We start from the raw sequence: 57671 nt of genomic DNA, 5'->3' as shown, positions 1-57671 counted from the left end.
TAATTAATTATTCATACTTTTTCAATAGCTCTCTGTAATTTCCAATTTGCAATTCAAGACTGGTTATGGTAGCATTATTGTCCTTAGCCAATTGCTTCGCAGATTCAATCATCTCCTCAATGGTCTTATCCTGCTTTTCTATAATTGAATCCTTTTGGGAGAGAAGATTGTCATATGTTCTTGTTATCTTCTTAAGCTGCAATTCCAAATTGTCAGTATTGCTTTTGACCTGCTCCTTATAGTCATTGATTAGGCTTCTGAGATAGTTGATTTGATCCTGCTTGTCATCAATGATAGCTATTTTCTCATTGATTTTCTTCTCCAAGTCATCCATCTCTTTCATTCTGGACTTTTCATAGTTGATTTCATTCTTTAGCTTCAAGTCAAGCTTTTCCTTTTCAAATTTGTATTTAATGAGGGTGTTGTTGAGATTGTTGATCTTTTGATCCTTTTCATCTATCTTTTGGCTGTATTCATCAATTTCCACAGTCTTCAATTCCAAATCGTTTCTGATGTCTTCTATCTTTTCATCCTTCAAGGATAACTCGTACTCCAATTCCTGAATTTGCTCATTTTTGATTTCAAGCTCTTCCTTCAAAGTCTTGATTTCATTGAGCAGTTTTTTGTTTTGATTGGAATTGTTGTTCCTGTTTCTCTTTTTGGAATTGTTCTGTTTATTTGATGAATTTTCGCTCATATTAACCCTCTACAAAATTTAAATCATGAAAAAAAGAAAAATCAATTAATTTAATAAAAAAATAAAAAAAGTAAGTTAATAGCTAATAATAGCTATTGGTTGTTTTAAACTTATTTAGCATACTCAAATGCAGCCATTGCCTGAACGATTTTTGCATCGTCTTGAGGTTTTGCCTGCAATTGCAATCCTACAGGAATGCCATCAACTTCACCAGCCTTTACGCTTGCAGCTGGAATACCTGCCAAGTTAGCAATTACGGTAAGCACATCGTATGCATACATTTCCATAGGCTCTAACTTTTCACCTAATTTGTGTGGCAATTTAGGAACGGTTGGACCTACAATCAAGTCCACTCCTTCAAGCATTTCATTGATTTCATTTCTAATGACTGTTCTTGCTTGAAGAGCTTTTTGATAGTATTTGCCGCTGAATTCCTTTTGTGAAATGTATGAACCCATTTGGATTCTTCTGAGAACTTCCTCACCACATACCTCTTCGATTCTGGAACCGTATTTTCTTCCATCGTATTTTCTGGTTGCAGAGAAGAATTCAACATAGTTTATAAGATAGTATGTAGGAAGACAAATGTCAATGTAGTTGAAACTCAATTCCACTACTTCTGCACCTAATTCCTCTAGCTTTGCAACGGATTCATCAATGATTGCATTGATTTCATCATTGGTTACTTCCTTGAACTGCTTACAGGTAGCTATTTTCATTCCTGTCAATGGCTTTTCAGCATCTTTGACAGACTCAGCTATTTCAGTGAAGTTTGGAGCGTCCCATTTCAATGTTGTACATTCGGTTGGGTCATATCCAACAATAGTGTCTAAAGCAAGGGTGATTCCAGTGATGTCACGGGCCATAGGACCGATTTGGTCTAAACTCATTGACAAGTCAAGCAATCCTTGTCTTGAAACAGCACCATAGGTAGGTTTCATACCTAAGACTCCACAGTGGGAAGATGGGTTTCTGATTGATCCACCAGTGTCGGAACCGATTGCAATGTCACACATTCCAGATGCCACTGCTGCTGCACTTCCTCCACTTGAACCACCAGGGATTCTTCCAGGTGCTGCTGGGTTGTTTACAGCTCCATAGTATGAGGTTTCAGTTGAACTTCCTGCTGCAAATTCATCCATGTTGTTTATTCCTATGATGATTCCGTCTTCAGCCTTGATTTTCTTAACTACAGTTGCATCATAGCTTCCGATATAATCCTCTAAGGTTTTGGATGCAGCAGATATGATAAAGTCTTCTACATTTATGTTAGCCTTAATACCAAACACTAAACCAGCAAGAGCTCCGACTTCTTCTCCAGCCTTTATTTTAGCATCAATCTCTTCTGCTTTAGCGATAGCTTGTTCTTTGTTTAATTCAAGAAAAGCGTTAATGTCATCGTTCTTTTCTTCAATAACCTTAATGTAAGCTTCTACATTTTCCTTTGCAGTAATTTCTTGATTTTTAATTGCATTTAATTTTTCAAGGATATTCATTAAAACACCTTACTTTATTTTAAAACATTGTAATTATGATTAAGTAATCTTTGATAATCAAATCATATTATATCAAATATTTCAATAAATTTTGATAATGATTTTTTTATATAATAATATAATTATATTTTTCAAGTTATATAAACTATTAGTTAGGATATAAGTTAGGATTAAGTTAGGATATAAGTTAGAATAAGTAGTTATACCTATTGGATATTTTTCAATGATTTCAATGCCTTTTTAGACCACTCAGCATCCATTAACATAGCCCTGCCAATGCCAATAAGGTCACAGTATCCCTCTTTCAGCAGATTTTCAGCATCTTTTGCTTTTTTCACACCTCCAGTAAGAATCACTGGAACTGAAGATGATTCCTTAGCTATTTTACTAAGTTCCTTAAAGTATCCTGGCTCTTTGCTGTATGGATTTCTGGATCTGCATAGCCCGCCGCTAATGTCAATTAAATCTACCCCTGAATCTATGAATGATTGGACAGCAAAAGGAATTTCCTCCAATTTGCTTCCTCCCTCCAAATAATCATATGCGCCAAAGCGAATGGCTACAATATAGTCTTCACCTACAGATGCACGAACTTCCTGAATGATTTCATTAGCCAATCTCAAACGATTTTCAAGATTTCCCCCATACTCATCAGTTCTTTTATTTGTGTAAGGTGAATAGAAATGAGTCAATAGGTATTCATGGGCCGCATGTATTTCCACACCGTCAAAGCCAGCTTTTTTAGTTCTTATAGCGGCTTTTGCGAAATCCTCTTTTACCTTTTCAATATCCTCTTTAGTCATGGAATTTATGTTTATCCAATCCCTTGAAATTCTCTCTTTCCCGCCATGATTTAATTGGGCTATTGCAAAGCAATTTTTCTTATGAATGGCTTCTGTCAAATTTCTATAAGATTCAATAACAGAATCATCAGCCATAGAAAGCTGTTTTGGGGTTGATTTTCCTTCAATGGAAACATATGCGTGTTCAACTATTATAAGCCCTGTACATTCTGCTCTCAAGCGATAATATTCTATAAGATTTTCTGTCACCTTTCCATCAGCACTGCCTTCCCTAGCCATAGGAGGCATGACTATACGATTTCTAAGGGTAATGTTTTTTAATTTCAATTCCTCATCAATCAACATTTTTTCACACACTATCTTTTTAAAAAATCATTTTAATTACAAATTCATTTTTTTAAATTGTTATTCAATAAATTAATATATTACTAATCTATAATTATAATTATTATTAATTTGAGCTGATATGATGACTAAAAAAGCTATTGTATTTGATAACTCCGGAACATTATTAGAAAGGTTTAGGGTTATAAAGAATGTGTCTACTGGCGAATTTATCACTCATGTGAACTCTTTGGATTTGATAGACAGCTATTTGAATGCAGCACTTGTTGTTCTTCAATTCAACACAAATCGTCTCAATGAATTGGATCCAAATACCTTGATAAGTGATTTTGTATTGGAAAACAATATAGATTTTGACATCAGCTATTATTCTACAGAGGTTTCCAAAGAGAAAATTACTTCAATTCTTGAAAAGGATACTGCTGTGATAAAGGACATTACAGATACATTCCCTCTTTTAGCCGAAAGGGTTCCTAATATGGAATTATGCAATGGTTCAGCAGTCATTATAGACATTGCAGAGGAAAGAATTGCATTCACAATAACATCTGCAGGCCAATTATTCAGTGGCGTTAAGGATACAATAGCCAAGCTTCAGGATAAGGATATAGAAGTTTTCATAGCTTCAGGAGACAGATCAGGAGCTATCAAAAGACTTGCAAACATTACAGGAATACCTGAAGACCATGCATTTGCAACTGCAAGTACGCATAGAAAAGCTGAAATTGTGGCTAATCTTCAGGATGAAGGGTATAAGGTCATGATGGTTGGTGATGGCCCAAATGACATTTTAGCATTTGAGCAAGCTGATACAGCTATTCTTACAACTGAACAGAAAGATGGTGATTTCCCTGATAAACTAAAAGGGTATGCAGATTTTGTAATTGAAGACATTAGCGAAGTTCTTCAAATAGATTTCTAGTCAAAATCTTCAATCTTTTTTCAATTATTTTCTTTTTTATTATTCTATTTATTTTCGCTTAAGAAATCTTCAATCACTTTTTTACTTTTCATTACATTATCGAAATTATTCAATTCGATAATTCCATGCTTCACATGCTTCAACAGATTCAAGTCAAGAGTTCCGTCACCTACTGCCTGGTGCTTATCCTTTATCCCATCATTGTCATTTATATGGTTATATAGGATATTAGGAATCTTGAAGAAACTTTCTTGATCTTCACAAGTATTGACATGACCTAAATCTATTGTAATGTTGCAACCGGTCTCATTGGTGAGGTTTTCCAATTCATAAGCACGGTTTCCAAGATAGGAAAAACGTTCTGGCATGTTTTCTATGGATATTTTTGCTTCCTTGTCTTCAGCATAGGCCACAAGTTCATGGGTGGATTCTGTAAGGAACTCAAGTGCCATGTCCCTTAGGTATTTTTCAGGCCTTCCTATTTTACCAGGATGGGCTGTTATGCCTATAGCACCTATCTCATCTGCAAGGTCAAGGCAATCCTTTGTCTGTTTCACAGATTCCTTACGAATTCCTGTATTTAAGCTTGCAAGGTTTATGTCAACATTTACTGCATGCATATAGACATCCAAGTCATATGAGTGAAACACTTCTGTGATTTCCTTTTTTCCAAGCATTTCATCTGGTCTGTATGGACCTTCAGCCAAGAGTTCAACACTATCAAAGCCCTTTTCTACTGCCATATCAAGCATTTCATTTACATCTTTCATGAAAAGTGAAAGAAGTGAAAATCCTAATTTCATTTTAATCCCCGTGTTTTAATTTTAGTTAGCTATTTTTAAATTAATATAAAATTTGTTAATCTTCTTAATTGATAGATAAAGGAATCCATTTAAAAACAGATTCCAATCATCTACCAATCCTTTGATTTATTGATGTTAAGTGGATAATCATAATTCTAAATCATGTAAGTATCTTACAAATGATTAAACAATGTCCAGATTTCAGGATACTTTTCAGCTATTGCAGCATCTATCAAGTTTGATGCTTCACTGCTTATGCTGAATTCAGGTTCGGTTTTTCTCAAGTACCTTAGTACAGCCGCTGATCTTGCAGACCATAAAGTGATTCTTGGATTATTTTCCACAGTTTCGATGACTTCATCTATCAGTTTCTCCTCTTTTTCTGAAAGAAGACTACCAACTTCTTTTAAATCATCTGAAGCTTTAATTATTTCACTAGTTGCATCACTTTCTTCATTTAAATTAACTGTAGAATCAATTATTTCTACACTTTTTTCTGAGCTGATTTTTTCTTCATCTTTTGCACCATTTTCTGGTGGTTTCTCATCATCATTGAAGAAAACATTTGTGTACTCTGAACTTTCTTCTACTTTTTCCTCTTCAACATCTGCTGATTTTTCTAAAACTTGAAGTTCATCTTCACCATCGAATTCCTCTTCAACTTCTTCAACCAGTTCTTCAAATGTTTTTGATTCCTCTTCGGATTCCCTTAACATATCCTCAAGACTGATGCCTTCTTCAAAATCTTTCTCTTCTATTTTTGGAATCAATGAATCCAATCCTCTTCCTAATCCTGTATTCTTTTCCTTTTTAGCCATTTCATCAAACCCTTTCGTGTTATATAAAAATCATTATTGTAATCATCAAGTATCATATTCCTATTTTAATTCAATAACTCTCTTTCTCTTTCTATTTTTTATTTTTCAGTTTCCATCCCTTTCCAATATTTCCTTAGCAAGTTTCAAGTAAGCTATTGCACCTTTGCTTTCTGGATCATAGACAATACATGGTTTTCCATAACTTGGAGCTTCTGCCAAACGTATGTTTCTTGGAATGACTGTATTGAATACGTATTCCTTGTCCTTGAAGTATTTTTTTAGCTCGGAATAGACTTCCCTTCCTAATCTGGTTCTTGCATCATACAATGTTAGAAGTATTCCCTTGATTGGTGTCGGGCTTCTTAATCTTGTTTCCACAAGTTTGATTGTATTCATCAGGTCGGCCAATCCTTCAAGTGCAAAATATTCAGCTTGAATCGGTATCAATACGCTGTCTGCAGCTATTAGTGAATTTATTGTTATTATTCCAAGAGATGGTGGCAAGTCTATTATAATGTAATCAAAGATGCCTTTAATAGGTTCAAGCAAGTTCTTTAAAGCTATATGATAGTTAGCTTCCTTGCTTAATTCCACTTCAATACCGCTTAAGTCGATATTGCTTGGAAGTATGAATAGGTTTTCAATTTTTGTTGGAATTGTAGCTTTTTGAACACTGCATTCGTTTACTAAAGCAGTGTATACTGTCTTCTTGATTTCTGTTTTATTAATTCCAAAACTTGTTGTAGCGTTAGCTTGCGGATCCATATCGACTACAAGGACGGCCTTTCCCATAGCTGCAAGTGATGTTGCCAAATTAACTACAGTTGTAGTCTTCCCACATCCGCCTTTTTGATTCATTACGGCAATAGTTTCTCCCATTATATTAATTCTCCTTAGTATTTTTTCTTAAAATAAAGTGATTTCTTAAATTTTATAACTTATAATGAATAACTTGGAATAACTTAGAAGTTTTTTCTTAAAACTTATTTGTTATTATTTGTAAGTTATTACTTCCTAGTTATTACTTATATATTATAATTTATAAGTTATACTATATAAGTTTTAAGTTATATCTTATTACTTTTACTTTATAATTTATCATTTATAAGTTTTTATTTTTAAGTTATTTCTTATATTTTATAAGTTATTAGTTATAACTTATAACTTATAACTAAAAATTATCATAAAAAAAAATAATAGAATGGAAATCTATTTGGAGTTTTCCATAGATCCATCCATATAACTTGCGTAACCTTTAAAGTCCATTAAACCATGGCCTGAGAAGTTAACAACAATGGTTTTTTCTTCACCAGTTTCCTTACATTTTTTAGCTTCATCAATAGCTGCCTTGATTGCATGGTTTGTTTCAGGTGCTGGAATGACTCCTTCACACAATGCAAACATTTTACCTGCTGCAAATACATCTCTTTGGTGAACAGCAACTGGATTGATGTAGCCTAAGTCTCTAAGCAAGGACACTTGTGTGTTCATACCGTGGTATCTAAGTCCACCTGCATGTACAGAAGGAGCAACGAAGTTGTGTCCTAATGTAAACATCTTCAAGAGAGGAGTGAATCCCACTTCATCACCAAAGTCGTATCTGTATTCTCCTTGAGTCAATGTAGGGCATGCAGAAGGTTCTACAGCTATGAATTCAGTGTCGGTGTTACCTTGAATCTTGTCTTTAATGAATGGGAACAAGGATCCTCCAAAGTTACTTCCTCCACCAACACAAGCAATCATTGTGTCTGGCTCTTCTTCAACTTTTTCCAATTGAATCTTGATTTCTTGACCAATTGTGGTTTGATGCAAGATAACGTGGTTCAATACACTTCCTAAGGTGTATTTTACTTTATCATCAGTTAAAGCATCTTCTACAGCTTCAGAAATAGCTATTCCAAGGGAACCTGGAGTGTCTGGATGTTCTGCAAGAACTTTCCTTCCTACTTCAGTATTTTCACTTGGGGAAGCATGAACCTCTCCATCATACAATTGCATGATAGTTTTTCTGAAAGGCTTTTGGTCATATGAAACCCTTACCATGTATACGGTACAATCGATTCCCATCATGGAAGCTGCAAGGGATAAAGCAGTACCCCATTGCCCTGCACCGGTTTCTGTGGTAATTCTTTCAATACCTTCCTTTTTAGCATAGTATGCCTGAGCTATTGCACTGTTTAGCTTGTGACTTCCAGTAGGAGAAGTGTCTTCCCGCTTATAATAGATTTTTGCAGGCGTATTAAGTTTTTCTTCAAGTCCTTTTGCTCTAACTAAAGGAGTAGGTCTTCCTAATCTTTGGTAGAGTTCTCTTACCTCTTTTGGGATACTTATGTATCTGTCAGTAGCGAACTCTTGATTAAGACATTCGTTTACGAATATTTGAGGCAATGTGCCTATTTGATCTTTTCCTTCACTGTTTTTAGGAGCAGGAAGTTCTACAGGTAAATCAGCGTTAATATTATACCATTTGGTTGGTACTTCATCGTTAGTTAAATCAATTCTATATTGCATATTATCACATTTTGTTTTTTAAATAATCTTTTTGTAAAAATTTTCTTAAGATTGTAATAAGATTGTAATCTTAATCGTTCTGTACTAATATTATGTATAATGAACTATATAAAGCTTTGTAGTACATATTTGTACATTATAGTATTTAAAATAAAATATTTTTCTTAGTTTTTCAGAGTTCTTTTCAAGCTTTTTCAAGATTTATAAAAAACTTAAATATTTTTAAAACAAATAGAAAACTATGAAAATTTTAGCTATTGATGTAGGAACTGGCACAGAAGACGTTTTATTGTATGACAGTGAAAAAGAGATTGAAAATTCAATGAAATTGGTTATTCCCTCTCCTCATTTAACCATTGGCCAGATGATATCTGAATGTGAAAGTGACATTTATTTTGATGGTGTCATCATGGGTGGAGGAAAGATCAAGGATAGATGCCTTGAGCATATGGAAAAAGGATATAAGATTGCTTTCGAGGATTTGGCAGCAAGAACAATCCGTGACAATATAGAACAGGTAAAGTCATATGGATTTGAAATAGCAGAGGACAATGCATACGAAAACGATTCAAGCTATTCAAATTATGCAAAAATATCTTTAAAGGATGTGGATGTAAATCATTTGATTGATATATTCTCTTCATTTGACCTTGACTTGAATGTGGATGAGCTCATTGTAGCTGTTCAAGATCATGGATACAGTGAGGATATGGGAGACAGGGACTTCAGATTCGAGAAAATCAAGGAAAAGCTCCCAGAACCTATGGAGCCTGAAACTTTTGCAATGGAAGCTGAAGAAGTTCCTGAATACTTTACAAGAATGCAATCTGTCATAAAGTCATTAGCTAAAGAAAACCCTGAATTTAAACCAGTTCTAATGGATACCAAGTTTGCATCAATCGCTGGAGTATGTTACGATAAGGAAGTTCTAAAGTTAAATAGCTTTGTTGTTATGGATATAGGCAATGGACATACTACTGTAGCGTCAATTGAAGATGGTAAAATACAGGGTGTATTCGAGCACCACACAAGAGATTTGACCTCTCAAAGACTTGAAGAGCTTGTTTTAGCCCTTGCTGATGGAACAATTAAGCACGAGGACGTTCATGGTGAAGGAGGGCACGGTGCATTTGCATTGAATCCTATTTCCAAATTGGAAAAAGTTATCGTAGCTGGCCCAAAAAGAGCATTGATAGAAGGCACTAATCTTGACTATTATCATGCAGCTCCTGGTGGAGATGTGATGATGACAGGCACTGTTGGCCTTGTAAAATCCATGGAATTCTTAAGAAAAGAATAATAAAATTATTAATATAATTATAATCTAATGATTTTTAAAAATATAATAAAATTAATAATAATTTTATTTATCTTATTTATTTACATACATTTTTCCTATTTTTTTAATTTTTTCAGTTACTTTTAACCTTTATTCAGTAATTTTTTTCTCAAATTTCATCATTTCCTAGTTACTTTTTCATTTTTCCTTGCAACTTTTTTCGAATATACAGTAATTTTTTTTACAATTTATTTTGAGTATCAGTAAAATTTTTCATTAATATTTATGGAGATATAAAAAAAGTTTATAATGGATTAATACTAATATAACAATTGATAATATTAATAATAGCAATTTAATTTAATAGAAAAAATGAGGCATAATATGAAATTTGATCCACATATCCATAGTGTTTATTCAGGCGATTCCCGTTCAGAAGTTATAGACATTTTAATACAAGCTGAAAAGAAGGGATTAGATGCTATTGCAATCAGCGATCATAATGAAATTAAAGGATCACGACTTGCAAGGTCTTATGGCGGTAACATCATTGTAGTCCCATCTATTGAAATATCATCTGACAAAGGCCATATTTTAGGATTAGGTGTAGATGAAATCATTCCAAAAGGATTGTCTGCTGTAGAGACTGTAGATAGAATTCATGATGCAGGTGGGCTTGCTATTGTACCTCATCCATTTTCATATTATAGGCACGGCCTCTTCTGCAATGTTGACAAGAACCTTGTTGTTGATGGTGTAGAAACCAAAAATGCAAGGTACATTTTCGGATACTCAAACAAGCAGGCAGAAACATTGGCATACAATAAAAGGCTTGCAACTTTAGGTGCTAGTGACTCTCATTTCCTCAAGTCTGTAGGAGATGCATTCACTGAAGTCAACACCAAAGGAGATGATTCTGTAGATGGCATATTGAAAGCCATTAAACATAGACGATGTAAGGCAATGGGTCATAGAACAAGCAATTTCCTCATAGCTAAGGAAGTCTTTGTAAAGAAAGTCCTTAGAAGGTATCCAAAAAGAGAAGAGTAGTCTATAAGTTTTAATTTATAATGAATATGTTGATGATAATATGCCTACTGTAGACACTTTTCTTCCAGATTTTGTACAAAGCACTTTTTTCTCTGGATACACTGTTTTCAATACAATAGTCTATACACTGATTTTAGTAATCTTCATATTGGCCATTATCAAAATGTTTAAGAAATTGGAGATTGACCCACTTTCAATTTTCTATTCAATCATCCCATTCATTTTTCTCGGATCATCAACTCGAGCTTTAGTGGATAATGGAATTTTACCTAAAACGGTTTTCTTGATCACTCCTGGACTATATATTCTTGTAGGATTGATTACAATCTTTTCATTTTTATTCAGCGTTTATCTATTTCATAAAAAATCTATTGATTATAGATATTCATTATTTTGCATGGGATTAATTTTTATGATTCCCAACATTATTTTTTTCTCAAGTCTAAATTATACAGCAATACTTTATGTTTTAGCAACTTGGATGATATCATCATTGATTTTTATGGGAATCGCATTTTTAGTTTTATACATTACGAATAAATATATGGACAACAATAATGACTACGTATTCTCTAACATTGCTCAAAAAGTACTTGATCATAAAATTGATTTTTCCATCGTACTTACCCACCTGTTCGATGCATCAACAACTTATGTTGCAGTAGAATACTTCAATTATGCAGAACAGCACGTTTTACCAAATGCTCTAAATCAACTATTCAATACATATCTCACCCTATTTCCTATGAAAATTATTGTCATCGTTGCAGTATTATACATTATCGATCAATATTTCGATGACTCAACCATAAAAAATCTATTAAAATTAACAGTATTTGTACTAGGATTGGCGCCAGGTTTAAGAAATATTTTGACCATGGCTATCGGCACATTATGAGTTAAGATTAAAAGAAATTTTTCATAAAATCTTCTAAATATTTTCAGATTTTTTTTATAATGTTCTTGCTTTCATATCAATTCAAGTTATTGATCTAGTTTCTTCTCCTTCTAAGAGTTAGTCCTAAACCTAATCCAGCGAATGCCAATAGTCCCAAAGGATTTCCTGCAGCATTAGTCATTGGTACTTTTTTGGTATATGTTTTTTGAATCTCTGCTGGAGCCACATTGATTGGAGGTTCTGTTTCATTCTTTGGAGGAGGTGTTTCATTGGTTGTATTGTTTGTCTCATTATTTTGAGGCGGGATATCAGATTCAACGAAGAACCATCCTATGAAATCTTGAAGACTACCGTCTTTGCTGCTGAAATACTTGAAAGTATAATTAAACTGAGTTGTGTTGTTTATAGGAATAGTTCCCTTATCCGGATATTTCAATCCATCAGCATATGATTTATTAATATCTTCTATGATGCTTATGTTAACATGATTAGTTTTAAACCATCCTTCTTCTCCTTGTCCAATAAGATACCAAATAATTAACTGTCTTGATGTCACATCATCAAGCTCTTTACCTAGGGCTCCTGTTTTAGGATTAACAGTAAAATGAGTCAAATCTTCATTTCTATACTTTATAGCGAATATTTTGACTTTATCAGCTTGTACATCTGTTATTACCTCAGTTGATGTTATATTTTCTTCAACATTATATACAGTGTCAACTTCAGGAACAGTCATACCTTTCTGCACACAATAGGACGAATAATTATCTCCCTCTGTTTCAAAAGTAACATTATAACAGTCACCGCTACTTGCATTTGCAACTACCGTTGCCTCTGTTGCAAATACGGTTGGAACTGTCAATGTTGATATTATTACTAATAATAACATTATTGTCATTATTCCAAAAAATTTATTCTTCATATTATCACCGTTTTTTCAAACAAATTCATTTTTTGATAATTTTTTTTATATTATCCTAACCACTTAACTAAGTTAAATATAATTTTTTGCGTGGGTGCTTTAAATATTTCTCGTTTAAGGCATATAAAATTTTTTATTTATTTGTTTAATATTATCAAACAAATTTTCATTTTTTTTAATTAATTTGGTATTTTTTGAACATTTTTAAAATAGTTTAATAGGCGTTTAAAGAAATATGGTGTATTATTTTTAAATATAGCCAATTATTCAGTTTTTATTCTAAAAAATATACAAAATATAATTATTATAGGATTTTTTAGTTAAAATTAATAAAAAAAGAAATAAAATCAAATTAAAAAAAAGTTAATTTATACATTATTAAAATTATATCTGAAAATTTTTAAAAAATATAATAAATTAAAGAATTATAAAAAATAGAAAATTAGAAAAAGCAAAATAAGTAAAAGATTAAAAAAAGAAGAAAGTTCAGCTATTCTTCTCAATAGCCAACAATCTATTTATAGAGTTGATGACTGCAACCACACTTGAAATGATAACGTCCTCTCTTGTAGCTCTTCCTGTTGCCCTATGCCCATCATTGTCTGAAATCACTACAAAGGTTTCTGCCAATGCATCAGTACCACCGCTCACCGCTTCAAGTCTGTACTCTTCAAGGTTAATGTCAACGGTTTCCTTAACAAGTGATTTGATTGCACCGATGGCTGCATCAACTGGACCCACTCCAATTTGAGAGGTTTCGAGGACCTTTCCTTCAATGGAAAGCCTTACAGTTGCTGTTGCAGATACTGATTCTCCAGTCATTACACTCATTCCAAGCAGTTTGATGTACTCTTTACCACTTGTACTTAGTTCTGTAATTGCAATGGATTTCAAGTCCTCATCTGTAATGCATTTTCCCTTATCCCCAAGTGTCTTTACCTGATTGTAAATGTTTTCGAATTGCTTAGGGCTTACCTCTATATTGAACTCTTCCAATTTTGACTTGATTCCAGCATGGCCAGTATGCTTTCCAAGGGCAATTCTTCTTTTGTGGCCAACAAGTTCAGGTGGAATCGGTTCATAGGTAGAAGTGTTTTTCAATATTCCATCCACATGGATGCCTGATTCATGAGCGAATGCATTTTCTCCCACTATAGGCTTTGTAGGAGGCATCTTAATACCTGTAATTGATCCAATGAAATTGGATGTGTCATAAAGTTTTGTTGTGTCAACACCAATATTAGCACCATAAGCTATCTTCAAGCTAACTACAAGTTCCTCTAAAGAGGTGTTTCCAGCTCTTTCCCCAATACCGTTTATAGTACAATGAGCTTGGTTTGCCCCTTCCTCAATACCAATGATTGAGTTTGATACAGCAAGCCCAAAGTCATTGTGGAAATGAAGGCTTATAGGAACATTTATTTTCTTTCTTAGGATTCTTATTAAATCTCTTGTAGTGGATGGGACTAAGATTCCAACAGTGTCCGGTACATTTATTATGTCCGCTCCTGCACCTTCAACACCTTTATAGAATTCTATTAGATAATTAAGTTCGGTCCTTGTAGCGTCTTCAGCTGAAAATTCCACAGTAAGCCCATGGTCTTTTGCATATTCAACCGCTTCAATCGCTTGATTCAATATTTCCTCTTTTGACTTTTTCAGTTTGTAGTCTCTATGGAGAGGAGAAGTTCCAATAAACAAGTGAGCATATGATAAGTCAGAGTCGATTACTGCATCGATATCCTTTTGCAATACTCTTGCTAAACCGCATATATTAGACTTAAAGCCTAATTCCACCATTCTTTTTGCGGCTTTTCTTTCCCCTTCTGATACAGTTGGAAAACCCATTTCTATGGTGTCCACTCCAAGTTCATCCAGCTTTTGAGCTATCTTTATCTTCTCATCAACTGTTAAAGCGATGCCTGGAGCCTGTTCTCCATCTCTTAAGGTTGTATCAAAAATTCTGATCTTATCAGGGATTTTCAATTCTTCCTTTACATCTTCAATGTCTATTGCATTCATTTTTCCCTATCCTTTGATTTAATAAGTAAATAAGTATATCTTAATTTATTATTTTAATTATTTATTATTTTTAGTGTTTCTTAATAATTATCCAAAGCTGATTGGTAGTTTCCATCCAATTTTATATAAGGTTCTGCCCTTTTTACAACAACTCCAATTCTTTGAAGCTCTTCAAGTTTCTTGAATGGCTTGTTTTTGCGTATGGCCATAATCTTTCTTGCAGATTTCGGACCGATTCCTGGTACACGTATCAGTTTTTTATAGGATGCATAATTAATTTCTACAGGGAAAATGTCCATTTCCCTTGCAGCTAAAATCTTTGGATCTTCCTTCAAGGAAAGCTTGTCGTTTTCATCAAATACCAGTTCTTTCACATCAAACTTGTAATCGCTTAGCAAGGCATCTGCATGGTAGAGCTTAGCTGTTCTGTCTGTATTACAGGATTCCTTCTTTTCAAATTCAGTTCCCTCTACCGGTGAAAATGCACTGAAGTAGCTTCTTCTAAGGTCTACTTTCTTGTATAGACTTTCCATTCTTTTTAGAATTTCCAAGTCGGTTTCATCATTTGCACCAACAATCAACTGTGTGGTATGGCCGGATTTTGCAAAGCTTGGATTCTTCTTTGCAATGTCATTCATCCAATCCAATCTTTTTAGAATGTCCTTATTGTAGTCCTTTGTGCTTGTGATTTCACTGAGGCCATCCTTAGTAGCAGCCTCTATGTTCAAGCTTACCCTATTTGCTAAGCTCATTGCCCTTTTGATTGAATCTTTAGATGCTCCAGGAATGATCTTTAGGTGAATGTAATCATCATATCCGTAATCCTTTCTGAGGATTCTTGCTGTTTCTATGGTTTTTTCCATAGTGTTGTCTATTGTATCACCTATTCCAGAACTTAGGAAAAGACCGTTTACATAGCCATTGTTGTAGTAATGCAAAAAGGCTCTTGACAATTCTTCAGGACTTAGTTCAAGACGTGTGAAATTGCGTTTGCTTTGATTGATACAGTATTTGCAATCGTTTTTGCATTTATTTGTCATCAATGTTTTAAAAAGAGGTATTTTGCATCCATTATGTCCTGTTGCATGGTAAATCCCAGGGAGATTAACCTGTGAGCTCTTGCTATGGCTGACATAATCGCACAGATCATATTGTGCACTATCTGCCAAAACTTGCATTTTTTCCAATGTAGACATAGTATCCCTCTTTAACTTATATATGATTTTTGCTTATATAAAAACAAAATATTCTACTTCTGTTATATTTTCATATATAATTTTTTTATTTTAATATTATATACTTTATGTAAGCAAATAAAAATTATTTTTTCATGTTTATTCTAGTCCTATTATTATTACAAATAATTTAAAAATCCCTTGTTTTTATTACTTTCTTCCAATATCCCTTATATTTATGCAGATTTCTTATTTTATTTAAGAAAATTTTATATAAAATATATGCTAATTTAATATTATGAAAGTCGTACTTGCTGGAACTGGAAGTGCTGTTGGAAAAACAACTATTTCTACAGGAATCATGAAAGCACTTCAAGATGAAAATGTTCAACCCTTCAAGGTAGGCCCTGATTTTATTGATCCTTCTTATCATACAATTGCGACAGGCAATGTATCAAGGAACTTGGATTCATTTTTCATGGATGAGTTTCAAATAATCAATTCATTTGAAAGGGCTATGAAGATATCAAAATCCAATATGGGGATTATTGAAGGTGTAAGAGGTTTGTATGAAGGTATCAGTCCTATTAGTGATATAGGTAACACGGCCTCCATTGCTAAGGCCTTAGATGCGCCTGTTGTCCTTCTTATGGACTCAAGAAGCTTGGTGAAAAGTGCGGCAGCTGTTGTATTGGGCTTTAAGGCCCTTGACCCTGATGTAAGAATAGAAGGAGTTATCCTGAATAAGGTCAAAGGTCCAAGACATTTCAGAAAGGCTAAGGAGTCAGTTGAAAAATTGGCAAATGTTCCAGTTATAGGCGGCATTCCAAGAAATGATGAGATTGCAGTGGAAGAAAGGCATCTCGGTTTGGTTCCAGCTCTTGAAAAGGAAAAGATCAATAGGAATATTGAACTTTGGGGAAATATTGCAGAGGAGTATATAGACTTGGATGCTCTAAAGGATATAATGAAAACATCTGATAAATCCGCTCTAAAAGACAATAAGGATAAGGCAATTGAATCAAAGGAAGAAGATAATAATTTTGGACACCGTGTGGATTTATCCATTCATGAGGATGAATTCAATAGGGAGCATAATGAAGCAATAAACCTTGAAGTTACTAATGACTCCAAACCAGGAGAATTATGGAAAATAGGCAATAAGGCCCCTTTAAAAATTGGCGTTGCCATAGATGAAATCTTCACCTTTTACTATAAGGAAACATTGGAATCCCTTGAGGATAATGGTGCTAAGATTGTTCCATTCAGCCCATATAAGGATGAGGAAATTCCAGATGTAGATGCCCTTTACATTGGCGGAGGATACCCTGAAGTGTTCAAGAAGGAATTGTCTGAGAATGAATCCATGCTAAAATCCATCAATAAGTTCCATAAGGAAGATAGGCCAATATATGGTGAATGCGGTGGATTGATCTATTTATCAGAGTCTATTGACGGCTTAGGAATGGTCAATGCAATCCCATACAGTGCTGAAATGACTTCTAGAGTTCAAGGATTGAATTATGTTGTAGCAAGATCCAATAGGAATAATCTCATATCTGAAGAAGGGGATATTTTCCGTGCACATGAATTCCACTACACTAAACTCAACATAGACAGTACAGATGATCTTGCATTTGATGTGCTTAGAGGAAGAGGAGTATTGAATAGTATGGATGGAGTCTCTGTTAGGAACACTTTAGCTAATTATATTCATATTCATGCTTGTTCATGTCCTAACTTTGCATATAATTTCACTAAGAATATAGCTGAGTTAGATTAAAGTTTTATTTTTTTTCTTAAAATTTTTATATATTATTAGATTTCTATTTTTATTTTTTTCATATTTTTTCATATTTTCATATTTTTCCATTCTCATTATTTCCATGAACTTTTTTAAAAATTTATTTTTGTATAATGTATACTATTTTTTCTTAAATTTTTTTACAATATACAAAATTTTTAGATTTTTCAAGAAATTTCTCTCATAAAAAAGTATTACTTAAGAAATCTGGAGGAATTTTTACAAAAAAATTTTCAAATTTTAAAATCTATTTAAATTCATTATTTTGTTTTCTAACTTGAGTTTTTTTATCTATTTTTTTAAAAAACTATAAATAATTATTATTTTTTTTAAATAATTATTTTAAACTATCCTCCACATCAATTTTTTTAATGCTCTTTGTAACTTTTTGTAGATACAACGTTAACTCAATGATATTACATGCTATATTTTTGTACATTTATGTATATGAAATCCATCTTTTTTCTAAAGTTATTCAAATTTTATTTTTCAGGCCATGATCTTAATATTTTTTTATAAAACTCATGTTAATATCATTTGGGATTCTGCAGATTTTTTGGAAATTTAATTTCAAATTTTGTAACTCAAATTTTACACTTGAAATGACACCAGCTATTTTTTTCATATTTTTTCAAATTTTCAGATTATCTTAAAAAAGTGTTAACTCAAATTATCGCTGCAGAATTATCGATGTAATATCATTATGACTCATCATCATTTTTTTATAATTTTTTTCAATTTTTTGAGTTACAAAATTATTTTTTTTATAGATTTTTAAATTAAGTTTATATGCAATGAGTTAACATATATAATAATGTTAATAATTTTTTATTTTATGATTATATTATTAATTTAAAAATTTCTTTGATAATATCAATTTTTTTCATACGAAGGTATTTTTATGTTAGAAAAGGAAGTCAAACAATATAAGAGAGGAAACAGTTTCACTTATCGTATTGATCTTTCAAAAAAGGATAATTTTGAAGGTGGAGAGAAGGTAATGATTCTTAGGATAAGTGAATATGAATCTTATCTAAATGAGATCGATGATCTTAAATCTAAAATTGACGATAATAAAAATACCATTTCAGATTTAAAGCAATCACGCAGTGAAGCGGATTCTTCCATAAATGAAATCATGGAACAAAGGAATCAGGAGATTTCAGAAAAGAATAAGGAAATCATGGACCTTGTCGAAGAAAACAAATCTGCTATTGCGAAATGCTATGAAATCATTGATGAAAAAGACCAGCTTATCAAGCAGGCTAATGAAGAGATTAGGCTTGAAAGGGCAAAGTCAGATTTAGCTAAGCAAAAGGCAGAAGAAAATCTCCTTGAAGAGAGAAAAAGACATGATGAATTGGTTCTAGAAAAGGACAAGGAATTACATAATGTCAACCAGCAACTTCAGGACAGCCTTAAGGAAATCGCTTATAAAGATCAATTGTTAACTGCAGATAGGCTTTTAATTGACAGATATAAAAACAGAAGCTTCATCGATCGTCTTTTAAACAGGCAACCTGATGATACTGACTTGCAAATAGACAGCAAGCCAAAGGAAACTTATGTCTTGGAAGCTGAAAAACAAGAAGATTAGTCATCATCTTCTATTATTCTCTTTTTTATCCATTTATTCTATTTTTTATCTATTTTTTATCTATTTTATCTAATCCTTTCTATTTCTATTCAATTTTCATAATTTTTTTATTCTCATAATTGTAATGTCATTTATTTTTTATGAATATTCAATTCATATGCATTTTCAATTCATTGAGTTGTATTTTTGGATTAATTTTCGTTGTGACTCTTAGACATAAATTTCAACTGTATAATGAGTTAACCTGTTATTATCATTTTTTTCCAATTTCAGGGCCAGAAATTCCTTGACGTAAGTTTCAAGTGTAATTTTTTTTAAAATTTTTCAAACTTTTTTCTAATGTTATTATCATAACATAATCACGTTAATTTATTCTCATCATCATTTCAAATCTTTTGTAATATCATTTATTTTGAGGATTTTTTTTAGATTTTTTCTCTTTAAAATGTTATTATCATGAATTTTTCAACAATTTTTCAACAATTTTCTAAGATTTTCATTAAATTTTTATGAATTTTTGTATTACATTCTTATTTTTTATCTATTGGAACATTTGTTTCATATTATTCAAACCATTATCATTAAAAAATCAGTTTTTTCCAATATCTTGTATACTTTTTTTCTTCACAAAATTTTTTCCTACATACTTTTTCTCTTTTTCATTGGAAAATTTTTTATTTTTTAGCAATGAAAATGCTGTAATTATTTAAGAAAATCATCAAGCCCACTTCAGACCTTTTTAATAAACTTATTATAATAGTTTTTACAAAATCTAAAATAATGCTTTTAATTAAATAATGCTTAATTTAAGGGGTTTTTATGAACTTTAATTTTAAAAATGGAAATTATGATCTATTTCATCCGTTGATTCTTGTAGTTATGGTAATCCTATTTTTAATCATAGCTATGCCTATGTGGTATTTTTATCGTGAATTGCCTTCCCCTAATTTAGATTTGTATCTTTATATCGGTTTAGGGCTTTTATTCTTTATTTTAGGCGTTTTCTTATCTAACTACCTCTTGAATAAGAATTTTAAAATCGATGGAGATTCCACTACTAAAAGAACTCTAATCCCTGAGAAATTATCATTATCTGATTCATATTCAAAAAATGAATTGATTTTAGTGGGACTTGTTTCATTCGGCATTCTTTTGCAGATAATAAACATAGCTTTATTAGGTGGAATTCCCCTATTTTCTGCTACATTAAAGGCAAAAGCGGCAACTAAAATTTGGCTTATATCCTATATAATTTTCCTGCCGTCCATCAATATTTTGCTTGCAAAATACAATAGAAAATCCCATTACCTATTGCTAATCGTTGGTTTAGTCTTATTTGCTCTTACAGGATATAGGACCACTCCTATTGCAATCATGCTATCCGCCCTCATTACCTTGTATTATACAAGGGATGTTGATGTGAAATACATAATTTTAGCTATTTTGGCTATTGCAGCAGTGCTTTTAGCTGTTGGATTCATTGCAGTTCAAGCTATCAGCTGGCAGCACTGGTCATTGAATCCAATTGAATTGGTATCTTATAGGGCTGCATTTACATTGAATGTACTTTCCAAGGCAATTGAAAATCAATTCACTACAATGGGAAATCTATTCTACACAACATTGACAGGATTCTTTACACATTCAGATGCAAGAGTCCTAGTAGGACAAGCAACAATTGGAAGGGTTCATTCAATAACCTCTACAATTTTCGGCCCAGCATTGCTTGATTTCGGTATTGTAGGAATGCTTATTCAAATGTTTTTAATCGGCCTTATCTTAAAGACATTACATAGCATACAAAATCAAAGTAAAAGCATCTTTACAGCATTTTATGGAATTTTACTTGCACAAACAATCATCTGGATAGAAACAGGCCCAACTGATGTTGTGGTTTGGATATTCTATTTAATCGGCATTTTGCTTATCATCCGTTTCCTAAGGGGTGCTAATCATGAAATCTAAAAATATAGCTATTGCAGGAGAAATCACTCCATCTAAAACAATCATTCCAATCATAGAAAAACTAAAGGAGAGGGAAGCTGAAGGCAAATTAAGCTTTAAGATCAATAAAATAATTGGCCTTTATCATGGGGAATCATCAAGGGATTTCCTAGAACCTTATTGCAATGAAACTTATTCTATTGGAGAAGGCAGAAGGGGTAAAAAAAATTCTACTGGAAAATTGGCATACCTTATTTCAAAGGATATCTTAAAGTCATTGAATGCCCTTAAAGGAAAGGATATTGATTTGTTGATTACTGCAGGAAATGCAGGGGATGTAAGAAAAGCTATTGTAGCTGCGAATATCCTGAATATTCCTGTTTTGCATATAGAGCAGGATATTTATAATCCGATTGAAGTCATTTCCCAAGCTAATCTAGTAACTGTTCCTTCAAACATCTATAAGGAGTATCTGGAGAAAAACTATAATCTGAAAAATGTTGTAAATATCGATGGTTATCCTATGGCAAAATATGTTGATAACTACATTAAACAAGATAATTTAATCGATAAGGATGAAATCTATGGTGAATATGGAATGAAGGAATTTGTCCTTGCAGTTCTTGGAGGAGATTTGAAAGATGATGATATTGAGCCATTGATAAGATCTGTAGAAGAGCTTAATCTTAAGGCATTGATTGCACCTTACAGGTTTGATAGGGATATGGTTAATGAATTGGTATTATCACCAAACATCAAGGTTTTGCCTCAATATGTTGATATGTTAAGCTTTATGAATGCTGCATCTCACCTAATCTATGCTGCAGGTATGGGAATGACTATTGAAGCAGGTGTATTCAACATCCCATCATTGAAAATAGAAGGATTTCATAAAACTCATGGCAGTGTGGATTTGGCAAAGGAACTTAATATACCAATCGTAAAAATAGAAGAAATCCCTGAAGCTTTTGAAAATCTTCCTGAACAGAAGGAATCTTGTCTTGTAAAAAATAGTGAAATAGCTATTGATAGATTAGTGGATTTGATAAATGACTTTGATGAAAAATCACTAAAAAGAAGTGGATTTAAATCCACTAAGCAAATTTGGAATAGCCGTAAAGTATACAGATAATTTTATTTTTTCATCTTTTTCCATTTCTCTTCTTTTTTTCTATGTCTTTTCATTTTCATGAACATTATTTTTAAAATTTATTTTGTATAATTTTTGTATATTGTATACATTTTTTTAATCAGCATCTTCATCCATGGTTTCAAGCAAAAAGCTTACAGGACGGAACCCATCATTGCATGAGATCATTGCTGATTTCTTATTTTTCATCCAACCATCATAAAAGTCTTCTGCACCATTAGCCAATCCCATGACAAATGGGGATAATACTTCCCATGCACTTGCACAGAAATTCTCAGGCTTTTCCCAACCATTAGCTATGAAGACATCTCCACATTCAACATCGCATTCATGTTCCAATGGATTTTCATACTTTTCAATCAAGTCATCATGCCTTACTTTCTTCATGACTGTAATCTTAACTTTTTTCAATTGATTCACCTAAAAACTTTAATCTGTTTTTAATTATTTTTTATTTCTTATCATTTAAATATTTTAAAAATTGAAAATCAAATCAATACTTAAACTCCTAATCAAAAAATTTTAAATATCATAATCCCTTTAAATTTAAATGGAAACTATTTTTTTTAATTGATAGGAAAGGTTTTAGAGGAATACTATTTTTTTAATTGATAGGAAAGGTTTTAGAATGGATAAAAAATTGATTATTAGATATATTTTACTTATTCTTGGAGTGACCATAATGTCTTTAGGCATTGCATTATCTCTTAAATCCACTTTAGGCACTCCTCCTATATCATGCATTCCTGCTGTTCTAGCTGTTGCTTTTCCATTGACTGTAGGAGAATTCACAATAATTTTCAATGTGTTGCTTGTCATATTCCAAATGGTTCTTTTAAGAAAAATCACATTATCACAAATAGCTCAAATGCTTGTATGCATTCTCTTTGGCTATATGATTGATTTTAACTTAAGTTTCATTGACTTCATCAATCCAACAAATTATATAAGTCAATGGATCTTGCTAATCATTAGCTGTCTTGTTCTTGCATTCGGTCTTGTCATTGAAGTAAAGTCTGACATTACCATGCTTCCCGGAGATGGTGCTGTGGTGGCGATAGGGGAAGTCCTGAACAAGGATTGGGGTAAGGTCAAGCCATTTTTTGATGTTACTGTTGTAAGCATAGGTGTCATTTTGGCATTGGCATTCATAGGCCACCTTGAAGGGGTTCGTGAAGGAACCATCTTTTCAGCTGTTACAGTCGGTTTCATCATTCAATTTTACAACAATATTTTTGGTGAAAGAATTGATAATTATCTAGAAAAATAATTATATTTTTTTTTAAAATCTTGATAATTTATTTAAGATTCTAAATTTTTTTAGATTAGATTTAATTTTCCTTATTTTTCCAAAATACTTTCTCTATGTTCTTTATTTTTATAACTAATTTTACTTGTATTTTAAAAAAAATTATTCTAATATATAAAGTTTTTTATTTGTTTTTTTACATTAACTTTATAATAAGCAAATACTATAAATATTATTGTGATATTATGGTAGTTAAAATCGCTATATTAAGAAGTGGTAATATTGGTACTTCACCAATATTAGATTTATTATTAGACGAAAGAGCAGACAGACCAAACATCGACGTAAGAGTATTTGGATCTGGAGCAAAAATGAACCCTGAACAAGTCGAAGACGTTGTACCTAAGTTTGAACAATTCGACCCAGATTTCTGTATTTTCATTAGCCCAAACCCAGCAGCACCTGGTCCAGCTAGAGCAAGAGAATTATTATCTGAAATAGATAAACCTGCTATTATCATTGGTGACGCTCCTGGTAAAGGCAAAAAAGATGAAATGGACGAACAAGGTTTAGGTTACATTATTGTTATGGCAGACCCAATGATCGGTGCAAAAAGAGAATGGTTAGACCCTACTGAAATGGCTATTTTCAACGCTGATATCATTAAAGTATTAGCAGAAACCGGTGCTTTAAGATTAGTACAAAAAACCATTGACGGTGTAATCGAAGCTATTGAAGCAGGTAACGAAGTAGAATTACCTAAACTCATTGTAACCGCTGAAAAAGCTGTAGAAGCTGCTAAATTCCAAAACCCTTACGCAAAAGCAAAAGCTATTGCTGCATATGAAATGGCTGGTGCTGTAGCAGGTTTAGACATGAAAGGTTGTTTCATGACCAAAGGATTCGAAAACTTCATTCCTTTAGTAGCTGCTGCTCACGAAATGGCTGCATGTGCTGCTGCATTAGCAGCTGAAGCAAGAGAAATTGAAAAATCCAACGACACTGTATTAAGAACCCCTCACATGAAAGAAGGTAACGTTGGTTGCAAACTTGATTTAATCAGCAAACCAGAATAAGTGTCGAGGATTAAGTAGCTTTTCAGCTACTTATTTTTCTTTTTTCTTTTTTAAAACAAATTCAAATCAAATCAAAAAATCAAATCTCAAATCAAAACCAAAATTTACTTTTTTTCTTTTTATTAAATCAATTTCAAAACTTTGCATGCCAATGTTTTATTCGTATAATTACTAACTTTTTTTCATTAAATTTTTTAAAATAATTGTCTTGGCGGAAAAAGTGCAAATTTAAAAAATAGAATAATGTTTTAAAAATTGAAAATTTATAAAAATTACTTTAAAAGAATTTTAAAAATTAAAATAAAAAAGAGATAAAAAGAAAAATAGAAAAATAGAAAAAAAGAAATAAAAAGATATTCTAAAGAACACCTTTTGTACTTAATATTTCATCATGCTCTATTTTGCATCCATCATACAATGATTTTGCAAAGGCTTTGAATAGGGCTTCAGCCTTGTGGTGATCATTTGCTCCTTCACAGGTTCCATAGATATTGATCTTTCCGCTGGAAGCAAAGGATTCAAAGAAGTGAACTACAACATCACTGCTTAAGTCACCAATCTTGTCATGCTTGAAATCCAAGTCCATATTGCAGTAGCTGCGGCCGCTGATGTCTATGGCAACAGTTGCAACTGAATCATCCATAGGGACAATTGCGTGACCCATTCTTCTGATTCCTTTCTTGTCGCCAATAGCTTCTCTAAAAGCTTCACCTAACAATATGCCAACATCCTCTACAGTGTGGTGATCATCGATTTCAATATCACCGATTGCCTTAACCTTTAAATCCATGAAACTGTGTTTTGAAAATGATTCCAACATGTGGTTGAAGAAATTGACGCCGGTGTCAATATCATATTCTCCAGTTCCATCAATATTTAACTCTATTTCAATATCTGTTTCAGATGTCTTTCTTGAAACTTTAGCTGTTCTAGTCATTGAATCACTCACTGATTTAAGTTCTAATAAGTATTTCCTAAAAGTATTTACTAAAAGTATTTCTAATAAGGATAATATAGTAACAATTTACAGAAAAATTTTAAACTATATTTAAATTAAAATAACGATTAATTATTTACTCATCTGGTGCATTTCTCATAATTTTAATTGCATCTGGACCGCATTTCATTGCACATAATGTACAAACATGACAATAATCTAAGTTTGATACATGTGCAACAGTATCAATAGTCCAAATATATCCTCCTTTTGGACAAATCTCTTTGCAATTTCCACATGCAGTGCATTTGTCCTCATCAACTATAATCTTTAAAATAATATCACCATGAATAAATCTGTAAATAATCTTATTTTATTTAAAATATATAAAATTATGGCTAATTTGTTAAAAAAATATATTATTTTTATTTTTCAAGTAAATTGCCTATAATTTTAATGTAGCTATTGACAATGCCTTAAATCCAATGTAAACCTCTTTTCCTAAACTTAAATCCAAGTCCTTACCTGCAGATAAGGTAATGTCTGAGAAAATGTCCACTCCATCAATGTCAATTTTTACACGGATCATTTCATCCTTAAGTCTCATTTCAGTGACTTTTCCCTTGAAGATGTTTCTAATACTGGATGCTTGAGGCTCCAACATTATGAATATATTGTCATAGCTTATTAAAGCGAGAATCTTATCTCCAACTTTATATTCCTTTTTAAGTGGAATAGTTATGACCAACTCATTCATTTGAATTTTCATGACACCTTTTGACTTGTCAACTTCAAGAATTTCAGCTTCAATCTCATTTGTTTCGCTATGAAGTTCCATGATTGCATTGATCTTTTTACATTCCTTTAGAATCTGCAAGCCCTCTTCGGTAAGAGTGGTACTGCCTCCACCACCGCTTCCTCCTTTTTTAGTGCTTACAATAGCTATATCCAAGCTTGACTCTATTTTATCGATATAGTTTAAAGCAGTTCTGTATGAAATTTTTGAACGCTTAGCAGCTTCTGTAATTGATTCGCTTTCATTTATATAAATCAACAGATTGAATTTCTTTTGATCCAATAGAAAAGAATTTCCATCTATATTAATCTTATATTCTACTCCAGCTTTTACCTCAGTCATATTAATCGTCCCTTTTACCTTAAAAAAATATTTTTCAAAAATTACTCAGATTGATATTTAATATATGCCTTTTATTAATTAAACTTATTTATTTTAATCTAATTATATTCGCTAATTATTTCAAAAATTATTTTTGGTTATAAGATGTTTTAAGATATAAAAGAAAGGATATTTAGTTTTGACTCGTTATGATGAATATTCGTAATCGATAATTCCTTTATAAGTGATTCTTTTAAAAAATCGATATGAATTTGAAAAATAGAATGAATGTTTAATTCGACCCAAAAAAAACTAAGCTAGAGTTAAAAAAAGTAAGATTAAAGTAAATAAAAAAAGTAAAGATAAAAATTTATTGATTTTTTAAGAACTGTATTTATCTATAATATCCAATAGCTTATTGGCATATTTTCTTAAAGGACCTAATTTTCTGGTGAATTTTCTAAATCCTGCCACATCATCATGGGATAATGTTCTAAGTGCTACAATTGCAATCATATAGATTATTGGACAGATTATCAGTCCTGCAATCAATCCATAGCTATTGTTTGGAAGCACAAATACAGGCAAGGCCATAATCAATGAAGCTATTGTGACTTTAGTTAAGAATGCATAAGGGGCATGGGTTTTAGTTAACTTGAATTGGAGCAGGAACATAGGTATCATCATTATGAATGAAGCTATTGTAGTAGCTAATGCTCCACCTTCAATGCCGTAAGTAGGAATCAAGTACCAACCGAGGCCTAAAGTGATGATACATCCGAATATCAAAAGGTACATTGGTATTCTTGGATTTCCAATACCTTGGACAATACTTCCTGAAATTGTATATATTGAATAGAATGTCATACCGATTACAAGAATTGCAAGAGACATTGCACCGTTCATGTAAGCTGAATTTGTAAAGTATACAAGCCCCATGATTTCCTTTGCAAAAATAGCTATTCCTACACACATTGGAATTACAAAGAACATTCCGTATTTATATGATGCATTGACATATTTTTCAAGTAGGTTTTGATCCTTTAGAGCATATGCTTCAGACGCTGCAGGCAATATGGTAGTTGCAAGTGAACTTGAGACTATTAAAGGAAGTCGTGAAATAGGATCTGCTGCTGTAAAGTAACCGATTGCGCTTGCAGCTAAGAATCCTCCCATAATCAAGGTACAAATGCTGTAAATACCCATTTCAGCAAGTGCAGTGACTGTAACTGGAATTGAAAAGAAAAGCAATCTTTTTGCAAGGCCCAATTCCTGTCTGAAGGTAAACTTAAAGTCAGGATTTGCAGGGGGGATATATTTTCCCATATACCTTTTAAAGATATAGACTGCAGACACTGCTGATGCTGCAAAACCGAGTACAGAACCTAATACTGCACCAAAGGTGGATAATCCTAAAATTACAAGTGCAGTTGCAAATAGAATCATGAATATCTGTTCAATTGCACGTGTATAAAGGATGTATTCCATTTTGTATACACCTTGGAAAGCACCTCTAAATGCACCGACTATCACACTGAAAGGAGTGATTAAACCAACAGCCTGAAGCGGCAACAATGCCTCTGGCTTGTGATAATAGTTTGTAATGATAGGTGCAGCTACAAATACCATAATCAGTCCAAAGAAGAATCCTAAAAAGACCATTATCTTCAGTGCTGTGAAAACTGTTTGGCGAGCAAGATCCTCTTCATCAAGGGCATTGTACTCTGATACGTATTTAGCTATTGCCGGTGGAAGCCCTGCTGCAGATAAAACTTGGAATATTCCTTGAAATGGAGTTGTGAGTCCAAGTATACCATATGCTGCCGGTCCTAAAAGTGATGCCATAAGGAAACGGTAAAGATATCCCCCTACACGGAAGATGACATTTCCTATTAAGATAATAGCGCTTCCCTTAGCTACTTTAGAACTCCCAGTTGCTTCTCCCATATTCACACCATATTCTTTAAAAAAAGCTATGAAATATCAAATTTAATAAAATACTTAATTAAATTAATAGTATTATACTATATAATATAATTAGATATTCCTATATAAATTTTTATTTATATACCTTTTGTTAAAAAAGGAATAATTTTTTTATAAATCCTCATTATGATTTAAACTCTAATAAAAACTCTTTAAAATGATTTATAGTCATATCCAATGTTTTAAGTCCATATTCGTCTTCCTTCACGCCTTCTGCTCCATCATCCTGGGACCATAAGCATGCTCCTAAATTAGCGCCAAAGGATCCTCCACTTAATGGTATGATTTTATTTAATAGATAGAATGTGTTGATTTGCTGAATGGTCAATTCCTGACCTCCAGACCTGTCTCCACCTACAACTATTGAAATTCCCACCTTGTTTTTGAAAATATCCAAGTCTTCCATGATCATGGCTTGGCATCTGTCAATAACTGCTTTCAATTGTGCAGAGATGCTTCCGAAATGGATTGGACTTGCCATTATGATTCCATCGGCATCTCTAAGAGCTTTATAAATTTCGTCCATATCATCAGATATTGAACACTTTCCCTTTGTTTCTGCACATTCATTGCAATGTGTGCAAGGAGCGATGTCCTTATCTTTTACAGATATGAAGGTGGTTTCAAATGAATCTTCCTTATTCAATTCATTCAATGCCCTTTTCAATAAATATTCGCTGGCACCTTCTCGTGGACTTCCACAAATTCCAAGAATTTTCATCATATTACCTCAAATTAGATTATTAAATTTAGATTATAGAATATTTTTTTAATTTTTTTATCTATTACTATTTTTATTAACTTTCATTAAAAGTTTTTTTAAAATTTTTTAAAAAAATTATAAAACTTATATAATATAAATCATATATTAATATTATAATGTTGTTTTATTGACAAATTTTTGTCTAAAAAAAATAATTTTTTAAATTTTTCACATGATTATTTGCTTAATGCCAATATTTTATTAATGGTTATATTCAAAATGGTGTTTTTATGGATTTCGTAAAAGGTATTGTTAAAAAATATTTTAGGTCTTACAATAGGACATTAAAGGATGGTACTAAAAAGACCTATAAGACAGAACAGGTTCAGGTCACTGTATCTAAATCTGACAATATCTTTGAAGATAAGGAAGAAGTCTTTATTATATCAGCTGATCAAGCAGAAGAATTTAACGAGTTTGATGAATTGAAATCAGCTTTAGAATTGTTTAACAGCATGCTATTGGAAGATAATAAAAAATTGACCAAAGATTTCACTATTGCTGATGAAGATTTAAAGACCACCTCCTCTAAATTGAAAGCCCTTTCTGAAAAATTGGTTAAGAGAGAAGAGCAATTGGAAGAATCCAGAAAAAGATTACTTGTTTTAAAAGAAGACTGCTCTGGTTTGAAAGAGCAGCTTGAAGAAAATCAAAACACCATATCCAGTTTAAGAAAACAATTGGAAGATAAAAATTTCATCATATCTGACTTGAATGATGATTTGGATTTATTAAACGAAAAGTTAAATTCACAAAATGATGATGTTATCATTGATTCTGAATTCTTAAGCAATGAACAGTTCACATCCAGTTCAAATTCATATTCCTTTGATGATTATGTTGAGTTGCAAAAGGAATACATTGCTTTACTCAAAAAATACGAAAAATCTCAAGAAGATTTATACAATGAGAAAGTTAAAGTCATTCACTATAGGAATCTCTTGGACAAATTCAAAAACTTTATTTTAAGAATACAATAACTATCTATTTTTTAAATCAATACTCTTTAAATCTTTTTTTAAAATTCAATATTTTCAAAATTAGTTTTAAAATGGCTTATTTTGTGCCTTATATCCTATTTTTTTAAAGTTTTTAATAAAAATAGTAAAATTATAGAAGTCAAACTTTAATAAAACTTCTATAAATCTCTAACATCTTGTTTTAATTAGAACATATCTCTGGCATTACCTCTGTAACCCATGACTGGTTCCTCATCCTCATCAATTTCATCATCAGGATTAGGATTCCATCTTTTCAAGTTTGGAAGGAAATTACATAGCAATCCAGTTGCTTCCTCTTCACGTAAATCAGGGTTTCTTTTCATCATTCTTTTTGCATGTCTAATGATCATTTCATTTATGGTAATGTCAGGTTCAGTGAACTCTCCATTTTGGAAACAGTCTTTACAGTAATCCATATTTGGGCTACCGTCTTCATTTGTTCCATAGTCATTTCTTCCCATTGGCCTGCCGCAAGAATTGCAAAATCCCATTGTTTCACCTTTAATTAATAACTAAAATGATTCAAATCAGTCTTAAATTAAAAATTATTTAAAAAAAATAGCTAATTAGAATAATCTAATTAGCTAAAGCTTTATAATTTTTATCAATCAATGGACGGCTACTTAAATTTGCTCATCATCTTCCATTACCACTCTCATGTGGTTTGGGTCTACAGGCATTTGAGCTAAGAAGTCTTCTGCAGCTCTTCTTGGGTCACCAGATCCAATGATGTATCTACCTGCGATGATGATGTCTGCACCTTTTTCAAATGCTTCAGGTGCTTTTTCTGGAGTTACTCCTCCAGCTACAGCAACTAAACCGCCAGTGATTTTCTTAATTTCCTTAATGTTACCCCAAGCACTTACGTCATCAAGGTTTTTACCTTCTGCTCTAAGTTTACTTTCTAAGTCAACATTTCTGTGTAAGAGAACAATGTCAGGTAAGAACTCTTTGTTGATTTTCTTGAGTTTTTTGGTGAAGTCATCTACATTCATCATATCAAGGATGGAGTAGATACCTTGTTTTTGACATTCATGAATAGCTTTTTCAATGGATTCAATAGTTCCGAGACCGGAAATTGCTACTGCATCAGCAGTTTCATCTGCAGCCATTTTAACTTCAACTCTTCCTACGTCCAAGGTTTTCAAGTCAGCAATAATGAATCCGCTTGGAGCCAATTCTCTGATTTTGCCCACTACACCGACACCGAATTTTTTAACGAGAGGGGTTCCTGCTTCAAGGAGGATTCTTTCTCTGTTAGGGAGTTGCTTAATGATTCTTTCCATAACATCCATGTTGTCAAGGTCAAGAGCAACTTGCAAGTAAGGTGGTTCGTAAAGCTTGATTGCTTTGAATCCCATAATAGCGTGGGTTCCACGGTCTTTTTCGTATAATACTTTGTCAATATCAGGGTAACCTTTCAATGCTCTTTTGATTGCAAGTTTGGTTGCTGCATAGTTGTATTGGTAGATTTTTCTGTAATCCTGTGCAGCTGGGCTAATGAATACGCTTGCATTAATTACCCAATCTTCCACTTTGTCTTTAGGAATGATTCCTTCTTCCACACAATCAGCTACAGCTCTACCTACAGCAGTTTGAGCAGGTCCAAAGATTTTGCTTGCATCATCTAAGTCACCAACAGTTACTTTAGGAATAATGATGGTAGCTGGTTTGGTAATTAAGTTAGGTCTGATTACACTGAGCAATGGGGTGTGTCCAACAGATAATTGGCTTAATCCATTAGCAAAAGCGTTTCCTACAGGACCATCTTTTTCACCAATAAGTAAATCAACGTGTGCTAATTCGTCTCCGTCTCCGATAAGAGCTTCTCCTATAAACATTTCATATCCTCCAATTTTAAGAATAATTTTATAATCATGATTTCAATTTAAATCATTTTTAAGTCATTTTTTGAATTTATTTAGTTTAAATATTACATATTACTTTCATAATAGTAAGTATTTATACAATATAATTTATGATTTTAATACAATATATAGTTAAGTAATTATATTTTAAAAAACAAGTGGAAAAATAAAATAATAATTTTAAAAATTTACTTAAAAAAATAAATCTAAAATAATCTAAAAATAAATTGAAAAAGAAAATTAATTATAAAAAATAAATTTAGTTAAAAAAGAAAAAATTATGGATAAATTACCCCTTCTGGGACTCCATAATCTTTATATTTTTGAGCTATCTTATCGATAGTTCCATCCTCATACATTTCATTTAAGGTCTTTTGGACTTGATCTCTCAATTCAGTATTGTCCTTTGAGAATCCAACACCGTACTGTTCAAGGGATAAAGGAGTTTCTAAGATCCTATAATCTTTCTCATCATATTTTGTATTGATTATGTATTTCATGACATCACAATCGCCAAGAACAGCATCACAGGTTCCAGATTCCAAATCCATAAATGATGTATCATATTCAGTTATTTCATAGATATTTGCAAAATCCTCTTTTAACTCTTTATTGTTTTCAAGAGCAGTAATAGCGCTGCTTCCCATTTCCACATCTATATCTTTCCCTTCCAAGTCTTCAACTGAAAAAATGTCTGAATCCGCTTTTACAACGAATACTTGGGAATTGTTGAAATATGGTTCAGTCCAAGCATAATCATCTTCTCTGCCATTGATTGTAAATCCGCTCCAAATGCAGTCTATAGCACCGGAATGAAGTTCAGCTTCTTTAGAGTCCCAATCAATTATCTGATGTTTCACCAATGTCCAATTGTTTCTGTCACAGACTTCTTGGGCTAAGTCTAAATCGAAACCGGTCACTTCACCATTATCATCTGTATATTCGAATGGTGGAAATTCAACGAAATATCCGACAACGAAATTGGTTTCATTATTTTCAGCCTCGGAGTTATCACCTAAAAAATCAAACCAACCTGCACTAACTGAGCTAATCATTAAAAATGAAATAAGCAAAACAGTTAAAACCATTAAAATTCTCTTTAAATTAATCTTAAGCCCCTCCAATAAAAATTAAAACAATCCATATTTAATAAAAATTTCTCTGAATAAATTGTTCAATAATAATTGTTTATATTACTATTTATTCAATTTAATATTTAAATATAGGATTGTTAATCAATTTAAGATTTAAAAGAGCAATAACAAAAAAATAAAATTAGTTAATATACGAACAAATAAAAGGATGTTAAAAAAAAGAAATTATAAGTTGATTAAATCAACTTATTTGAAATTAATTCTTTCAGCAACGTTTCTTGGTAAAGGAAGTCTTCTAAATGGCATACCTTCAGTTTCTTCCTTAACTGATGCGATAAGTTCATCTGCAGTCATGTCAACTTTCTCACCAGTTTTTCTTACAGTTACATTGTAATTGTCGGTTTCAATTTCCTTGTCACCAATTACAACGATGTAAGGAATCCATTCCTTAGAAGCGTTTCTGATTTTCTTACCTACTCTGTCATCACTGTTGTCAACATCTACACGAATGTTTGCTGCTGCAATCTTGTCAGCCAATTCGTTAGCATAATCTAAGTGTTTTTCACCGATTGGCAAGATTCTTACTTGGGATGGGCTTAACCAAATTGGTAACATTGGAGCTTTTCCATCTTCTTTTGCAGTGTTTTCAAGTAAGCTGCAGATAACTCTTTCTACACTACCGGTAGGTGAACAGTGTAAGATGATTGGGTTTTGAGGATCTTCGTTTTCATCAACATACTCGATGTTGAATCTTCTACCACTTTCCACATCTATTTGCACGGTAGGGTTTTCGATAGGTCTTCCTAAGTAGTCAATAGCTGCAAAATCGATTTTACAGGACCAGTAGTGTTTTCTTTCAGGCAAGATTTCGAGTAATAATGGCTTGCCGATTCTTTTAGCGGTTGCTTCCATCCAGTCCTTATGCTCTTCATAGAAGTCTTCGGTTGCTCTGAAGATTGCTTCATAGTTAACGTCAAGATCTACACCGGTTTGAACACACATGTCAACTTGAGCATCAAACTCATCAAGTGCTTGAGGCATGTCAGCACAGAAACTGTGCATATCTGGCATGGTGAATGCTCTGAGTCTCTTAAGACCTACAACTTCTCCTCTTTTCTCGAATCTGAAACTGTAAGTGGATAATTCGTAAACCTTAGCAGGCAAGTTTTTCCAAGTGAGGAAAGATCCGCCAAGAACTCTGAATGCACCGAAACAGCATGCAAATCTAAGCATTAAGTCTTTTTTGGTTGCGGTTTTATATTGTCTTTCACCGAATTTTGCTGCATGTTCCCTGATTGCATCATTTGCAAGGTCATAGAAGATTGGAGTTTCAATAGGCATTGCACCTAAATCAACTACAAAGTTGTAAACGTAATCTGCAAGCAAGTCACGGACTAATCTACCTTTAGGATACCATTTGAGGTTACCGATGTCGGATGCAAGCTCGTAATCACATAACTCTTTTTCTCGCATGATTTTTACATGTGGAGGTTCTCCTTCATCTGAAGCGCCTTCTCCAAGTTCATATGCAACCAGCTTTTTCAAATCTTCGCTTTCGTAATTGTATTCCTTAGGGTCAAAGGTTTCTCCATCCTTAAAGATCAACCAGGTGGATGGTTTTTTCTCTTCCTTTTCTTCCTCTTCTTCGACGTCTGCAGTAATGGTTCTTGAAAGTTCAGATAATGGGTGTCCTTTACAAGAAATTTCAAATGCCTTATACCATCCGAAAGGTACTCTAAATACATCCAATCCCTCTTCTTTAAGTGCATCTTCAGCATCTTTCAATATTTGAACAGCTACTTTAGGAGCACCAAGGGATGAAGAGAGGTGAGCATATGGGTATAAGACGATTTTTTCTGCATTGACTTCTTCATTGGTTTTTATTACTTCAGCAACTAAATTCTTGACAATAGCGCTTGGTTTTTCTTCGTCCTCTTTTTCAATGGATGAGAAAACAACCAAAGCTTCATCAAAAGCTCCATTTTTTTGAGCTTCTTCGATTTCTTCAGCTACTGGAGTTTTGTTTTTTACTTGATATTTTATATAATCAGAGTGAATAAGTAAAACTCTCATATTTTCACCAGTTTTTGTTTTAAAAATAATTTATTGATAAGTATAATATACACAATAATATTATAACTATATCCTTTATATTATTTAATTATTAGTAATAATTGTGATTTCAAAATAAGTAATTTTGAAGCTAAATAATATTATTGATTAAAAAATTGAATTAAAAATAAAAAAAGAATTTAGATTAATGGGAATTAATCTAAAATTAATTTCAAGTCAGGATTTTCTACTGATGCATCCTTAAAAGTAGCTATTAGATCTTCTTCAAGAATTGAGCTGTTCTTAATGATGATTATCATATCAGAGAGTTCGCAAAGACAATCGTATAATGCATCAAGATTTTCACCATAATATTCTGGGAAATCCAGTTTTTCCTTAATGTATTCATGGGGATTCTCTTTCATCTCTTCCCCATACAAGACTATTTCATTCATGTTATCTATCATCTTTCTTAGTTTTTTTCCAAGTCTTCTCTTTTCGATCAGTTTATTTGTCATAGTATCAAATTAATAATTCCTGCAGCTTATGATTTAAGTTAAGTGTTCAAAGCTTGCATAATGGTCTCCAGTATAGTAAACTTCAAAGTCATCAGTGGAATAAACTATTCTTTTAGGTCCTCTGCTTGATGCGCCTAACGTGTCAATATCACATTCCCTATACTCGTGGGTTATAGGCAATATTGATTGGCGGTTTGTGAATATGTCTCCTCCAATGCATTTTCCCGGAGCATACTTTTCAACGCTTCCACCATGCCATCCGAGAGCCTTTGCCTCTCCTTTAGTGATGTAATTGGAAGGAAGCTTGTGATATGTACTTATATATGCTGCAACTTCTTCCTTAGAGTCATAAGTCCCATCTTCTGTAATATTAATGTCATCTAAAGCAAGTGTAGAGGAATCAGAGTCTGAATCATCTCCAATGCAACCGCTCACTGCAACAGCAGCAAGCAAGACGATTAATATCAATCCAATAATTTTCCAATTTTTCATTTTCAATCCCTTTTCATTTTATTAAAAATATTGGTTAATCTTAATTTATTTTTTATTTTTAAATAATTTTTCTAAAAAACTTCTTAATTCGATTAATTTTTCTTAAAGTATATAAAATATTATGAATATAAATTTAATCGTACAATTTATGATTAGTGCAAATTTAAGATTATTTGAAATCATAAAATTTTCATTGTTTATTATTTTTATTTTCATATGAGAGGAATCCTTGTGGATAAGAAAAAGATATTGATCATTGTAACAGGAAGAGGCATAGGCGGAGATGCCGGTACAGCATTGAATGTTTACAATGCACTCGAAAAAAGAGGATATGATTGCGAAATCGCTTTGGATGAGTCTGCTCCAGGATTATTATTTAAAAAGAATAATATTGGCTGGAATAAGGTTATCATCCCACAGGCTGGAGGCCACTCTGCAACAATCATGACCACAATAAAAGCAGGTATTCGTGCTATTAGAGGTGTTCTTCAAACAAGAAAGCTTTTAAAGTCCAAGAAATTTGATTTGGAATTAGGCATTCTTGGAGGAGGAGCTATTGTTGGTGCTCTTGGTGCAAAATTGGCAGGAATTCCTACTGTAAGTCTTTTGATTACTCCACTTGACACTAAGGTATGCAGTCATATCGGAACTCCAATCATACTTCCTGAAAACAATCTATTTTTAGTTGAAGATGTTCCAGAGAATATGGTAAAGTCTTTCTCCCCAGTTAGTGATAACATTACTCATGGAGATAAGAACAAGGCATTGGAAAAGATAAAGGAACATTCTAAAGAAGCTAAAGAGAGAAATCCTGATGCAATTGAGTTCGATGAAAACAAGCCAACCATAGTATTTTCATCCGGTTCCTCATTGTTTGAAAAGACAGCTCAAGCAATCAATCAATTCTCTAAATACTCTGATAAATACAATCTTGTTTTATGCGGTGACCCTTTAGATGAGTCTATCCTTAACTATATTGATGAGACTAAAATGATCAATGTCGGCTTTATTGATTGGGTAAATGACCTATTGTGCCTTGCAGACCTTGCAGTACTCACCAATGACGGATTGATGCTTCACGAAGCTATGGTATGCAATTTGCCTGTAGTAATATTAAAAAGAGTGAAGTGGGGCAGATACCATGACATGGTCTCAATCTTCAAAGGAGCAACTGTAGAGTGTGACCTTGAGGATTTGGATGAGAAAATCTTTGAAGTCATGGACAATTATGATGAGTATGCAAAAAGAACTGATGAATATAGAACAGCTATTTTAAATGTAGATGACAACATTTGCGATATTGTTGACGGATATTTAAAATAAGTCTAATAGCAATTCTATTCATCATTAAAATCTTATACTATTTCTTTCGTTTTTCATTTTATAGTGGATTCCATATCTATTTTTAGGAAATCATTATCTTATGGTTCCGCCAATTCCCTCAATGAATTCTTCAACATAATCCTTATCTTCCCTTTTGAATAATGTGTAATGGAAGGTATAGCTTTTTTGTGAATCATCTATCTGTTCACCATCATAAACATCAACAATCTCCACATCAATGACAGGTTCAATATTCTTAAACATCTCTAGCAAATGCTTCTCATCACATTTTGAAGGCAGTAGCACTGACAAGTTAAAATGCTCCAGTTGAAGATTATCCTTCTTCCATTCGAAGATCTCATTTTCAGACATTATGTCTACATTGGAAAGCTTGAAGCAAATTTCGTCATTGCCTCCAGTTTCAAGTATTACAGATTTTGAGCCGACTTCCTTTACAATTCCCATATGCACGTTTTCAGAGTGCTGGTGCTTCAAACCCACTTCCTTGCCTATGGATTTTGACAATACATTTGATTTCTGGGTTAACATGCTTATTGCCTTGTCTGAACGAGCCAATGCATCTTCATGCCCATCCAAATGCTTTGCTGATTCAACAACGGAATTGACAAAATCGTCCTCTCTTCCTTCCTCAATCAAATTTGATAGGTATATGCTTTCCTTTATCAACGCTTCCCTTGCATTTGATGTTTCCAGATTGTTTTTTTGTATGGAATAGTAGAGATAAGGATTTTGATAGACTATGCGGCTGACCATATCAAGCATTATGGTGTAGACAGGGCTTGAAAAGTTTCTGGATTCCTTGACATTGATATTCAGTTTCCTTATTGTTGAAGCGAGGCTAATGTATGAAAAATGAGTCAATCCCTGGACGATGCTCATATATTTGTCATGTTCATTTGGTGTTGTGATTACAACTTCACACTCCGTTTTATCTAAATAGTCCTTTACACGAGGCAGCCAGTTAGGGGATCTGTTTTCGATAGGGGTCAATATGATGATTTGCCTTTGGAGTGTAGGAACTCTTGGGCCAAACATAGGGTGGCATGGCAATATCTCTGCATTTTTCGGCGCATATTTTTCTAAAGCTTCTGCAGGTTCTGTCTTTACACTTGTCACATCCATTAATAGTGATCCTTCAGGTGCATGTGGAGCCACTTCCTTTATGGTTTCCACCATATGCTCTATAGGTACGCTGAAGACAATGATATCTGCATCATTTATTGCTTCAATGTTGTTGTTGCTGTATTCAACACCTATTTCCTCTGCAACTGGTTTTCCAGAGCTTTCGTCACGGCTTGTTATGCGTATGTTGAAGTCATTTTTCAAGTGTTCAGCAAACCATCTTCCTAAACCGCGTGTACCTCCAATGATTGTCATATTGCTTTTATCGTTATTTGTCATCTTCGCTCCCCATTATTCATCATGCATTATTGTAATATCAAATAGTTCATTAAAACTTTCCAATCCTATTTTTATAAAATTATATATTAATCCTTTTTGATAATTTTTTAATCTATTTTTCCTTTATTTTCTTATTCTTTTTTGCTTTCATCTTATTGAACTGATTCAGGAAACGTTCATCAAAGTTTTTACAGATGTCTTCATATCTGTTTTGAACCCCAACAGATGTTTCCGGAAGAATTGATTTTTCTTCTCCTGTAAATTTTACTATTGTACGGAACAGTTCTTTCCCATCCCTTATGACTATCTTAACAAATTTAATGTCTGTTTCTATAATTTCCATATTATCCAAACGGGCTTCTTCAAACATCTTTATGATTTCCAGCTTTTTACCATCAATGTAACACTCAGGGGTTGCAAGAATCTTTATTGGAATCCCTCTTGGAAGCTCTTTTAATGCTTTTATAAGTGCTTCCCCTTCACCTTCAAGGAGGAATCCTATTCTCATATTGATTGATTTACGCGCCCTCTTAACAATTTCAATCTCTTTATTGATAATATTCTCACTTGTTTTGATTAGCCAAACTGGAGCTTGAATTTCAGATATGTTGTCATTATAGATTTCATCCAATTTCTCTTCGGAAGATTCAAGTTCTTTAATAAGCTCCTCTTTCTTATTTTTAAATATTTCATTTGGAGGCACTACATGGTATTCAAGAGGCCTTGTATGGGTTATTGTAATGAATCCTTTCTTATCCAATTGCTTTAGGGTATTGTAGATTTTGGATCTTGGAATCTCTGAGGTTTTAGCTATTTCTTCAGCTTTTCCTGAAATTAAATTGGTCATTCCTATGTATGCCTTCGCTTCGTATCTGGTAAGTCCAAATTTTCCTAAAGATTCTATAATTGATTCCATATTTTCCCTCTTTAAATTATTTTAGATTAGATAATCATCTTTTCTTATATTTTACTTATTAAATTTGTTTTATAAATATTTTGTTACTTTTTACCCTATACTAGTTACAAAATCTTTATAAGCACTATGAGAAATACCTTTAATTACACAAGGAAAAAAGATAGAAAAAATTTCATTTTTTCCTTTAATCGATGTAAAAAAATTAAATCTGAATTATTAAAAAAAGGATGTGTTATTATGAGCGATTTCAATATGTTTTGTTATCAATGTTCCCAAACTGCTAGAGGCAGTGCTTGTACCGCAAAAGGTGTATGTGGAAAGGATGCTCTTGTTGCAAGACTTCAAGACAATTTAATCTTTGCAATGAAAGGTATTTCAGCTTACAATTACCATGCAAACGAATTAGGTGCAAGAGATGAAGAAGTGGACGAATTCTTGACTAAAGGTTTATACTCAACTTTAACCAATGTAAACTTCGATGCAGCAGACCTTATCCAATTAGGTCTTGATGCTGGTGAAGCTAACTTTAAAGTTATGAAAATGCTTAAGGAAGCTCACATTGAAAAGTTCGGCGAACCTGTACCTGCTGAAGTTAAAGTAGGTGCTCAAGGTGGCCCTGCAATCATCGTAACAGGTCACGATCTATTGGCGTTAGAAGAATTGTTAAAGCAAACTGAAGGCACAGATGTAAAGGTTTACACCCACAGTGAAATGTTGCCTGCTCACGGTTACCCAGAACTTGCTAAATACGAATCATTGGCAGGTCAAATCGGTGGAGCTTGGATTGATCAAAAGAAAATCTTTTCAGAGTATAATGCAGCTATCTTAGGAACCACCAACTGTGTATTGATTCCTAAGGATGACTATGCAGACAGACTCTTTACCATGGATATCGTAAAGGTTCCAGGCGCAACTGTAATCGAAGACTATGACTTCAAGCCATTAATCGATAAGGCAATCGAATTAGGAGGTCCTGAAGCTGAAGAACTCACTACCATTACTACTGGTTTCGGCTTAAGCACTATCTTATCCTTAGCACCTCAAATCAAGGAATTAGTGCTTGCTGGAAAAATAAAAAGATTCTTCCTTGTAGCTGGATGTGACACTCCAAACCCAAGAATGAACTACTACAGAGAGTTTGTTCAGGAATTGCCAGAAGACACAATTGTACTTACTTTAGCTTGTAATAAGTTCAGATTCAACGACCTCGACTTAGGAGACATTGAAGGAATTCCAAGATTATTGGACTTAGGTCAGTGCAATGACGCTATTGTAGCTATTGATTTAGCTGTCGCTTTATGCGACTTATTTGAAATGGAGTTAAATGAATTGCCTCTTACCATTGTCTTAAGCTGGATGGAACAGAAAGCAGCAGCTATCCTCTGGACCTTGTTATACCTTGGAAAAACCGATATGTTCATTGGACCTGTTCTTCCTGCATGGGCTAATGAGGATATATTAAATGTATTAGTTGGAAACTACAATCTAACTCCAGTTTCAACTCCAAAAGAAGACATTAAGAAGATCTTGAGCTAAGCTTTTTGAGGCTTCGCCTCAAAAACCTTAACCAAAAATCTTTTTTATGGAAAAGATAAGCCCTCATTTTTTTTAAAATTCATGCAAAAATAAATATTGTTTAACATTAATACGTATTAATAGGAGAAATTACTATGGATTTAAAAGGAAAACCAATTGAAATGGAAAGCTTGATTGAATATCAGGAAGGCTCTGTTGTGAGCATGGAAGTTATCAAAAAGGAACTTGGTACTGTAACTGTATTTGCATTTGACAAAGGACAAGGATTAAGTGAACATAGTGCTCCTTTTGATGCTATGGTTCAAATAATAGATGGTGAAGCGGAAATCACATTGGCTGGAGAACCTCATACAGTCAAAAAGGGCGAATTCCTAATCATGCCTGCAAATGTCCCACATGCTTTGCAAGCAGTTAATGGACCATATAAAATGGTTTTAACAATGATTAAATCAGATTAGATTTAATCATTTTTTCTTTTTTTCAAAATTATATTCCATTTTTTTATCTCAACTCTTTTTAATTACTATTAAAAAACTATTTTAAATTAAATTTAATAAAGATTAATTACTAATAAATAATTAGTAAAATCTTTAAATCATTGATTTAAATTTAAAAAATTATTTTTACTAATTTACAATTTATTGGATGATAATTATGAACAGTGATAAAGTAAAAGCAGGAGTCCAAAGAGCACCACACAGATCTCTTTTACGTGCTTGTGGATTAAAAGATGATGATTTTGAAAAACCATTCATTGGAATTGCAAACAGTTACACAGACATTGTACCTGGCCATATTCACTTAAGGGAATTAGTGGAATATGTTAAGGAAGGTATTAGAGCAGCCGGAGGAATTCCATTTGAATTCGATACCATGGCTATCTGTGACGGTATTGCAATGAACCATGACGGTATGAAATATTCACTTGCTTCTCGTGAAATCGTAGTAAGCACTGTAGAAAGCATGACCATGGGGCATTGCTTCGACGGGCTTGTTATGATTCCAAGTTGTGACAAGGTTGTTCCTGGTATGCTAATGGCTGCTGCAAGACTTGATGTTCCATCTATCTTTGTAACTGGCGGACCAATGGAACCAGGAAAATTCAATGATAAGAATGCAGATTTGATTACTGTATTTGAAGCGGTTGGTGAATTGTCCTCTGGAAAGATTACTGAAGAGGAACTATATGAATTGGAATGCTGTGCATGTCCTGGAGCTGGAAGCTGTTCTGGATTATTCACTGCAAACACCATGGCATGTATCACTGAAACTCTTGGTATGAGTTTGCCTACCTGCGCTACAGCTCTTGCATTAAGTGATAAGAAAAAGGAATTGGCTGTAGCTAGCGGTAAAAGAATTGTTGAAATGGTAAAAGAGGACTTAAAGCCATCTGATATCATGACTCAAGCAGCTTTTGAAAACGCTATTGCAATGGATATGGCTCTTGGTGGATCAAGTAACACCGCACTTCATATTCCAGCTATTGCATACGAGCTTGAAGAGCATGGTGTCCATGCAAATTTAGACTTATTTGATGAAATCAGTGATAAGGTAGCTCACATTGCACTTTTATCCCCTGCAGGTCAAGACACCATGGCAGACTTGCACAATGATGGAGGAATTCCTGCTGTATTAAAGACAATTGAATCCAAACTCGACACCAGTGTAATGACTTGTACTGGAAAAACATTGGAAGAAAACCTAAAAGATGCAAAAGTCACTGGAAATGGAGTCATTCACACACTTGATGACCCTATTCACGAAGCGGGAGGACTTACTGTACTTAAAGGTAATCTTGCTCCAAACGGCTCTATTGTAAAGTCTGCAGCTGTACCTGAAGACATGATGCAACTTAAAGGTCCTGCTAAAGTCTACAATAGTGAAGAGGATGCAGTTGAAGCTATCTTCAATCATGAGCTTAATGAAGGAGACATTCTTGTAATCAGATGTGAAGGTCCAAAAGGAGGCCCTGGAATGAGAGAAATGCTTAATCCAACTTCCGCTATCATGGGAATGGGAATCAAGAATGTTGGACTCATTACAGACGGCCGTTTCTCTGGAGGAACAAGAGGTCCTTGCATAGGTCACGTATCTCCTGAAGCGATGAGTGGCGGACCAATTGCAGCATTGAAGGATGGGGACATAATTGAAATCGACATCACTAATGGAAAACTCACAGTAGAATTAAGTGATGAGGAAATCAAGGAAAGAATTGCAAATGCAGACTTACCTGAGAAAAAGGTCAAAGGATGGTTAAACATCTACAGACGTTCAGTTTCCTCTGCAGATGAAGGAGCTATTTTAAGATAGCTTTTTTATTTTTTCTTTTTTCTATTTTTTTACTATTTTTTTTAAAAACCATTTTTTAATTAAATTTAAATATTTTATAATATAAACTATTCATATTATAATAGTATTAAAAATTTTAATTTGAATTTAAATTTTTAATTTTTATAATTATCTTAATAATTAAAAAAAATATGAAAAGGTGTTATTTTGGATATAGATTTAAAAGAAATAGCAGTTTATATTGTCCTTATCATTGTTGTTCTTATTGCTGCACAACACTTGAATGTGGTTGTCTCCGGCAGTATGGAACCTGTTATGTATAGAGGAGACATTGTAGTGCTTGAAAAAGCAAACTTACTTGGATTGCAGGAGTTCAATCCAGCTGATGTTGAAGTTGGAGACATTGTAGTTTATGATGCCCAATGGCATAATGGGCCTGTTATTCATAGAGTGATTGAAAAAGGCCAAATAAACAGCACTATTGTCTATAAGATTAAAGGGGATAATAATGATGTTGCCGATCCTTATTGGGTAACTGAGAATCAGATTACCTCTAGAGTTTTAACTTTTAATGGTCAACCTATAATTATTCCTAAAATAGGATACATATCCATATGGATAAGAGGACTTTAATATTTCATGATTAATTATATTGATGATGCAACTATTTTATTTAATAGTTTAATGTTTCAAATCAATTTAATTAATCGTTATTTTTATTATTTTTATAATAATTTTTTTATAGAAAATGGCTTTAGTTTTGCCTTATGGTGAAAGCTATTTTATAAGTTTTGAAAAAATCCATTTTCAATTTATTAAAAATTTATATTTATCGGTGTTTATATGTACTTTAAAATAAAATCTGAAGCTCAAGAAGCTTTAAAAAAAGCAGTTGATCAATTCGACTGCGATTTTGATGATGAAATTAAGTTGGAGTTTCCGCCTAATCCAGAGTTAGGTGATTTAGCTAGCACAGTTTCATTCCAATTGGCTAAGCATTTAAGAAAGGCTCCAAATTTAATTGCTCCTGAAGTTGTAGAAAAGATAGAACTTCCTGAAATATTCGCTAAAGTTGAAGCGACTGGACCTTATGTAAACTTCTTCATCAATCACGATATCTTTGCAAAGCAATTGCTGGATTCTGTAGATGAGGATTACGGTACCCTTGAGAAAGTTGATGAAAAGATCATATTGGAACACACTTCAGCTAACCCTAACGGTCCTTTGCATATTGGCCATATCAGAAACTCTGTACTCGGAGATTCACTCAGAAGACTTTTAACCACTGCTGGTAGAGAAGTGGATACCCAATACTATGTAAACGATATGGGAAGGCAATTGGCTATGATTGTTTTCGGTATGGAAGAGTTAGGATTGAAACTTGAAGACCAGCCTTCCGAAAAGATTGACCACAAAGTTGGTGAGCTATACTTCAAGGTCAATCAAATGCTCAAAGAGGATGAGTCATTAGGTGAAGGTGTCGATGCAACAATCAGAAAATATGAAGGCGGACCTTCTGAACTTGACGAAAAGTTCGAATATGCAGTTAACAGCTGTCTTGACGGTGTAAAGGAAACCTTGAAAAGAATGAATGTTAAGCATGATGCATTCGTTTGGGAAGGACAATTCGTAAGAACAGGTATCGTTGACAAGATCACCAATGAATTGTATGAAATAGGCTATGCAAGAAAAGAGGATGTATTGTACTTGGATTTAACCGAGTATGGTATTGACAAGCATCTTGTCTTAAGAAGAGCAGATGGAACAAGTTTATACTCTACAAGAGACATTGCATACCACATTTACAAATGCAAGAAATGCGATAAGGTATTGGATATCTTCGGTTCTGACCATAAATTGGCTGCAAGACAAGTGGAACTTGCTCTTGAAATACTTGAGGAGATTGAACCAAACAGTGATAAGATGGAAGTTATCTTCTATGAATTCATCACCTTGCCTGAAGGATCCATGTCTACAAGAAGAGGAGTATTCATTTCTGTAGATGAATTGATGGATGAAGCTGTAAAGAGAGCTAAAGAGGAAATCGCTTCAAGAAGACCTGAACTTGATGAGGCAACCGTTGATGAAATCGCTGAGCAAATCGGTATTGGTGCAATCAGATATTACATTGCAAGATTATCCCCTGAAAAACACATTACCTTCAAATGGGATGAAGCTTTAAGCTTTGAAAGAGGTTGCGCATCAATTCAATATGCTCATGCAAGAGCTTGCAAATTACTTAGAAAAGCTGAAGAGGAAAAAGGAATCGATTTAGCTAATATTCAAGCTGAAGATAACTGGTCATTGGATGACAATGAGAAAGAGCTTGTAAAATTGATTGCTAAATTCCCAAGCTTGATTGAAGATTCAGCAAATATAAAAAGAGTGCATCCTATTGCTCAATACTGTCAGGATTTAGCAGGTGCATTCAATAGATTCTACAAGGCAGAACAGGTAATCGGTTCTGATGTGGAAAATGCAAGATTGATTTTAGTTGAAAAAGCTAGAATCACCTTAAGAAATGCATTGGACATTTTAGGAGTAAGTGCTCCTGAGATGATGTAGCCAAACTTTTCCGAGTCTTCGACTCGCAAAAGTTTGATCAAAATTATTTCCTATAGTTGGGAGTGATATGCTCTTCAACTACTTTTTTTATTATTTTTTAAAAATAGATTTATTATAAAATTAGATTTTTTTTAATGATGATGTTGGATTTTAAGCTATTTTTGCAAATGGTGCATCATCTAAGGATTTTATCCAATTGATTACAGTTCTTGTTATTGGATATACAATGATTTCATAAATTATCTTAAATGCCCCTTGGCAGATTATCATTGTAATTAAAACTTCATTAGGCATCAATCCTGCAAAGGCAATTGTAATGAAGATTATTGCATCCAATCCTTCACCAAACAATGTGCTTATTGAACATCTGGCAAATAGGTAATCTGTGTATTTTTCCTTTAGTACTTTCATAAAATAAGCGTTTACATAAGATCCTACAAGATATGATATTAAACTTGCAATCAATATCCTTGGAGTGCTTCCTAAAATAATGCTGAATGCATTTGAAATTGCAGGATCTGTTCCAGGTAAAAATATGGCAATCTGATATGCTATGACAGCTATTAAATTTATTATAAAACCTAAATAAATGGTTCTTTTTGCAAGTGTAAATCCATAGATTTCAGTTAGCACATCTCCTACAATATAAACGAGTGGGAATATGACTACACCGCATGGCAATATTATATCATATAATGAAAATGTTTTTGAAGCAAGAATGTTTGAAATTATAAGGCATCCGCAAAACAATGCAGTAATTATTGGATATAATTCCATTTGACTAGGTTTACTTTTCAAAAAACTCATTTTACCACTATTTTATTTAATAACTGCCTATTTTGCACTGTATTGCATGAAGTTATATCAATTTCTCTACTCTTTCTTTCGCTTCTACCACTTCAGAGTCAGTGTTGTCAAATTCAAGGAATTTTTCATAGTTCTTTAAAGCGCTTTCATATTTCTCTCGTTCCTCTTGGATAATTCCAATCTCATAATATGTGTAATGATAGTTTGGATTGATTCCAAGTGCAAGGGAGAATGCTTCAAGCGCTTCGTCATCTTCCTCTAAGGCATGCAATGCAACACCTTTGTTGTGGTATGCATTTTCCAATTCGAAAATTGTTTCATATGGATTGTCGCTGTATCTTTCAATGCATTCATCTAAGGTTTGAACAGCTTCCTTATGCTTTTGAAGCTTGATTAAACAGCTTCCTTTTAAAAATAGAATATTGGAATTGTTTTTATCAGATTTGAGAGCCTTATTATAGGTTTTTAAAGCGTCATCAAATCTTTGATGGTTTTCAAGGACATATCCTTTACTCATTAAGTCATAAATGTCAGTCGCTTCCACTTCCATCACGATATCATAAACCTTGGAAGCCTCTTCGTAATTTTCCATAAGTTCGTAAGTGTTTCCTTTTGAAATCAATGCAGAAAGGTTGTTTGGATCTAATTCCAATGCATTATTGAAACAGTCTAAAGCATCTTCAAACTGTTGGGTAATTGTCAAGACAGTTCCCTTTTGAATGAATTCCTGAGCAGTGCTAGGCTCAATATCCAACATTGCATTCATGTCATCAATAACCCTTTGCTCATCGATTTCCATGCTGTTTCCAGGCTTGATGATATCCTCATCCTGTAATGCACGAGATTCGTTTTCAGCCATTTCTTCATTTTCAGCCATCAATGTTTGGAATTCTATAGAATTCATTAGGATATTTGCCACTTCAGGATACTCTTCAATGATAATATCCATATATCTTGCTGCCTCTTCCCTATTGTTTTCTTGGAGTGCAATTGTAATTTTGTTTACTAAGTGTTCTAATGCAGGGTCATTAAAGTCCATGTTTCCACCCTTTCCCTAAATAAAATAATTAATTTTTTCTATGATAATTTTTCAAATGAGATTTGGAGTCGTCAAATTGTCTAAATAAGTATAAATTTTTTCATCTTCAATTAGTTTGATTATTGATCTTGCAATTCTTTCAAGAAGTAGTACAATACTCCTTTTTGTGCATGCATTCTGTTTTCCGCTTGATCATAGACTACAGAATGAGGTCCGTCAATCACTTCAGCACTAACCTCTTCTCCTCTGATTGCAGGCAAGCAGTGCATGAAAATCACGTCATCATCTGCCAAATCGATAAGGTCTTGATTAACTTGATATTCCTTAAAGTCAGCTCTTCTTTTTTCAGCTTCTTCCTCATCACCCATACTTACCCAAACATCAGTATAGATAACATCTGCATCGCTTACAGCAGCTTTCACATCACTTGTGATTGTGATTGTGGAATTGTTTTTTGCAGCATATTCTTCTGCTTTAGCTACAATTTCAGCATTTGGCTTATATTCATCTGGACAAGCTACAGCCATATCCATTCCTAAGCATCCGCAGATCAATAAAAGTGAGTTGCATACATTGTTCCCATCACCTACATAAACGAATTTTCCATCAAATCCACCCTTATGCTCCTTGACAGTCAACATGTCTGCTAAAGCTTGGCAAGGGTGTTCTAGATTGGTTAAACCGTTTATGATTGGAACATCTGCCTCATCCCTAAGCTCGATGACATCATCATGTTCAATAGCTCTGATCATGATTGCATCAACGAATCTGGACAATACCTTTGCAGTGTCCTTGATAGGTTCCCCTCTTCCCAATTGGATATCGTTGGTGGATAGGAACAATGCGGTTCCACCTAACTCATACATTCCAACTTCAAAGGAAACTCTTGTTCTTGTAGATGATTTTTGGAAAATCATTGCTAACTTTTGATCCTTTAGAGGTTTTTCCTCCATTTTACCTGCTTTGAAGTCACTTGCAATATCTAAGATTCTAGTGACTTCATCTTCAATATCACTTACTGATAATAGACTTCTCATTTAGACTCCTTCATAAAATTCATTTAAATCTTAAAAATAATTTATATGCATTATATATAAATTTCTAGTATAATAAAAATAAATATTTATTTTTAATAATATTAAAACTTATCACTTTAAAATACATGTTTTTTATAAAAAACTAAAAAGTAGTATAAAATAGTTTAAAAAATAGGGTTAAAAATTATGTTTACACTCATTAAAAAATAGATAAAAGAATTTACAACTTTAATATTAAAAGTCAGAAAGTGTTCTTTGTTTTAAATCAGTTTCACGATGAGGTTTAATGTTTTCCTCCCTTGCCAATTTAACAAGTCTTCTTTGATAGATCAATGCTTTCTTGAACTGATTCTTATCATTCAAATATGAAATAATATCTTTAAGACCTTGGATTTCCTCTTCAATGCTGTATTCTTTTGCAAATTCAGTCTTATCCTCTGCTTTCAGAACATCCTCGTCCTCATTTTCAATTGGATTGATTATTTCTCCGAGAGTAACTACACTTTTTTCTCCAAGCTCATCCATTTCATCTGAAATTAGTTCAGTTTCTTCAATTTTTTCAGTTTCTTCAATTTTTGGCAATGTGTCCTCAATCATTTCTTCAGCTGAATCGACTTTGGAATCCTCTTTTTTAGGTTCAAGGAATTTTCTTAACTTATCTCTAATTGCATCGAGATTGAAATTGGAACTTGCTATTTGCTCTTTAGGATTTTCTAGAATGAGTTCAAGATATTGATAGGATGTTTTTGAAACATTTTCCACAAAGTTCTTTAGCTCTTGAGGAACCTTGTTTTCAATGAACTCATCATCGCTTTTTATGCTTTCATAATTGTCTTTCACCATTTCATTCAAGACCAAAATGGTTTCCAGATTATCAATCAGCAATCCTCCAGCAAGATAAGATTTGACTATTCCCTCATTTGCAAGATTTTGGGTTTTTAGTTCAAGATAATTGTCAAGTGTATTGTAGATTTTTAAAAGCTCTATTTCTTGGCTTTCATCTAAAAAATTAGTTAATTTGATTTTATATTCATTTATCAATCCTATAAAATAATCGTTATTGTAATACTCAACAAGGAGATCTATTTTCAATAAAATAAGGTTTTCTTCAGCGACAGTACTGTCTAAATATTCATCACAAAGCTTTAATGCCTTTTGGTATTTTCCTTGTCTTTCTAATTTCTTCACCTTTTTTAAGGTTGTGTTTTTAGACTTTGCTGATTTAGACATAAAATCACCGAATAATTTTTTTAAATATTATAATCCAAAGTTATAATCTAAAGCTATATTAAAGTATTAGTTGTTAATTAGTTAATGAATAACTAATTAACCTTTAACCATTAATCTAAAACAGATTAAAAGCTTATTCGTTTCTGATTGCTTCCATATGATCTATACGTTTTTGGATTAAAGCTGCAGTTCCAACGTCTCTTCTATGGTAAACGTTTCCTCCAACTAAGTTGCAAGCCTCTTCAGCTATTTTTTCAGCTTCAGCAATGGTTTCTCCTTGAGCAACAATTCCTAAAGCTCTTGAGCCTGAGAGATGGATTCCATCTTCCTCTTGGCTTACAGCTGCATAGAAGACTTTTGCACCAAGCGCTTCAATAGCTTCCTCATCCACTTCAATGAGCTCTCCTGCATGAGGAGTATCTGGGTATCCGTCAGGAACGATGTATTTGCATACTGAAGCCAAGTCTTCAAATTCAACATTGGATAGCTTTCCATCAACAATAGCTTGACAGACATCTATCATTGGAGTTTTTAAAAGTGGAAGCACGTTCATTGCTTCAGGGTCACCGAATCTTGCATTGTATTCAATGAGTTTTGGGCCTTCATTGGATAACATGAATTGACCGTAAAGAATTCCTTTGTATGGAGTGGTTTCCTTAGCTATTGCCTTTAAGGTCTCTTTCATGATGTCAACAGCTTCATCATAATCCTCTTGAGTGAGGAATGGCAATAATCCTCCAACATCAGAGTAGGAACCCATACCACCAGTGATCAATCCTTGGTCGTTTTCAAAAGCATGAGGATGGTCTTGAGCTGCAGGCATTGGAGCTAAGTTTTCCCCATCACAGAATGCTTGGATGGTGAATTCCTCTCCTACAACTTTCTCTTCAATTATCACTTGTGCAAATCCTCCCATTGCATTGTCCATAACTTCCTTAGCATAAGCTTTTGCATCTTGGTTATCTTTAAGATGGTCACCTACGATCTTTACACCTTTACCTCCAGTCAATCCTACAGGTTTGACTACAACATCCTTTTCGTATTTATCCAAGAAATCGCTGATGTCTTCATAGTTATCAAATACCTTGTAGGTCAATGATCCTTTGATTTGGTATTTTTCAAATAGGTTTCTCATAAAGGATTTATCAGTTTCAATTCTTGCAGATTCTTGTGCTGGTCCAACACAAGGGACTCCAACTGCTTCAAGAGCATTTACAATTCCTTTTCCAAGAGGAGCTTCAGGGCCGATTACAGCCAATTCGATTTCATTTTCCTTAGCGAATTTAGCCACTTCATCAACTTCCCCTTCATCTCCCTTCTTAAAAGTGGATATTTTACTGATTCCAGGATTGTTCTTGCTCATGTAAGCATATAATTCTACATCATCTTTTATCAATGCATCACAGATTGCATGTTCTCTTGCACCGGTTCCAACAACTAATACTTTCATTTTTAATCTCCATTCTAGAGTTTTAAGATTAATTCTTTATCAAATAAAATCTTTATAGATAAAATCTTTATCAAATAAAAAATTTTTAAAAATCTATTTTAAAAATCTTTGTTATTATGATTTATGTTTTTATTAGTATATAATTTTTAAAAAACTTATGTTAATATTTATATCTATCTTAGGATATATATTATTATATTACAAATTATTGAAAAAAATTTTAGAAAATTTTTTGTTTTTTCAAAACGGGATTTTCAAAAATTAAAATCATGATTATTGAATTTATTAAATGAAAAGGATGGTTGAAAATGAGAGGCGGAGACGCTATAATACAAGCTTTAAAGGATAACGGTGTAGATACCATATTCGGTTACCCTGGAGGTACCGTTATTCCATTTTATGACATGCTATATGACTCAGACTTAAAGCATATACTTGTTAGACATGAACAATGTGCGGCACATGCTGCTGAAGGTTATGCAAGAGCTTCTGGTAAAGTTGGTGTCTGTTTAGCTACTTCTGGCCCTGGTGCAACCAATTTAGTCACCGGTATTGCAAATGCATATATGGATTCATCTCCACTCATTGCGATTACCGGACAGGTAGTTAGTAATTTGATTGGTAATGATGCATTCCAGGAAGTAGACATTATGGGTATTACCATGCCTATTACAAAACACTCTTACCAGCCAAAAGATGCAAACGATATTCCAAGCATCATAAACACCAGTTTTGAAATTGCTTCAACTGGTAGATGCGGACCGGTATTGATTGATGTTCCTAAAGAAGTGCAAGAGCAAGAATTGGATGATTATGTATTGGGAACAATCCCTACTCCAGGTTATAAGCCAACTGTAAAAGGAAACAGCAAACAGATTGCAAAAGCTGCAAGAATGCTTCTTGAAGCTGAACAGCCATTTATCTTAGCTGGTGGAGGAACCATATTGTCTGGAGCTCATGATGAAGTCAAGAAACTTTCAGAATTGATCAATGCCCCTGTAGCAACTACATTGATGGGTAAAGGAATCGTTGATGAAAAGGATGATTCCTCTATAGGCATGCTTGGTATGCATGGGAAACAGGTAGCTAATCAAAATGTAAACAAAACCGACTGTTTGCTTGCAATAGGTTGCAGATTCTCTGACAGGACTACAGGTAAATTGGAAGAGTTCATACCTAATGCTAAAGTCATTCACATTGATATCGATCCTGCTGAAATCGGCAAGAATGTTGCTGTAGACTTGCCTATTGTAGGTGATGCTAAGATAGTACTAAATCAATTGATTAAAGAGTTAGAAGGCAATCCAAGCGATAAGACTGCTTGGTTAAAATCTATTGTAGAATTCAAGAAATCTACTATACCAAGAGTAAGCTATGATGATATACCATTGAAACCTCAACAGGTAATCAAGGAAATTGCAAACTCAATCACTGAAGATACCATTGTAACCACTGATGTAGGTCTTCACCAAATGTGGGCAGCACATTTCCTAGACATTTCAAAACCTCGCAAGTTCATATCTTCAGGAGGTCTTGGAACTATGGGATTCGGTTTCCCGGCAGCTATTGGTGCAAAGGTTGCATGTCCTGATGATGCAGTGCTTGCAATTGTAGGTGATGGAGGATTCCTTATGGTTTCCCAAGAATTGGCTACAATCAAGGAGTATGACATTCCTGTAGTTATCGCTATGTTAAACAACAGAAAATTAGGAATGGTTTACCAATGGCAAAACAAGATGTACAATCAAAGATACTCCCAAACCGATATGGGAAGCACTCCTGATTTTGTTAAATTAGCTGAAAGTTATGGCATCAATGCAGTAAGAGTTGAAGAAGTAGGCAAGACTCAAGAAGTATTATCCAAAGCATTGAAAGATAATGAAGCTATTTTAGTAGACATTACTGTTGAGAAGAATGAGTTCATTCCAATGTTCCCACCAGGTGGAGGCATAAATGACCTTCTTGGTGAGTATAAATATGAAAGTGATGTGGAACTTTCTAAAGATTCTCAAAATGCAGAAGGGGGAAAATAAATGAGCGAAAAATCTCATGTTATCAGTACTTTAGTTGAACACAAGCCAGGTGTACTTCAGAATGTTGCAGGATTATTGAATAGACGTGGATTCAATATTGACAGCATCACTGTAGGAACATCTGAAGTTGAAGGTTTAGCTAGAATGGTTTTCGTTGTAAAAGGTGATGAAAAGGTCTTGGAACAGGTCATCAAGCAATTGCACAAGCTTGTTGATGTTGTAAAGATTAAGGATCTTGACCCTGAATATGTATTGAAAAGAGAGCTTTGCTTAGTTAAAGTCAAGACAACAAGGGAAAAATCAAGGTCTGAGATTATAGAGTATGCAGATATTTTCAAGGCAAAGATCATTGATGTATGTGATGATTTCATTACAATGGAAGTTACAGGAAATCCTGAAAAGATTGATTCATTCCTAAGATTGATGAAACCATTCGGAATTAAGAAAATAGCTCGTACTGGACCTACTGCTATAGCAAGAGGTCATCATTAGTTAAGGGGATTTCTCTTAACTACTTTTTTTATTTTTTAAAATAAAACCAATTTTTAATTATTTTATTTATCTATTTTTAATAATTTTTTAAAAAAACTTTTTTATTTAGTTTTATTTATCTTTTTATGACTCAACCCCATCGTATCTGTCTTTGGATATCTTTTCGAACTTTTTAATGAAGAATTTAGCCCATACATATCCAACTGTTCCTCCGAGGAAACAACCGAGCACTACTCCTGCATATATTCCAACAACTCCCCATCCAAAGATAAAGCAGAATAAGTATGCTAGAACAGATTCTAGGATGAGTGATCTAAGAAGGGTAATGATAAGGGAGTATGTCCCCTTTCCAACTCCTTGGAACATCATTGAAGACATAATACCATGAGGTATTGCAAGCACGAAAAAGCTTAGTATGCTGATTGCAGTTGCGATTTGTGATGAAAGTCCTGCACTTGCATTTGTATAACTGAATGCTGTAGCGATTTGGCTTGAGAAAATGACCATGATTGCTCCAAGCAAGATTGATACTGCAAATCCTAATTTGATGGAGTAACTATGCCCAATCTTAAGGTTTTTATAATTGTGTGCACCGTATGCCACACCTGCCACTGTAAGAACAGCTGTTCCAATACCTATCAATGGTATCATACATAATTGAACAATCCTCATGGAAGCGGTATATACAGCTACTGCATCAGTTCCTGCTGTAATAACAAGCATTGAGTTGATTATGATTGCAAGTGCTGAAAAGATTACGTTTTCAAGGGTTGAAGGGATAGCCACTTGAAGTGTGTCAATTAGAATTCCGCTATTGTATTTAAAGTTTTTAGGGTTCAAATCAAGGAAAAGGTCTTTTTTACCCCAAATCCAATAGCTCATAACAAGAATAGACATTGTACATGAGATGATTGTTGCCCATGCAGCTCCTACGATTCCTAAATCCAATACATAAATGAAAATAGGGTCTAAGATAATGTTGAGTATAGCTGTAACTGCAATAGCTATTGTAGCTCTTCTCATATCTCCTTCAGATCTGAATATTGCAGACAATACTCCTGAGAAAACAAAGATGAATAGGAATCCAAAGATAATGTAACCGTAATCGAGTGCATATCCTATTGTATCTCCTGCACCCATAAGTTGAAGAATTGGAACCATCAATACAGTCATTATAACTGTAAATATGAGAGATACAACTATTGAAAGTACGATTGCATGCAAACCTGCATTGTTTGCCTGTCCAAAATTATTTGCACCGATATATCTTGCTATAAGTGAGTTTGCACCTGAACCGATACCGTTTCCAAGCCCTACAAGAACCATGAAGAGTGGTGTGATGAATCCAATTGCAGCCAATGCATCTGAACCGATACCAGCTACCCATATGCTGTCAGCAAGGTTATACATCATGATCAAAAGCATAGAAACCATCATTGGTACACTAAGCTTTCTTATAGCCCTTTTCGGATCTCCTGTAATCACTTCAATATTTTCATTCTTTTCTTTATTTTCGCTCATTAATCCTTTTCCCCTTAATCATAACATTTTCTAAAAATAATTCTCATATCTAAAAATAATTCTTATAGTATTTCATTATATGTCTTAATCAATATATAATTGTTGCATAAAAATGTATGAAAAATTGTTTTTTCACTAGCCTTTTTAACTAGCTATTAATTATGCTATTAATCATATTGATAAGTTTTATAAACTATTAAATTAAATATATAAACATTATATTTAATACTCAAATTAGTAAACGTTTCAATAAACTAATTTCTCTATTGAATATATTGGTTTATTGTTTAAAAAAAATAAAGCGATAAATCATTAACCATTAAATTTACAAAATTATTAAAAAAACTTAAAGGAGTTATAAAGATGAAAATGTATTATGATGACGATGTTGACGCAGAAGTCGTTGCAGACAAAACCATTGCTGTAATCGGATACGGAAGTCAAGGACGTGGTCAATCTAGAAACATGGCTGACAGTGGATTAAATGTAATTGTTGGTCTTAGAGAAGGAGGTTCATCCTGGCAAAAAGCTGTTGATGATGGAATGAATGTAAAAACTATTGAAGAAGCTGCTGAAGCTGCAGACATTATCCACATCTTATTACCTGATGAAACCCAAGAAAAAGTTTACAAAGAACAAATCGCTCCTTATGTTGAAGCTGGAAACACTATTTCATTCTCTCACGGTTACAACATTCACTTTGGTTTAATCCAACCTGGAGAAGATGTAAACATCGTAATGTTTGCACCTAAAGGACCTGGATCTCGTGTCAGAACCACTTACTTAGACGGTTTCGGTATTCCTGGTTTAGTAGCTATTGAACAAGACGCTACTGGAGACGCATTGCAAATTGCATTAGGTATGGCAAAAGCTGTTGGTCTTACCAGAGCAGGTGTAATTGAAACCACCTTCCAAGAAGAAACTGAAACTGACTTATTCGGTGAACAAGCTGTATTATGTGGTGGATTAAGCGCACTTATCAAAGCAGGATTTGAAACTTTAGTTGAAGCAGGTTACCAACCTGAAATCGCTTACTTTGAAACCTGTCACGAAGTAAAGCTCATTGTAGATGACATCTACGAAAACGGTATGGCTGGAATGTGGCATGATGTAAGTAACACTGCTGAATACGGTGGATTAACCAGAGGTGGCAGAATAATTACAGATGCAACTAAAGCTGAAATGAAAGCAATCTTAACCGAAATCCAAGACGGAACATTCAAAAAACAATTTGCAGATGAAAACGCAACTGATGCAGCAAACTTAAAAGAAATGAGAGCTGCTGAAGAAAAAGAAGACATCGAAATTGTCGGTAAAAGATTAAGAATTGCTTGTGGATTACAAAAAGAAGATGAATAACCAAGCTTTTTAGCCTTCGGCTAAAAACCTTGACCAAAATATTTATTTACTAGTTACTATACTAGTTTCTTCTTTCTTTTTTTCTTTTTAACTATTTTTAACAATTTTTAATTATTTTTACAATATTATTAACTATTTTTATCTAATCTTTCATTTTGAACTTTTTAAAAACTTCTTGCTTTTTTAAATATTATATAAAAGTTTTTAAACTATGTTACATATATCTAAATTAATGATTAGTCTAGATTTTTTTTAATTTAATT

General features: G+C 33.2%; 50 protein-coding genes. 20 read left to right on the top strand and 30 right to left on the bottom strand.

The window, feature by feature from the left end:
- Window positions 1-7: 7 nt before the first annotated feature.
- The 3 genes from IJI80_RS00385 to IJI80_RS00375 form a co-directional block, all read right to left on the bottom strand.
- Window positions 8-697: a glycosyl transferase gene (locus tag IJI80_RS00385; RefSeq protein ID WP_292786360.1), complete on the bottom strand. Its 690-nt coding sequence runs from the start codon at window positions 695-697 to the stop codon at window positions 8-10.
- A 110-nt stretch (window positions 698-807) separates the two neighbouring features.
- Complete coding sequence (gatA, locus tag IJI80_RS00380; protein WP_292786357.1) at window positions 808-2193, bottom strand: Asp-tRNA(Asn)/Glu-tRNA(Gln) amidotransferase subunit GatA; 1386 nt, start codon at window positions 2191-2193, stop codon at window positions 808-810.
- A 206-nt stretch (window positions 2194-2399) separates the two neighbouring features.
- Window positions 2400-3341, bottom strand: a complete 942-nt coding sequence (locus IJI80_RS00375; RefSeq protein WP_292786354.1) for an NADH:flavin oxidoreductase — start codon at window positions 3339-3341, stop codon at window positions 2400-2402.
- A 124-nt stretch (window positions 3342-3465) separates the two neighbouring features.
- Here IJI80_RS00375 and IJI80_RS00370 point away from each other — a divergent pair, with 124 nt between their 5' ends.
- The gene (locus IJI80_RS00370; RefSeq protein WP_292786351.1) at window positions 3466-4263 is read left to right on the top strand and encodes an HAD family hydrolase; all 798 of its coding nucleotides are present in this window, start codon (window positions 3466-3468) and stop codon (window positions 4261-4263) included.
- Window positions 4264-4307: 44 nt separating this feature from the next.
- Here IJI80_RS00370 and IJI80_RS00365 read toward each other — a convergent pair whose 3' ends face one another.
- The 4 genes from IJI80_RS00365 to IJI80_RS00350 all read right to left on the bottom strand — a co-directional run bounded on the left by IJI80_RS00365 (window position 4308) and on the right by IJI80_RS00350 (window position 8395).
- On the bottom strand, window positions 4308-5066 hold the full coding sequence (locus IJI80_RS00365; protein ID WP_292786348.1) for a sugar phosphate isomerase/epimerase family protein: 759 nt from the start codon (window positions 5064-5066) through the stop codon (window positions 4308-4310).
- 173 nt (window positions 5067-5239) lie between these two features.
- On the bottom strand, window positions 5240-5884 hold the full coding sequence (locus tag IJI80_RS00360; RefSeq protein ID WP_292786345.1) for an AAA family ATPase: 645 nt from the start codon (window positions 5882-5884) through the stop codon (window positions 5240-5242).
- Between the two features lie 105 nt (window positions 5885-5989).
- On the bottom strand, window positions 5990-6763 hold the full coding sequence (locus IJI80_RS00355; RefSeq protein ID WP_292786342.1) for a ParA family protein: 774 nt from the start codon (window positions 6761-6763) through the stop codon (window positions 5990-5992).
- A 330-nt stretch (window positions 6764-7093) separates the two neighbouring features.
- Window positions 7094-8395 carry a TrpB-like pyridoxal phosphate-dependent enzyme gene (locus tag IJI80_RS00350; RefSeq protein ID WP_292786340.1) on the bottom strand — a complete coding sequence of 434 codons (1302 nt, stop codon included), beginning with the start codon at window positions 8393-8395 and terminating at the stop codon, window positions 7094-7096.
- Window positions 8396-8636: 241 nt separating this feature from the next.
- Here IJI80_RS00350 and IJI80_RS00345 point away from each other — a divergent pair, with 241 nt between their 5' ends.
- From IJI80_RS00345 to IJI80_RS00335, 3 genes are all read left to right on the top strand, one after another.
- Window positions 8637-9695, top strand: coding sequence for a DUF1786 domain-containing protein (locus IJI80_RS00345; RefSeq protein WP_292786338.1), 1059 nt, complete (start codon window positions 8637-8639; stop codon window positions 9693-9695).
- A 363-nt stretch (window positions 9696-10058) separates the two neighbouring features.
- A complete protein-coding gene (locus IJI80_RS00340) occupies window positions 10059-10724 on the top strand; it encodes a PHP domain-containing protein (protein ID WP_292786336.1) in 666 nt (221 codons plus the stop codon).
- Between the two features lie 40 nt (window positions 10725-10764).
- Window positions 10765-11622, top strand: coding sequence for a DUF63 family protein (locus IJI80_RS00335; protein ID WP_292786333.1), 858 nt, complete (start codon window positions 10765-10767; stop codon window positions 11620-11622).
- 94 nt (window positions 11623-11716) lie between these two features.
- Here IJI80_RS00335 and IJI80_RS00330 read toward each other — a convergent pair whose 3' ends face one another.
- The 3 genes from IJI80_RS00330 to IJI80_RS00320 all read right to left on the bottom strand — a co-directional run bounded on the left by IJI80_RS00330 (window position 11717) and on the right by IJI80_RS00320 (window position 15762).
- A complete protein-coding gene (locus tag IJI80_RS00330; RefSeq protein WP_292786330.1) occupies window positions 11717-12370 on the bottom strand; it encodes an MYXO-CTERM sorting domain-containing protein in 654 nt (217 codons plus the stop codon).
- A 660-nt stretch (window positions 12371-13030) separates the two neighbouring features.
- On the bottom strand, window positions 13031-14557 hold the full coding sequence (locus IJI80_RS00325) for a 2-isopropylmalate synthase (protein WP_292786392.1): 1527 nt from the start codon (window positions 14555-14557) through the stop codon (window positions 13031-13033).
- Between the two features lie 89 nt (window positions 14558-14646).
- Window positions 14647-15762, bottom strand: a complete 1116-nt coding sequence (locus IJI80_RS00320) for a radical SAM protein (protein ID WP_292786327.1) — start codon at window positions 15760-15762, stop codon at window positions 14647-14649.
- 277 nt (window positions 15763-16039) lie between these two features.
- On the opposite strand from IJI80_RS00320, the gene IJI80_RS00315 reads away from it, so the two are divergent.
- From IJI80_RS00315 to IJI80_RS00300, 4 genes are all read left to right on the top strand, one after another.
- Entirely contained in the window at window positions 16040-17524 is a 1485-nt protein-coding gene (locus tag IJI80_RS00315; protein ID WP_292786325.1) for a cobyrinate a,c-diamide synthase, read from the top strand.
- 922 nt (window positions 17525-18446) lie between these two features.
- Window positions 18447-19142: a hypothetical protein gene (locus IJI80_RS00310; protein WP_292786322.1), complete on the top strand. Its 696-nt coding sequence runs from the start codon at window positions 18447-18449 to the stop codon at window positions 19140-19142.
- 819 nt (window positions 19143-19961) lie between these two features.
- Complete coding sequence (locus IJI80_RS00305) at window positions 19962-21107, top strand: oligosaccharide repeat unit polymerase family protein (RefSeq protein WP_292786319.1); 1146 nt, start codon at window positions 19962-19964, stop codon at window positions 21105-21107.
- Window positions 21097-22218 carry a hypothetical protein gene (locus tag IJI80_RS00300; RefSeq protein WP_292786317.1) on the top strand — a complete coding sequence of 374 codons (1122 nt, stop codon included), beginning with the start codon at window positions 21097-21099 and terminating at the stop codon, window positions 22216-22218. The genes IJI80_RS00305 and IJI80_RS00300 overlap by 11 nt, the downstream gene beginning before the upstream one ends.
- 114 nt (window positions 22219-22332) lie before the next feature.
- On the opposite strand, the gene IJI80_RS00295 is transcribed toward IJI80_RS00300, so the two are convergent.
- Window positions 22333-22656 (bottom strand): TIGR04076 family protein, encoded by a 324-nt coding sequence (locus IJI80_RS00295; protein ID WP_292786315.1) that lies wholly within the window; start codon window positions 22654-22656, stop codon window positions 22333-22335.
- 208 nt (window positions 22657-22864) lie between these two features.
- Here IJI80_RS00295 and IJI80_RS00290 point away from each other — a divergent pair, with 208 nt between their 5' ends.
- The gene (locus IJI80_RS00290; protein WP_292786313.1) at window positions 22865-23506 is read left to right on the top strand and encodes a DUF6198 family protein; all 642 of its coding nucleotides are present in this window, start codon (window positions 22865-22867) and stop codon (window positions 23504-23506) included.
- 224 nt (window positions 23507-23730) lie between these two features.
- Window positions 23731-24561 carry a F420-dependent methylenetetrahydromethanopterin dehydrogenase gene (locus IJI80_RS00285; protein WP_292786310.1) on the top strand — a complete coding sequence of 277 codons (831 nt, stop codon included), beginning with the start codon at window positions 23731-23733 and terminating at the stop codon, window positions 24559-24561.
- A 358-nt stretch (window positions 24562-24919) separates the two neighbouring features.
- Here the strand turns inward: IJI80_RS00285 and hisB are convergent, their stop codons facing one another.
- The 5 genes from hisB to IJI80_RS00260 all read right to left on the bottom strand — a co-directional run bounded on the left by hisB (window position 24920) and on the right by IJI80_RS00260 (window position 29322).
- Window positions 24920-25498, bottom strand: a complete 579-nt coding sequence (hisB, locus tag IJI80_RS00280) for an imidazoleglycerol-phosphate dehydratase HisB (protein ID WP_292786307.1) — start codon at window positions 25496-25498, stop codon at window positions 24920-24922.
- Between the two features lie 136 nt (window positions 25499-25634).
- A complete protein-coding gene (locus tag IJI80_RS00275; protein WP_292786390.1) occupies window positions 25635-25823 on the bottom strand; it encodes a 4Fe-4S binding protein in 189 nt (62 codons plus the stop codon).
- 120 nt (window positions 25824-25943) lie between these two features.
- The gene (locus IJI80_RS00270; protein WP_292786305.1) at window positions 25944-26636 is read right to left on the bottom strand and encodes a TOBE domain-containing protein; all 693 of its coding nucleotides are present in this window, start codon (window positions 26634-26636) and stop codon (window positions 25944-25946) included.
- Between the two features lie 360 nt (window positions 26637-26996).
- Window positions 26997-28562 carry a flippase gene (locus tag IJI80_RS00265; RefSeq protein WP_292786303.1) on the bottom strand — a complete coding sequence of 522 codons (1566 nt, stop codon included), beginning with the start codon at window positions 28560-28562 and terminating at the stop codon, window positions 26997-26999.
- A 163-nt stretch (window positions 28563-28725) separates the two neighbouring features.
- Window positions 28726-29322, bottom strand: a complete 597-nt coding sequence (locus tag IJI80_RS00260; RefSeq protein WP_292786300.1) for a flavodoxin family protein — start codon at window positions 29320-29322, stop codon at window positions 28726-28728.
- A gap of 272 nt (window positions 29323-29594) precedes the next feature.
- Here IJI80_RS00260 and IJI80_RS00255 point away from each other — a divergent pair, with 272 nt between their 5' ends.
- Window positions 29595-30344 (top strand): hypothetical protein, encoded by a 750-nt coding sequence (locus IJI80_RS00255; RefSeq protein WP_292786297.1) that lies wholly within the window; start codon window positions 29595-29597, stop codon window positions 30342-30344.
- Window positions 30345-30529: 185 nt separating this feature from the next.
- Here the strand turns inward: IJI80_RS00255 and IJI80_RS00250 are convergent, their stop codons facing one another.
- From IJI80_RS00250 to IJI80_RS00225, 6 genes are all read right to left on the bottom strand, one after another.
- Window positions 30530-30856, bottom strand: a complete 327-nt coding sequence (locus IJI80_RS00250) for a zinc ribbon domain-containing protein (protein ID WP_292786294.1) — start codon at window positions 30854-30856, stop codon at window positions 30530-30532.
- Between the two features lie 132 nt (window positions 30857-30988).
- A complete protein-coding gene (locus IJI80_RS00245; RefSeq protein ID WP_292786292.1) occupies window positions 30989-32206 on the bottom strand; it encodes a bifunctional 5,6,7,8-tetrahydromethanopterin hydro-lyase/3-hexulose-6-phosphate synthase in 1218 nt (405 codons plus the stop codon).
- A 305-nt stretch (window positions 32207-32511) separates the two neighbouring features.
- Complete coding sequence (locus IJI80_RS00240; protein ID WP_292786289.1) at window positions 32512-33321, bottom strand: amino acid ABC transporter substrate-binding protein; 810 nt, start codon at window positions 33319-33321, stop codon at window positions 32512-32514.
- A 252-nt stretch (window positions 33322-33573) separates the two neighbouring features.
- A complete protein-coding gene (locus IJI80_RS00235; RefSeq protein ID WP_292786286.1) occupies window positions 33574-35400 on the bottom strand; it encodes a threonine--tRNA ligase in 1827 nt (608 codons plus the stop codon).
- A gap of 194 nt (window positions 35401-35594) precedes the next feature.
- Entirely contained in the window at window positions 35595-35897 is a 303-nt protein-coding gene (locus tag IJI80_RS00230) for a barstar family protein (RefSeq protein ID WP_292786284.1), read from the bottom strand.
- A 33-nt stretch (window positions 35898-35930) separates the two neighbouring features.
- The gene (locus IJI80_RS00225; RefSeq protein ID WP_292786282.1) at window positions 35931-36389 is read right to left on the bottom strand and encodes a ribonuclease domain-containing protein; all 459 of its coding nucleotides are present in this window, start codon (window positions 36387-36389) and stop codon (window positions 35931-35933) included.
- A 231-nt stretch (window positions 36390-36620) separates the two neighbouring features.
- Here IJI80_RS00225 and IJI80_RS00220 point away from each other — a divergent pair, with 231 nt between their 5' ends.
- Window positions 36621-37712 carry a glycosyltransferase family 1 protein gene (locus IJI80_RS00220; protein ID WP_292786280.1) on the top strand — a complete coding sequence of 364 codons (1092 nt, stop codon included), beginning with the start codon at window positions 36621-36623 and terminating at the stop codon, window positions 37710-37712.
- Window positions 37713-37805: 93 nt separating this feature from the next.
- On the opposite strand, the gene IJI80_RS00215 is transcribed toward IJI80_RS00220, so the two are convergent.
- Together IJI80_RS00215 and IJI80_RS00210 are read right to left on the bottom strand one after the other, a co-directional pair.
- Window positions 37806-39134, bottom strand: coding sequence for a prephenate dehydrogenase (locus IJI80_RS00215; protein WP_292786278.1), 1329 nt, complete (start codon window positions 39132-39134; stop codon window positions 37806-37808).
- Window positions 39135-39246: 112 nt separating this feature from the next.
- Window positions 39247-40050, bottom strand: a complete 804-nt coding sequence (locus IJI80_RS00210) for a helix-turn-helix domain-containing protein (protein ID WP_292786275.1) — start codon at window positions 40048-40050, stop codon at window positions 39247-39249.
- A 237-nt stretch (window positions 40051-40287) separates the two neighbouring features.
- Between IJI80_RS00210 and hcp the strand changes: the two genes are divergently transcribed.
- The 5 genes from hcp to argS all read left to right on the top strand — a co-directional run bounded on the left by hcp (window position 40288) and on the right by argS (window position 46440).
- Window positions 40288-41586, top strand: a complete 1299-nt coding sequence (gene hcp / locus IJI80_RS00205; protein WP_292786272.1) for a hydroxylamine reductase — start codon at window positions 40288-40290, stop codon at window positions 41584-41586.
- Between the two features lie 128 nt (window positions 41587-41714).
- On the top strand, window positions 41715-42044 hold the full coding sequence (locus IJI80_RS00200) for a cupin domain-containing protein (protein WP_292786388.1): 330 nt from the start codon (window positions 41715-41717) through the stop codon (window positions 42042-42044).
- A 196-nt stretch (window positions 42045-42240) separates the two neighbouring features.
- Window positions 42241-43896: a dihydroxy-acid dehydratase gene (ilvD, locus tag IJI80_RS00195; protein ID WP_292786269.1), complete on the top strand. Its 1656-nt coding sequence runs from the start codon at window positions 42241-42243 to the stop codon at window positions 43894-43896.
- A gap of 186 nt (window positions 43897-44082) precedes the next feature.
- Window positions 44083-44508 (top strand): signal peptidase I, encoded by a 426-nt coding sequence (locus tag IJI80_RS00190; protein ID WP_292786267.1) that lies wholly within the window; start codon window positions 44083-44085, stop codon window positions 44506-44508.
- A gap of 210 nt (window positions 44509-44718) precedes the next feature.
- Complete coding sequence (gene argS / locus IJI80_RS00185) at window positions 44719-46440, top strand: arginine--tRNA ligase (RefSeq protein ID WP_292786264.1); 1722 nt, start codon at window positions 44719-44721, stop codon at window positions 46438-46440.
- A 150-nt stretch (window positions 46441-46590) separates the two neighbouring features.
- Here argS and IJI80_RS00180 read toward each other — a convergent pair whose 3' ends face one another.
- The 5 genes from IJI80_RS00180 to purD form a co-directional block, all read right to left on the bottom strand.
- On the bottom strand, window positions 46591-47247 hold the full coding sequence (locus tag IJI80_RS00180; protein ID WP_292786261.1) for a queuosine precursor transporter: 657 nt from the start codon (window positions 47245-47247) through the stop codon (window positions 46591-46593).
- Window positions 47248-47299: 52 nt separating this feature from the next.
- On the bottom strand, window positions 47300-48286 hold the full coding sequence (locus tag IJI80_RS00175) for a tetratricopeptide repeat protein (protein ID WP_292786258.1): 987 nt from the start codon (window positions 48284-48286) through the stop codon (window positions 47300-47302).
- A 119-nt stretch (window positions 48287-48405) separates the two neighbouring features.
- Window positions 48406-49323, bottom strand: coding sequence for an ornithine carbamoyltransferase (gene argF / locus IJI80_RS00170; protein ID WP_292786256.1), 918 nt, complete (start codon window positions 49321-49323; stop codon window positions 48406-48408).
- A gap of 234 nt (window positions 49324-49557) precedes the next feature.
- Window positions 49558-50553 carry a hypothetical protein gene (locus IJI80_RS00165; protein ID WP_292786254.1) on the bottom strand — a complete coding sequence of 332 codons (996 nt, stop codon included), beginning with the start codon at window positions 50551-50553 and terminating at the stop codon, window positions 49558-49560.
- Between the two features lie 133 nt (window positions 50554-50686).
- Entirely contained in the window at window positions 50687-52003 is a 1317-nt protein-coding gene (purD, locus tag IJI80_RS00160) for a phosphoribosylamine--glycine ligase (RefSeq protein ID WP_292786252.1), read from the bottom strand.
- 308 nt (window positions 52004-52311) lie between these two features.
- Between purD and IJI80_RS00155 the strand changes: the two genes are divergently transcribed.
- On the top strand, window positions 52312-54036 hold the full coding sequence (locus IJI80_RS00155) for an acetolactate synthase large subunit (RefSeq protein WP_292786250.1): 1725 nt from the start codon (window positions 52312-52314) through the stop codon (window positions 54034-54036).
- Entirely contained in the window at window positions 54037-54528 is a 492-nt protein-coding gene (ilvN, locus tag IJI80_RS00150) for an acetolactate synthase small subunit (protein WP_292786248.1), read from the top strand.
- 123 nt (window positions 54529-54651) lie between these two features.
- Here the strand turns inward: ilvN and IJI80_RS00145 are convergent, their stop codons facing one another.
- Window positions 54652-56049, bottom strand: coding sequence for an MATE family efflux transporter (locus IJI80_RS00145; protein ID WP_292786246.1), 1398 nt, complete (start codon window positions 56047-56049; stop codon window positions 54652-54654).
- 363 nt (window positions 56050-56412) lie between these two features.
- Here IJI80_RS00145 and ilvC point away from each other — a divergent pair, with 363 nt between their 5' ends.
- Complete coding sequence (gene ilvC / locus IJI80_RS00140; RefSeq protein ID WP_292786243.1) at window positions 56413-57408, top strand: ketol-acid reductoisomerase; 996 nt, start codon at window positions 56413-56415, stop codon at window positions 57406-57408.
- Window positions 57409-57671 lie beyond the last annotated feature (263 nt).

The organism is Methanobrevibacter sp. (assembly GCF_017432245.1).
Taxonomy (GTDB): Archaea; Methanobacteriota; Methanobacteria; order Methanobacteriales; family Methanobacteriaceae; genus Methanobrevibacter.
This window is presented reverse-complemented; position numbering and strand designations above follow the sequence as displayed.

Excerpts from the sequence above, each read along its gene's own strand:
- IJI80_RS00305 (WP_292786319.1), top strand. The coding sequence starts at position 19,962 with ATGAACTTTAATTTTAAAAATGGAAATTATGATCTATTTCATCCGTTG.
- IJI80_RS00290 (WP_292786313.1), top strand. The coding sequence starts at position 22,865 with ATGGATAAAAAATTGATTATTAGATATATTTTACTTATTCTTGGAGTG.
- IJI80_RS00310 (WP_292786322.1), top strand. The coding sequence starts at position 18,447 with ATGTTAGAAAAGGAAGTCAAACAATATAAGAGAGGAAACAGTTTCACT.
- IJI80_RS00235 (WP_292786286.1), bottom strand. The coding sequence starts at position 35,400 with ATGAGAGTTTTACTTATTCACTCTGATTATATAAAATATCAAGTAAAA.
- IJI80_RS00335 (WP_292786333.1), top strand. The coding sequence starts at position 10,765 with ATGCCTACTGTAGACACTTTTCTTCCAGATTTTGTACAAAGCACTTTT.
- IJI80_RS00285 (WP_292786310.1), top strand. The coding sequence starts at position 23,731 with ATGGTAGTTAAAATCGCTATATTAAGAAGTGGTAATATTGGTACTTCA.
- IJI80_RS00225 (WP_292786282.1), bottom strand. The coding sequence starts at position 36,389 with ATGAAAAATTGGAAAATTATTGGATTGATATTAATCGTCTTGCTTGCT.
- IJI80_RS00180 (WP_292786261.1), bottom strand. The coding sequence starts at position 47,247 with ATGAGTTTTTTGAAAAGTAAACCTAGTCAAATGGAATTATATCCAATA.
- ilvC (WP_292786243.1), top strand. The coding sequence starts at position 56,413 with ATGAAAATGTATTATGATGACGATGTTGACGCAGAAGTCGTTGCAGAC.
- IJI80_RS00340 (WP_292786336.1), top strand. The coding sequence starts at position 10,059 with ATGAAATTTGATCCACATATCCATAGTGTTTATTCAGGCGATTCCCGT.
- ilvN (WP_292786248.1), top strand. The coding sequence starts at position 54,037 with ATGAGCGAAAAATCTCATGTTATCAGTACTTTAGTTGAACACAAGCCA.
- argS (WP_292786264.1), top strand. The coding sequence starts at position 44,719 with ATGTACTTTAAAATAAAATCTGAAGCTCAAGAAGCTTTAAAAAAAGCA.
- IJI80_RS00355 (WP_292786342.1), bottom strand. The coding sequence starts at position 6,763 with ATGGGAGAAACTATTGCCGTAATGAATCAAAAAGGCGGATGTGGGAAG.
- IJI80_RS00375 (WP_292786354.1), bottom strand. The coding sequence starts at position 3,341 with ATGTTGATTGATGAGGAATTGAAATTAAAAAACATTACCCTTAGAAAT.
- IJI80_RS00360 (WP_292786345.1), bottom strand. The coding sequence starts at position 5,884 with ATGGCTAAAAAGGAAAAGAATACAGGATTAGGAAGAGGATTGGATTCA.
- IJI80_RS00365 (WP_292786348.1), bottom strand. The coding sequence starts at position 5,066 with ATGAAATTAGGATTTTCACTTCTTTCACTTTTCATGAAAGATGTAAAT.
- IJI80_RS00175 (WP_292786258.1), bottom strand. The coding sequence starts at position 48,286 with ATGGACTTTAATGACCCTGCATTAGAACACTTAGTAAACAAAATTACA.
- hcp (WP_292786272.1), top strand. The coding sequence starts at position 40,288 with ATGAGCGATTTCAATATGTTTTGTTATCAATGTTCCCAAACTGCTAGA.
- IJI80_RS00370 (WP_292786351.1), top strand. The coding sequence starts at position 3,466 with ATGACTAAAAAAGCTATTGTATTTGATAACTCCGGAACATTATTAGAA.
- IJI80_RS00245 (WP_292786292.1), bottom strand. The coding sequence starts at position 32,206 with ATGTTTATAGGAGAAGCTCTTATCGGAGACGGAGACGAATTAGCACAC.
- IJI80_RS00300 (WP_292786317.1), top strand. The coding sequence starts at position 21,097 with ATGAAATCTAAAAATATAGCTATTGCAGGAGAAATCACTCCATCTAAA.
- ilvD (WP_292786269.1), top strand. The coding sequence starts at position 42,241 with ATGAACAGTGATAAAGTAAAAGCAGGAGTCCAAAGAGCACCACACAGA.
- purD (WP_292786252.1), bottom strand. The coding sequence starts at position 52,003 with ATGAAAGTATTAGTTGTTGGAACCGGTGCAAGAGAACATGCAATCTGT.
- IJI80_RS00250 (WP_292786294.1), bottom strand. The coding sequence starts at position 30,856 with ATGGGATTTTGCAATTCTTGCGGCAGGCCAATGGGAAGAAATGACTAT.
- IJI80_RS00215 (WP_292786278.1), bottom strand. The coding sequence starts at position 39,134 with ATGACAAATAACGATAAAAGCAATATGACAATCATTGGAGGTACACGC.
- argF (WP_292786256.1), bottom strand. The coding sequence starts at position 49,323 with ATGAGAAGTCTATTATCAGTAAGTGATATTGAAGATGAAGTCACTAGA.
- IJI80_RS00315 (WP_292786325.1), top strand. The coding sequence starts at position 16,040 with ATGAAAGTCGTACTTGCTGGAACTGGAAGTGCTGTTGGAAAAACAACT.
- IJI80_RS00265 (WP_292786303.1), bottom strand. The coding sequence starts at position 28,562 with ATGGGAGAAGCAACTGGGAGTTCTAAAGTAGCTAAGGGAAGCGCTATT.
- IJI80_RS00385 (WP_292786360.1), bottom strand. The coding sequence starts at position 697 with ATGAGCGAAAATTCATCAAATAAACAGAACAATTCCAAAAAGAGAAAC.
- IJI80_RS00345 (WP_292786338.1), top strand. The coding sequence starts at position 8,637 with ATGAAAATTTTAGCTATTGATGTAGGAACTGGCACAGAAGACGTTTTA.
- IJI80_RS00350 (WP_292786340.1), bottom strand. The coding sequence starts at position 8,395 with ATGCAATATAGAATTGATTTAACTAACGATGAAGTACCAACCAAATGG.
- IJI80_RS00155 (WP_292786250.1), top strand. The coding sequence starts at position 52,312 with ATGAGAGGCGGAGACGCTATAATACAAGCTTTAAAGGATAACGGTGTA.
- IJI80_RS00270 (WP_292786305.1), bottom strand. The coding sequence starts at position 26,636 with ATGACTGAGGTAAAAGCTGGAGTAGAATATAAGATTAATATAGATGGA.
- IJI80_RS00255 (WP_292786297.1), top strand. The coding sequence starts at position 29,595 with ATGGATTTCGTAAAAGGTATTGTTAAAAAATATTTTAGGTCTTACAAT.
- IJI80_RS00320 (WP_292786327.1), bottom strand. The coding sequence starts at position 15,762 with ATGTCTACATTGGAAAAAATGCAAGTTTTGGCAGATAGTGCACAATAT.
- IJI80_RS00145 (WP_292786246.1), bottom strand. The coding sequence starts at position 56,049 with ATGAGCGAAAATAAAGAAAAGAATGAAAATATTGAAGTGATTACAGGA.
- gatA (WP_292786357.1), bottom strand. The coding sequence starts at position 2,193 with ATGAATATCCTTGAAAAATTAAATGCAATTAAAAATCAAGAAATTACT.
- IJI80_RS00260 (WP_292786300.1), bottom strand. The coding sequence starts at position 29,322 with ATGAAAATTCTTGGAATTTGTGGAAGTCCACGAGAAGGTGCCAGCGAA.
- IJI80_RS00230 (WP_292786284.1), bottom strand. The coding sequence starts at position 35,897 with ATGACAAATAAACTGATCGAAAAGAGAAGACTTGGAAAAAAACTAAGA.
- IJI80_RS00240 (WP_292786289.1), bottom strand. The coding sequence starts at position 33,321 with ATGGTTTTAACTGTTTTGCTTATTTCATTTTTAATGATTAGCTCAGTT.
- IJI80_RS00165 (WP_292786254.1), bottom strand. The coding sequence starts at position 50,553 with ATGTCTAAATCAGCAAAGTCTAAAAACACAACCTTAAAAAAGGTGAAG.
- hisB (WP_292786307.1), bottom strand. The coding sequence starts at position 25,498 with ATGACTAGAACAGCTAAAGTTTCAAGAAAGACATCTGAAACAGATATT.
- IJI80_RS00210 (WP_292786275.1), bottom strand. The coding sequence starts at position 40,050 with ATGGAATCAATTATAGAATCTTTAGGAAAATTTGGACTTACCAGATAC.